The sequence below is a fragment of the Herbaspirillum sp. GW821-FHT09A12 genome (assembly GCF_059418325.1).
Genome location: NZ_JBWKPR010000013.1, coordinates 61,517 through 117,947 on the forward strand (window position 1 = coordinate 61,517; position 56,431 = coordinate 117,947).

53 protein-coding genes and 2 tRNA genes (1 of these 55 only partly in view) are annotated in these 56,431 nt (G+C 63.5%); 24 read left to right on the plus strand and 31 right to left on the minus strand.

The window, feature by feature from the left end:
* Positions 1-280 precede the first annotated feature (280 nt).
* Positions 281-356: transfer RNA gene (locus AC07N6_RS20690), tRNA-Asn, on the minus strand.
* A gap of 201 nt (positions 357-557) precedes the next feature.
* Positions 558-1,775, minus strand: a complete 1,218-nt coding sequence (locus tag AC07N6_RS20695; RefSeq protein WP_494782041.1) for an amino acid aminotransferase — start codon at positions 1,773-1,775, stop codon at positions 558-560.
* 333 nt (positions 1,776-2,108) lie between these two features.
* Between AC07N6_RS20695 and uvrB the strand changes: the two genes are divergently transcribed.
* Positions 2,109-4,190 carry an excinuclease ABC subunit UvrB gene (gene uvrB / locus AC07N6_RS20700; protein WP_494782042.1) on the plus strand — a complete coding sequence of 694 codons (2,082 nt, stop codon included), beginning with the start codon at positions 2,109-2,111 and terminating at the stop codon, positions 4,188-4,190.
* 195 nt (positions 4,191-4,385) lie between these two features.
* Positions 4,386-5,186, plus strand: coding sequence for a uracil-DNA glycosylase family protein (locus AC07N6_RS20705; RefSeq protein WP_494782043.1), 801 nt, complete (start codon positions 4,386-4,388; stop codon positions 5,184-5,186).
* 45 nt (positions 5,187-5,231) lie between these two features.
* Here AC07N6_RS20705 and AC07N6_RS20710 read toward each other — a convergent pair whose 3' ends face one another.
* Positions 5,232-7,259: a methyl-accepting chemotaxis protein gene (locus tag AC07N6_RS20710; protein ID WP_494782044.1), complete on the minus strand. Its 2,028-nt coding sequence runs from the start codon at positions 7,257-7,259 to the stop codon at positions 5,232-5,234.
* Positions 7,260-7,805: 546 nt separating this feature from the next.
* Positions 7,806-8,060 carry a hypothetical protein gene (locus tag AC07N6_RS20715; protein WP_494782045.1) on the minus strand — a complete coding sequence of 85 codons (255 nt, stop codon included), beginning with the start codon at positions 8,058-8,060 and terminating at the stop codon, positions 7,806-7,808.
* A gap of 103 nt (positions 8,061-8,163) precedes the next feature.
* Here AC07N6_RS20715 and AC07N6_RS20720 point away from each other — a divergent pair, with 103 nt between their 5' ends.
* On the plus strand, positions 8,164-9,102 hold the full coding sequence (locus AC07N6_RS20720; protein WP_494782046.1) for a LysR substrate-binding domain-containing protein: 939 nt from the start codon (positions 8,164-8,166) through the stop codon (positions 9,100-9,102).
* A gap of 45 nt (positions 9,103-9,147) precedes the next feature.
* Here the strand turns inward: AC07N6_RS20720 and AC07N6_RS20725 are convergent, their stop codons facing one another.
* From AC07N6_RS20725 to AC07N6_RS20740, 4 genes are all read right to left on the minus strand, one after another.
* A complete protein-coding gene (locus AC07N6_RS20725; RefSeq protein WP_494782047.1) occupies positions 9,148-9,465 on the minus strand; it encodes a putative quinol monooxygenase in 318 nt (105 codons plus the stop codon).
* Between the two features lie 84 nt (positions 9,466-9,549).
* Complete coding sequence (locus AC07N6_RS20730; RefSeq protein ID WP_494782048.1) at positions 9,550-10,491, minus strand: metal ABC transporter substrate-binding protein; 942 nt, start codon at positions 10,489-10,491, stop codon at positions 9,550-9,552.
* 30 nt (positions 10,492-10,521) lie between these two features.
* Positions 10,522-11,412, minus strand: coding sequence for a metal ABC transporter permease (locus tag AC07N6_RS20735; protein WP_494782049.1), 891 nt, complete (start codon positions 11,410-11,412; stop codon positions 10,522-10,524).
* Positions 11,409-12,257, minus strand: a complete 849-nt coding sequence (locus AC07N6_RS20740; protein WP_494782050.1) for a metal ABC transporter ATP-binding protein — start codon at positions 12,255-12,257, stop codon at positions 11,409-11,411. Before AC07N6_RS20740 ends, AC07N6_RS20735 begins: the two co-directional genes overlap by 4 nt.
* Before the next feature lie 370 nt (positions 12,258-12,627).
* On the opposite strand from AC07N6_RS20740, the gene AC07N6_RS20745 reads away from it, so the two are divergent.
* The 4 genes from AC07N6_RS20745 to AC07N6_RS20760 all read left to right on the plus strand — a co-directional run bounded on the left by AC07N6_RS20745 (position 12,628) and on the right by AC07N6_RS20760 (position 16,105).
* Positions 12,628-13,230, plus strand: a complete 603-nt coding sequence (locus tag AC07N6_RS20745) for a DUF2796 domain-containing protein (protein WP_494782051.1) — start codon at positions 12,628-12,630, stop codon at positions 13,228-13,230.
* A gap of 97 nt (positions 13,231-13,327) precedes the next feature.
* Positions 13,328-14,056, plus strand: coding sequence for an ABC transporter ATP-binding protein (locus AC07N6_RS20750; protein ID WP_494782052.1), 729 nt, complete (start codon positions 13,328-13,330; stop codon positions 14,054-14,056).
* The gene (locus AC07N6_RS20755; RefSeq protein WP_494782053.1) at positions 14,053-15,321 is read left to right on the plus strand and encodes an ABC transporter permease; all 1,269 of its coding nucleotides are present in this window, start codon (positions 14,053-14,055) and stop codon (positions 15,319-15,321) included. The genes AC07N6_RS20750 and AC07N6_RS20755 overlap by 4 nt, the downstream gene beginning before the upstream one ends.
* Before the next feature lie 13 nt (positions 15,322-15,334).
* On the plus strand, positions 15,335-16,105 hold the full coding sequence (locus tag AC07N6_RS20760; RefSeq protein ID WP_494782054.1) for a DUF3299 domain-containing protein: 771 nt from the start codon (positions 15,335-15,337) through the stop codon (positions 16,103-16,105).
* A gap of 1,011 nt (positions 16,106-17,116) precedes the next feature.
* Here AC07N6_RS20760 and AC07N6_RS20765 read toward each other — a convergent pair.
* The 9 genes from AC07N6_RS20765 to AC07N6_RS20805 form a co-directional block, all read right to left on the minus strand.
* A complete protein-coding gene (locus tag AC07N6_RS20765) occupies positions 17,117-17,785 on the minus strand; it encodes a DUF2026 family protein (protein WP_494782055.1) in 669 nt (222 codons plus the stop codon).
* A 341-nt stretch (positions 17,786-18,126) separates the two neighbouring features.
* Positions 18,127-18,444: a hypothetical protein gene (locus tag AC07N6_RS20770; RefSeq protein WP_494782056.1), complete on the minus strand. Its 318-nt coding sequence runs from the start codon at positions 18,442-18,444 to the stop codon at positions 18,127-18,129.
* A gap of 380 nt (positions 18,445-18,824) precedes the next feature.
* Entirely contained in the window at positions 18,825-20,045 is a 1,221-nt protein-coding gene (locus tag AC07N6_RS20775; RefSeq protein WP_494782057.1) for a M20 aminoacylase family protein, read from the minus strand.
* A 40-nt stretch (positions 20,046-20,085) separates the two neighbouring features.
* Positions 20,086-21,495: a M20 family metallopeptidase gene (locus AC07N6_RS20780; RefSeq protein ID WP_494782058.1), complete on the minus strand. Its 1,410-nt coding sequence runs from the start codon at positions 21,493-21,495 to the stop codon at positions 20,086-20,088.
* 107 nt (positions 21,496-21,602) lie between these two features.
* Entirely contained in the window at positions 21,603-22,469 is an 867-nt protein-coding gene (locus tag AC07N6_RS20785) for an ATP-binding cassette domain-containing protein (RefSeq protein WP_494782059.1), read from the minus strand.
* Entirely contained in the window at positions 22,466-23,476 is a 1,011-nt protein-coding gene (locus AC07N6_RS20790) for an ABC transporter ATP-binding protein (protein ID WP_494782060.1), read from the minus strand. The genes AC07N6_RS20785 and AC07N6_RS20790 overlap by 4 nt, the downstream gene beginning before the upstream one ends.
* Positions 23,477-23,506: 30 nt before the next feature.
* Positions 23,507-24,424 carry an ABC transporter permease gene (locus AC07N6_RS20795; protein ID WP_494782061.1) on the minus strand — a complete coding sequence of 306 codons (918 nt, stop codon included), beginning with the start codon at positions 24,422-24,424 and terminating at the stop codon, positions 23,507-23,509.
* Positions 24,425-24,452: 28 nt separating this feature from the next.
* Positions 24,453-25,370, minus strand: coding sequence for an ABC transporter permease (locus AC07N6_RS20800; protein ID WP_494782062.1), 918 nt, complete (start codon positions 25,368-25,370; stop codon positions 24,453-24,455).
* A 106-nt stretch (positions 25,371-25,476) separates the two neighbouring features.
* A complete protein-coding gene (locus AC07N6_RS20805) occupies positions 25,477-27,015 on the minus strand; it encodes an ABC transporter substrate-binding protein (protein ID WP_494782063.1) in 1,539 nt (512 codons plus the stop codon).
* Positions 27,016-27,342: 327 nt separating this feature from the next.
* Between AC07N6_RS20805 and AC07N6_RS20810 the strand changes: the two genes are divergently transcribed.
* Entirely contained in the window at positions 27,343-28,254 is a 912-nt protein-coding gene (locus AC07N6_RS20810; protein WP_494782064.1) for a LysR family transcriptional regulator, read from the plus strand.
* 96 nt (positions 28,255-28,350) lie between these two features.
* On the opposite strand, the gene AC07N6_RS20815 is transcribed toward AC07N6_RS20810, so the two are convergent.
* From AC07N6_RS20815 to AC07N6_RS20825, 3 genes are read right to left on the minus strand one after another with little or no spacing between them, the layout of a single operon-like run.
* Positions 28,351-29,805, minus strand: a complete 1,455-nt coding sequence (locus AC07N6_RS20815; RefSeq protein WP_494782065.1) for an efflux transporter outer membrane subunit — start codon at positions 29,803-29,805, stop codon at positions 28,351-28,353.
* Between the two features lie 8 nt (positions 29,806-29,813).
* Positions 29,814-31,373: an MDR family MFS transporter gene (locus tag AC07N6_RS20820; RefSeq protein WP_494782066.1), complete on the minus strand. Its 1,560-nt coding sequence runs from the start codon at positions 31,371-31,373 to the stop codon at positions 29,814-29,816.
* A complete protein-coding gene (locus AC07N6_RS20825) occupies positions 31,370-32,563 on the minus strand; it encodes an HlyD family secretion protein (protein WP_494782067.1) in 1,194 nt (397 codons plus the stop codon). Before AC07N6_RS20825 ends, AC07N6_RS20820 begins: the two co-directional genes overlap by 4 nt.
* A gap of 81 nt (positions 32,564-32,644) precedes the next feature.
* Here AC07N6_RS20825 and AC07N6_RS20830 point away from each other — a divergent pair, with 81 nt between their 5' ends.
* Positions 32,645-33,151, plus strand: a complete 507-nt coding sequence (locus tag AC07N6_RS20830; protein WP_494782068.1) for a MarR family winged helix-turn-helix transcriptional regulator — start codon at positions 32,645-32,647, stop codon at positions 33,149-33,151.
* A 152-nt stretch (positions 33,152-33,303) separates the two neighbouring features.
* Here AC07N6_RS20830 and pip read toward each other — a convergent pair whose 3' ends face one another.
* Positions 33,304-34,290 (minus strand): prolyl aminopeptidase, encoded by a 987-nt coding sequence (pip, locus tag AC07N6_RS20835; protein ID WP_494782069.1) that lies wholly within the window; start codon positions 34,288-34,290, stop codon positions 33,304-33,306.
* A 94-nt stretch (positions 34,291-34,384) separates the two neighbouring features.
* On the minus strand, positions 34,385-34,846 hold the full coding sequence (locus AC07N6_RS20840; protein WP_141913108.1) for an Lrp/AsnC family transcriptional regulator: 462 nt from the start codon (positions 34,844-34,846) through the stop codon (positions 34,385-34,387).
* Positions 34,847-35,035: 189 nt separating this feature from the next.
* On the opposite strand from AC07N6_RS20840, the gene AC07N6_RS20845 reads away from it, so the two are divergent.
* Positions 35,036-36,103, plus strand: a complete 1,068-nt coding sequence (locus tag AC07N6_RS20845) for a 1-aminocyclopropane-1-carboxylate deaminase (RefSeq protein WP_402701688.1) — start codon at positions 35,036-35,038, stop codon at positions 36,101-36,103.
* A 59-nt stretch (positions 36,104-36,162) separates the two neighbouring features.
* Here AC07N6_RS20845 and AC07N6_RS20850 read toward each other — a convergent pair whose 3' ends face one another.
* The gene (locus tag AC07N6_RS20850; RefSeq protein ID WP_494782070.1) at positions 36,163-36,882 is read right to left on the minus strand and encodes a YuaM family protein; all 720 of its coding nucleotides are present in this window, start codon (positions 36,880-36,882) and stop codon (positions 36,163-36,165) included.
* Positions 36,883-37,091: 209 nt separating this feature from the next.
* On the opposite strand from AC07N6_RS20850, the gene AC07N6_RS20855 reads away from it, so the two are divergent.
* From AC07N6_RS20855 to fnr, 3 genes are all read left to right on the plus strand, one after another.
* A complete protein-coding gene (locus AC07N6_RS20855; protein ID WP_494782071.1) occupies positions 37,092-37,721 on the plus strand; it encodes an OmpW/AlkL family protein in 630 nt (209 codons plus the stop codon).
* 86 nt (positions 37,722-37,807) lie between these two features.
* The gene (locus AC07N6_RS20860; protein ID WP_494782243.1) at positions 37,808-38,887 is read left to right on the plus strand and encodes a fatty acid desaturase; all 1,080 of its coding nucleotides are present in this window, start codon (positions 37,808-37,810) and stop codon (positions 38,885-38,887) included.
* Between the two features lie 295 nt (positions 38,888-39,182).
* Positions 39,183-39,968, plus strand: a complete 786-nt coding sequence (gene fnr / locus AC07N6_RS20865; RefSeq protein WP_494782072.1) for a fumarate/nitrate reduction transcriptional regulator Fnr — start codon at positions 39,183-39,185, stop codon at positions 39,966-39,968.
* Between the two features lie 47 nt (positions 39,969-40,015).
* On the opposite strand, the gene hemN is transcribed toward fnr, so the two are convergent.
* Positions 40,016-41,449 carry an oxygen-independent coproporphyrinogen III oxidase gene (gene hemN / locus AC07N6_RS20870; protein ID WP_494782073.1) on the minus strand — a complete coding sequence of 478 codons (1,434 nt, stop codon included), beginning with the start codon at positions 41,447-41,449 and terminating at the stop codon, positions 40,016-40,018.
* A gap of 329 nt (positions 41,450-41,778) precedes the next feature.
* Between hemN and AC07N6_RS20875 the strand changes: the two genes are divergently transcribed.
* Both AC07N6_RS20875 and AC07N6_RS20880 read left to right on the plus strand, forming a co-directional pair.
* Positions 41,779-42,435: a 7-cyano-7-deazaguanine/7-aminomethyl-7-deazaguanine transporter gene (locus AC07N6_RS20875; protein WP_494782074.1), complete on the plus strand. Its 657-nt coding sequence runs from the start codon at positions 41,779-41,781 to the stop codon at positions 42,433-42,435.
* Positions 42,436-42,559: 124 nt separating this feature from the next.
* Positions 42,560-43,717 (plus strand): MFS transporter, encoded by a 1,158-nt coding sequence (locus AC07N6_RS20880; protein ID WP_494782075.1) that lies wholly within the window; start codon positions 42,560-42,562, stop codon positions 43,715-43,717.
* 76 nt (positions 43,718-43,793) lie between these two features.
* Here the strand turns inward: AC07N6_RS20880 and argE are convergent, their stop codons facing one another.
* Entirely contained in the window at positions 43,794-45,002 is a 1,209-nt protein-coding gene (argE, locus tag AC07N6_RS20885) for an acetylornithine deacetylase (RefSeq protein WP_494782076.1), read from the minus strand.
* Between the two features lie 469 nt (positions 45,003-45,471).
* Between argE and AC07N6_RS20890 the strand changes: the two genes are divergently transcribed.
* The gene (locus AC07N6_RS20890; RefSeq protein ID WP_494782077.1) at positions 45,472-46,407 is read left to right on the plus strand and encodes an acyltransferase family protein; all 936 of its coding nucleotides are present in this window, start codon (positions 45,472-45,474) and stop codon (positions 46,405-46,407) included.
* 110 nt (positions 46,408-46,517) lie between these two features.
* Here AC07N6_RS20890 and AC07N6_RS20895 read toward each other — a convergent pair whose 3' ends face one another.
* The 3 genes from AC07N6_RS20895 to AC07N6_RS20905 all read right to left on the minus strand — a co-directional run bounded on the left by AC07N6_RS20895 (position 46,518) and on the right by AC07N6_RS20905 (position 48,348).
* Positions 46,518-46,757: a hypothetical protein gene (locus AC07N6_RS20895; protein WP_494782078.1), complete on the minus strand. Its 240-nt coding sequence runs from the start codon at positions 46,755-46,757 to the stop codon at positions 46,518-46,520.
* A gap of 80 nt (positions 46,758-46,837) precedes the next feature.
* Positions 46,838-47,884 carry a glycosyltransferase family 8 protein gene (locus AC07N6_RS20900; RefSeq protein ID WP_494782079.1) on the minus strand — a complete coding sequence of 349 codons (1,047 nt, stop codon included), beginning with the start codon at positions 47,882-47,884 and terminating at the stop codon, positions 46,838-46,840.
* 387 nt (positions 47,885-48,271) lie between these two features.
* A tRNA-Met gene (locus AC07N6_RS20905) sits at positions 48,272-48,348 on the minus strand.
* 193 nt (positions 48,349-48,541) lie between these two features.
* On the opposite strand from AC07N6_RS20905, the gene AC07N6_RS20910 reads away from it, so the two are divergent.
* From AC07N6_RS20910 to AC07N6_RS20925, 4 genes are all read left to right on the plus strand, one after another.
* Positions 48,542-49,108: an NUDIX hydrolase gene (locus AC07N6_RS20910; protein ID WP_494782080.1), complete on the plus strand. Its 567-nt coding sequence runs from the start codon at positions 48,542-48,544 to the stop codon at positions 49,106-49,108.
* An 18-nt stretch (positions 49,109-49,126) separates the two neighbouring features.
* Complete coding sequence (aat, locus tag AC07N6_RS20915; protein ID WP_494782081.1) at positions 49,127-49,870, plus strand: leucyl/phenylalanyl-tRNA--protein transferase; 744 nt, start codon at positions 49,127-49,129, stop codon at positions 49,868-49,870.
* Between the two features lie 130 nt (positions 49,871-50,000).
* The gene (locus tag AC07N6_RS20920) at positions 50,001-50,729 is read left to right on the plus strand and encodes an arginyltransferase (RefSeq protein ID WP_494782082.1); all 729 of its coding nucleotides are present in this window, start codon (positions 50,001-50,003) and stop codon (positions 50,727-50,729) included.
* A gap of 104 nt (positions 50,730-50,833) precedes the next feature.
* The gene (locus AC07N6_RS20925) at positions 50,834-51,898 is read left to right on the plus strand and encodes a quinone-dependent dihydroorotate dehydrogenase (RefSeq protein WP_494782083.1); all 1,065 of its coding nucleotides are present in this window, start codon (positions 50,834-50,836) and stop codon (positions 51,896-51,898) included.
* 77 nt (positions 51,899-51,975) lie between these two features.
* Here AC07N6_RS20925 and AC07N6_RS20930 read toward each other — a convergent pair whose 3' ends face one another.
* Positions 51,976-52,119 carry a hypothetical protein gene (locus AC07N6_RS20930; RefSeq protein WP_494782084.1) on the minus strand — a complete coding sequence of 48 codons (144 nt, stop codon included), beginning with the start codon at positions 52,117-52,119 and terminating at the stop codon, positions 51,976-51,978.
* Positions 52,120-52,413: 294 nt separating this feature from the next.
* Here AC07N6_RS20930 and AC07N6_RS20935 point away from each other — a divergent pair, with 294 nt between their 5' ends.
* From AC07N6_RS20935 to AC07N6_RS20950, 4 genes are all read left to right on the plus strand, one after another.
* Positions 52,414-53,022, plus strand: coding sequence for a gamma-glutamylcyclotransferase (locus AC07N6_RS20935; protein ID WP_494782085.1), 609 nt, complete (start codon positions 52,414-52,416; stop codon positions 53,020-53,022).
* A gap of 57 nt (positions 53,023-53,079) precedes the next feature.
* Positions 53,080-53,499, plus strand: a complete 420-nt coding sequence (locus AC07N6_RS20940; RefSeq protein WP_494782086.1) for an NAD-GH domain containing protein — start codon at positions 53,080-53,082, stop codon at positions 53,497-53,499.
* A gap of 227 nt (positions 53,500-53,726) precedes the next feature.
* The gene (locus tag AC07N6_RS20945) at positions 53,727-54,023 is read left to right on the plus strand and encodes a hypothetical protein (RefSeq protein ID WP_494782087.1); all 297 of its coding nucleotides are present in this window, start codon (positions 53,727-53,729) and stop codon (positions 54,021-54,023) included.
* A gap of 180 nt (positions 54,024-54,203) precedes the next feature.
* Positions 54,204-54,335, plus strand: a complete 132-nt coding sequence (locus AC07N6_RS20950) for a hypothetical protein (protein WP_255517051.1) — start codon at positions 54,204-54,206, stop codon at positions 54,333-54,335.
* A gap of 93 nt (positions 54,336-54,428) precedes the next feature.
* On the opposite strand, the gene AC07N6_RS20955 is transcribed toward AC07N6_RS20950, so the two are convergent.
* A complete protein-coding gene (locus tag AC07N6_RS20955; protein WP_494782244.1) occupies positions 54,429-55,283 on the minus strand; it encodes an alpha/beta hydrolase in 855 nt (284 codons plus the stop codon).
* A 21-nt stretch (positions 55,284-55,304) separates the two neighbouring features.
* Positions 55,305-56,431: the 3' portion of an HdeD family acid-resistance protein gene (locus AC07N6_RS20960; protein ID WP_494782088.1), read on the minus strand. It continues 349 nt past the right edge of the window; only the last 1,127 of its 1,476 coding nucleotides appear in the window; its start codon lies beyond the right edge, outside the window — the gene reads right to left on this strand; its stop codon occupies positions 55,305-55,307.

Sequence of the window (56,431 nt, forward strand, 5' to 3'; positions counted from 1 at the left end):
CGACCTGGACTCGAACCAGGGACCTGCGGATTAACAGTCCGTCGCTCTACCGACTGAGCTATCAGGGAACAGCTGAGGGCGCGATTATGAACGAATTTTTCTTTCGCCGCCAGAGTGTGCAGAAGAAATTTTTTACATCATTCAACAAGCGCCGTTGCGCCGAAGTCCGGGCTTCGCCCATGCGCAACTGATGGCTTCATCCCGCCTGGAAACGTCGCCGCTCCGGATGACGGATGAATTGAAAAAGCCCCGCAGAAGACTGCGAGGCTTTTGAATTTTTTGGCTCCCCGACCTGGACTCGAACCAGGGACCTGCGGATTAACAGTCCGTCGCTCTACCGACTGAGCTATCAGGGAACAGCTGAGAAAAAGATTATGACCGGATTTTCAGTTCCTGTCAAAAACTTTTTTCAGCCGGGCCGCTTTTCCCCTATGAAACCGGGGGCAGCGGCGCCGGCAATCCCTTGTCTCAAGCTCTTGTCTCAATCCCTTGTCTCAAGCTCTTGTCTCAATCCCTTGTCTCAAGCTCTTGTCTCAAGCTCTTGCCTGCCAGACGACTCAGAGCACCTTGGCGATGGCATCCACCACTGCGTCGATGTTCTTGGTGTTGAGCGCGGCCACGCAGATGCGGCCGGTGTCGACGGCGTAGATCGAGAACTCGTTGCGCAGGCGGTCGACTTGCGCCTTGGTCAAGCCCGAGTACGAGAACATGCCGCGTTGCTTGATGACGAAATCGAAGTCATGGGCCGGGGCCTTTTCCTTCAGCTTGGCCACCAGCAGCTGGCGCATTTCACGGATGCGCACGCGCATTTCGGACAGTTCGTCTTCCCACAGCTTGCGCAGTTCGGGCGAGGCCAGCGCGGTGGCCACGACCTGGCCGCCGTGGATCGGCGGGTTGGAGTAGTTGGTACGCACCACGCGCTTCAATTGCGACAGCACGCGGGCCGCCTCTTCGGCGCTGGCCGCGGCGATCGACAGCGCGCCGACGCGCTCGCCGTACAGCGAGAACGACTTCGAGAACGAATTGGAGACGAACAGCGGGCCGCCGGCTTCGGCGAAGCGGCGCACTACCTTGCCGTCTTCTTCGATGCCGTCGCCAAAGCCCTGGTAGGCCATGTCCAGGAACGGCACCAGGCCGCGCGAAGTCACGACTTCGATGACCTGGGTCCACTGGTCGGCGGTCAGGTCGGCGCCGGTCGGGTTGTGGCAGCAGGCGTGCAACAGCACGACCGAGCCGGATTTCATGGTCTTCAGGGCATCCAGCATGCCGGCGAAGTTCACGCCGCGGGTGGCGGCGTCATAGTAAGGATAGGCATTGACCTTGAAACCGGCCATTTCGAACAGGGCGCGGTGGTTTTCCCAGCTCGGGTCGCTGATCCAGATTTCGGTGCCGGCCGGCGAGAAATGCTTCAGGAAGTCGGCGCCCAGCTTGAGCGCGCCGGTGCCGCCCAGGGCTTGCACGGTGATCGCGCGCTTTTCCGTCACCACGGCGCTGCCGGTGCCGAACACCAGCTCCTGCACGGCGCGGTCGTAGGTGGCCAGGCCGTCGATCGGCAGGTAGGTACGCGGGGCCAGCTTGGCCGCCAGTTCCGCTTCCGCCTTCTTCACGCATTCCAGCAGCGGCACCTTGCCGTTGTCGTCGTAATAGACGCCCACGCCCAGGTTGGTCTTGGCCGGGTTCTTATCGGCGTTGTAGGCTTCGGTGACGCCCAGGATGGGGTCGCGCGGCGCCATTTCGATGGCGGAAAACAGGGAGGCGGAGACAGGTGCGTTCATCGTGATAACATGAAAAGTTAGCTGCAACGGAGCGCTGCAGGAGTGGATGGATGCATGGCCTAGGCTGCCAGCCCTGCACCGATTTGCAACATCGCATTCTAGCAAATCCCGATGCCTAATCACAGATACAGGCAGGTGTAAAACCAGGCTGAATCTGCATGCCTCCATGCAGAAATGACATATCCGCCGCTGTTTCGCCTTGAAGACGGTGCCGCCGCCTGCATCTGTGATGCATTTACGCGTCCGGTATTTCCGGCCTGCAACGCCCTCTTTTCAGGCATGCAGCCGCACCGGAAGCAGGCAAACCTCAACCGAAGCGGGTTACCGACCACCATGGCTGAACTGACAACGATTACCCCCGAGCTCGACGACAGCAAGTTCGTCACCTTCCCCGATTCGCCCTACAAGCTCTACCAGGTGTTCCCGCCGGCCGGCGACCAGCCCGCCGCGATCGAGAAGCTGGTCGAAGGCGTCAACGACGGCCTGTTCTTCCAGACCCTGCTGGGCGTGACCGGCTCCGGCAAGACCTACACCATGGCCAACGCCATCGCCCGCCTGGGCCGGCCGGCCATCGTGTTCGCCCCCAACAAGACGCTGGCGGCGCAGCTCTATAGCGAGTTCCGCGAGTTCTTCCCGCACAACGCGGTGGAATACTTCGTCAGCTACTACGATTATTACCAGCCGGAAGCCTACGTGCCGCAGCGCGACCTGTTCATCGAGAAGGATTCCTCGATCAACGAGCACATCGAACAGATGCGCCTGTCCTGCACCAAGTCGCTGATGGAACGGCGCGACGTAGTGATCGTGGCGACCGTCTCGGCCATCTACGGTATCGGCAACCCCAGCGAATACCACCAGATGATCCTGACCCTGCGCGCCAGGGACAAGGTGGCCCAGCGCGACGTCATCGCGCGCCTGATCCAGATGCAGTACAAGCGCAACGAGACCGACTTCGGTCGCGGCACCTTCCGCGTGCGCGGCGACACCATCGACGTGTTCCCGGCCGAACACGCCGAGCTGGCGGTGCGCATCGAGATGTTCGACGACGAGATCGACAGCCTGCAGCTGTTCGACCCGCTCACCGGCCGGGTGCGCCAGAAGATCCCGCGCTTCACCATCTACCCCGGCTCGCACTATGTGACGCCGCGCTCGACCGTGCTGCGCGCCATCGAGACCATCAAGGACGAGCTGCGCGAGCGGCTGGAATTCTTCCGCAAGGAAAACAAGCTGATCGAGGAGCAGCGGCTGGAGCAGCGCACCCGCTTCGACCTCGAGATGATGACCGAGATCGGCTTCACCAAGGGCATCGAGAACTACTCGCGCCACCTCTCCGGCGGCCAGCCGGGCGACCCGCCGCCGACGCTGGTGGACTACCTGCCGCCGGACGCGCTGATGTTCCTGGACGAGTCGCACGTGCTGATCGGCCAGTTGAACGGCATGTACAACGGCGACCGCGCGCGCAAGGTGAACCTGGTGGACTACGGCTTCCGCCTGCCTTCGGCGCTGGATAACCGGCCGCTGAAGTTCGACGAATTCGAAAAGAAGATGCGCCAGACGGTGTTCGTCTCCGCCACCCCGGCCGACTACGAAAACGGCCGCGCCGACCAGGTGGTCGAGCAGGTGGTGCGCCCGACCGGCCTGGTCGACCCGATCATCGCCGTGCGCCCCGCCACCACCCAGGTCGACGACCTGATGCAGGAAATCACCGATCGCGTGGCCAAGGACGAGCGCGTGCTGGTGACCACGCTGACCAAGCGCATGGCCGAGCAGCTGACCGAATTCCTGTCCGACAACGGCATCAAGGTGCGCTACCTGCACAGCGACATCGACACCGTGGAACGCGTGGAAATCATCCGCGACCTGCGCCTGGGCACCTTCGATGTCCTGGTCGGCATCAACCTGCTGCGCGAGGGCCTGGACATTCCGGAAGTCTCGCTGGTGGCGATCCTGGATGCCGACAAGGAAGGCTTCCTGCGCTCCGAGCGCAGCCTGATCCAGACCATCGGCCGCGCCGCCCGCAACCTCAACGGCATGGCCATCCTGTACGGCGACAAGGTCACCGACTCGATGCACAAGGCGATCGGCGAAACCGAACGCCGCCGCGCCAGGCAGGTGGCCTTCAACGAGGCCAACGGCATCACGCCGACCGGCATCAAGAAAGAGATCCGCGAACTGATCGACGGCGTGTTCAACCCGTCCGAGGCGCGCGCCGAACTGATGGTGGCGCAAGAGCAGAAGAACTACGAAGCCATGAGCGAGAAGCAGATCAGCAAGGAGATCAAGCGCCTGGAAAAGCAGATGCAGGAGCACGCCAAGAACCTCGAGTTCGAAAAGGCGGCGGCGGCGCGCGACCAGTTGCACCTGCTCAAGCAGCAGTTGTTCGGCGCGCCGGGGAGCGATACGGCGGCGGCTTGACGCCACCGACAGCGAACCTTCGATACGCCCTTCGGGCTACTCAGTCCGAACGGCATTTCGAATGCAAGGCTTGCCGGATTGGCTACCGTTCGTCCTGAGTAGCGCCGCAGGCGCGTATCGAAGGCGCGCTGCCGAAGGCGGTATAAAATGCCGCCACTTTCCCGAACCGGCCGCCTACATCACAACAAAAGATCCATGACCGCTCCCTCCTCCGCCCTGCCCGCCGACCTGCTGGATCTGATCCAGACCGCCGATCCCTCCTGGCACGCCGCGCTGCGCGAGGGGCTGGAGGCGATCGCCCAGGCCGATCCTGCCTATCTCGGCGCGCTGGCGCAAGACCACTACCTGCCCACCGAAGGCCGTATCTTCGCCGCCTTCAGGCAGCCCATGGATCAAGTGAACTATGTGCTGGTCGGCGAAGGCCCCTACCCGCGCGCGGCCAGCGCCACCGGGGTGTGCTTCATGGATGGCGCGGTCGGTTCGCTCTGGTCGGACAAGGGCTTGTCCAAGCAGGTCAACCGCGCCACTTCCTTGCGCAATTTCATGAAGATGCTGCTGGTGGCCGACGGCGCGCTGCAAGCCGGCAATACCAGCGGCGACGCGCTGGCGGGCATTGCCGCCAAGGCGCAAGCCGATGCGCAAGGCACGATCCAGACCCTGGCCGACCTGCAAACCAACCTGGAAGCGCAAGGTTTCCTGCTGCTCAACGCCAGCCTGGTGTTCCGCGAACATGTGGCGCCGGTCAAGGATGCCCGTGCCTGGAAGCCTTTCTTCGACACCGTGCTGCGCGCCCTGGCCGAACATGCCGCGGCGCGCGGCGCCGCGCTGCCGACGCTGGTGCTGTGGGGCAAGATCGCCGAGCAGTTGCACAGCCTGCCGCTGGCCGCAGCCTTCCCGCGCGCGGTGGCGGAACATCCCTACAACCTGAGCTTCATCGAACACGGCGGCATGCAGCAATTGTTTGGCGGCATGCGCCTGCTGGCGCGGCGCGCCTGAGCGTACTGGCAACGGCGCGCCAGCCGCCGCGGTCGCGCCGGGATGTCAAAACTCTTCCCACTCGCCGCCTTCCTCCGACTTGGACTTGGGCTTGGCCGGCGCCGCAGCGACCCGAGGGGTGGCCGCCTTGGTCGAAGGCAAGGCCGCAGCAGCAGTAGCAGCAGTAGCAACCGGTTTGGCGATGGCCGGCTTCTTCGGCCCCGCCGCCGCAACCGCAGCCTGGGGTGTGACCGAACGCGCCAGCGCCGCCGCACGCGGCAAGGGGATGGCCGCGGTCGGCAGATGCCCCTCGTCCAGCTTGAATCCACCTACCACATCGGCCAGATGCGCCGCCTGCTCCTGCAACGACTGGGCGGCGGCGGCGGCCTGCTCCACCAGCGCCGCATTTTGCTGGGTGGCCTCGTCCATCTGCGTGACGGCGCGGCCTATCTCGGCGATCCCGGAACTCTGTTCCTGGCTGGCGGCGCTGATCTCGCCGACGATATCGGTCACCCGGCGCACGCTGGCCACCACTTCGGTCATGGTGCTGCCGGCCTGGTGCACCAGGGTGCTGCCGACTTCCACCTTGTGCACGGAATCGTCGATCAGCCCCTTGATTTCCTTGGCGGCGGTGGCGCTGCGCTGGGCCAGCGAACGCACTTCGGAGGCCACCACCGCGAAACCGCGCCCCTGCTCGCCGGCGCGCGCGGCTTCCACCGCGGCATTCAACGCCAGGATGTTGGTCTGGAAAGCGATGCCGTCGATCACGCTGATGATGTCCACGATCTTGCGCGAGGAGTCGTTGATCGAACTCATGGTGTCGACCACTTGCCCCACCACTTCCCCGCCCTGCACCGCCACTTCCGAGGCCGACACCGCCAGCTGGTTGGCCTGGCGCGCGTTATCGGCGTTCTGCTTGACGGTGGAGGTCAGCTCCTCCATCGCCGAAGCGGTCTCCTCCAGCGAACCGGCCTGCTGCTCGGTGCGGCCGGAAAGATCGAGGTTGCCGGAGGCGATCTCGCCGGACGATGTTTTCACCGATTCGCTGGCGCGGCGGATTTCCAGCAGGGTTTTGGAGATCTTGTCGGCAAAGCGATTGAAGGCGCCCGAGATCTGCGACAGTTCGTCGCGCCCTTGCGCATCCAGGCGGCGCGTCAGGTCGCCTTCGCCGGATGCGATGTCTTCCATCACATCGCGCACCACGCCCAGCCGGCGCAACATGCCGGTGATGGTCAGCGTCAGCAGCAGCGCCGCCACCGCGATGGCCAGCACCGCCAGCACGAGCGACATGGTCATCAGCGCGCGGATCGATTGGGTGGCCTCGACGTAATCGAGCGCCACTGCCAGCGACCAGTCGGTGCCCTCGATGGGCCGCACGAACAGCAGGTAGCGGGCGCCGCCGATGCTGACCTCATTGCCTTGGCCCATGGACGCCAGCGATTGCGCGCTCAGGCTCTGGTCGAGCGCGGATACCGGCTTGAGCGCCAGTTCCTTGTTGGGATGGGTGACGATCATGCCGTCCTTGCCGACGATGAAGGCGAAACTGTCCGGCGTGGGCTTGATGCTGGCGACATTGCGCACCACGTTGTCGAGCTGCACATCGGAGGCGACCACCGCCTGCACATTGTCCTTGCCGCCCACGGCTTCGGCAAAGGTCACCACCAGCTTGCCGGTAGTGGCATCCACATACGGCGCGGTCAGCACCGGCTTGCCGGCGTTCACCGCCTGCTGGTACCAGGGCCGGACAGTCGGGTCGTAGCCGGGCGGCATGGGATGCAGCGCCAGCATGCGCTTGTCGGGGTAACCGATGAAGGCATCGTCGAAGGCGCCCGCTTCCATCGCCGCGGCGACGATGGGCAGCACGTCGCTCTGCTTGAGCGCCTGTTTCATGGAAGCGGTGATGGTGCGCTTGTTGCGCACCCATTCGGAGATATTGGCCGCGTGGCTGTCGGTCAATCGGGCGGTCTGGGCCTGCAGCGCCGCCAGGGTATCGCGCCGCACGGTAAGGACGTTGGCGGCGCAGAGGACGATCATGGCCACCGCCACGATCAGGACACAGATCACGATCAAACGTGTGCGTAACGACGACAGCATGGTTTTCCCCTTGAATGGCGATGCAAGACAATGGAACCAATGGAACATCAGATGTTGTAGTCGACGCCTGTGCGTGGCTGTCGCAGTCATGGCTGGCGAACCATGCGGCAACGTTGCGCGATTCCCCTCGGCAACATCGGCGCGCACGGCAATCCTTCCCTGCGAATCAATATAGCAGCGGCTTATTTCAATGTCATGGCGAACCGAGGATGCGTCGCAACAACGGCGACGCGACGATGCGACGATGCGTCGCTATGGCAATACGGCAATGCGGGCAGCAGAAACGACAAACCCCGCGTCAGCGGGGTCATGGCGGGGATGTGCGTACAGCTTCAAGGGCTGCTTGCGCCTGGCATCTGCAGGTCTGGACGGGACATCGATCCTGTCCGTCCGCGGCTCCGGCCATCGGAAGATGTGGAGCCGGTCTCTTTTCTATGGTGTCGCGACTGGCCGCGTCCGACAACTTGCAGCATGTGGTTTCATGCCTGGCTTGCCGGCCTCGACGGCGCGGCGGTACTCCGGTACTTCCTGTCCTGCGCGTTTGCCTCAGATCTGCGATTGCAGCTTCCATACGGCTTGCAGGTGGCCGTTTTCCAGTTGACGCAGGCGATTTTCCAGCTCGACATGGTCTGTCACGCCGTCGAAATAGGCCGCGTCGTGCAGTTCGGAGGCATCGTTGCGCACCGGTTGCAGGGCGTGGGCGGCGATGACGCGCTGGGCGGCGAACTTGGCCAGCTCGACCAGGGCGCGCAAATTGTTAGAAAAACCGGCATCTTTTACAAATATACTAACGGTAGACATGATCTTCACTCACTGTTAAACGTTTCGGTAGTTGAAGAATAGGATCGGCCCCGGCTTTTTCAAAGCAACATTTTCCGACACCAATATAAGTTTTTCTAACATCATGCCCTCCTCCCTGCCTCCACTGAAAACCCTCAAAGTGTTCGAAGCGGCAGTCCGGACGCGGAGCCTGACGCTGGCGGCGCAGGAGCTTTTCATCACCCACAGCGCGGTCAGCCAGCAGATCAAGACCCTGGAAGAATACTTTGGCCAACCGTTGTTTTTACGCCAGTCGCGTGGCGTGGAGCCAACAGAGGCGGCGCTGGCCTTCTATGGCGAGGTCAAGGCCAGCCTGGATCGCATCGCGCTGGCGGCCGAACAATTGACGCTGGCCGGCAAGAGCCGCGTGGTGCGCCTGATCGCCGCGCCCTCGGTGGCGATGCGCTGGCTGATCCCGCGCCTGTCGCAGTTCCAGATCGACAACCCGCGCATCGAAGTGCGCGTGACCACCACCATGTCGGAGTACTTCGAAGATGTGAAGGATCCGTTCGACGTGATCCTGTGGCGCAGCCCGCTGGAGCGCAGCGGCTATGAATGCGTGCGTTTCCTGGACGATGTCTCGGCGCCGCTGGCCTCGCCGCACTTCCTGGAGCTGCATCCGATCAAGGCCCCGCGCGACCTGGTGGAAGTGTCGCTGATCCACCTCTCCAGCCGCTCGCTGGCCTGGTCGCAATGGTTGAGCAAGGCCGGCGTGGCGGTTCGCAAGAAAATGCCGGGCACCGTCTACGAGCACTTCTTCCTCAGCCTGCAGGCCGCCGCCACCGACCTAGGCGTGGCCATGGGCACGCTGGCCCTGGTCGACGACGACCTGGCGCATGGGCGCCTGGTGCAACTGTTTCCGGAAGTGGTGCTGCATGGGGAGGGGTTCCACATGATGTACCGCAGCGCCGCCGATGCCAACCCGGCGCTCAAGACCTTCATCACATGGCTGATGCAGATGGGGCAGGCTTCCGCGTTCGACCCGCTGCGCACGCATCCGGCGGATTTCCCCGGCGAGCATTGAGGCCCCGGGCCCCGGCTTGCGCCAGGACCGCCGGAGCAGCATCGATCAGTCGACCGATTTCAGCACATGCACCGCGCGCGCGGCGATCAGGTCCTTGGACTTTTCGCGATAGTCGATCATGTGCGGCAGCGTGAAATGCAGGCGCAGCGCATCTTCGCTGGCCCACTTTTCCACGAAGGCGAAAGTGTCGGGCCCCAGCGGCGCCTGGTTGGGGCCGAAGCCATCCACATCGACCGTCAGGCCGTATTCGATGCAACCGGCTTCGGCGCGCACGGCGGCGAGGTTGGCGCGGGCGATCTTCAGCAGCTCTTCGCGCTTGCCGGGCTTGGCGGTGATGATGGCCACGACGGTGATGGTGCTCATGCTTGTCTTCTCCTGATTGGATTTAAATAGGGACAACAAGCATACGCGATTCAGGGCAACGTTGACCAAGCCCCCCCTCCGCGCTCAGTTCAGCCGGATCTTGTCCAGCAATTGAGCGATGTTGTAGCGCATCAGCGCCAGATAATCCGATGCCGGCCCGCCGGCCTTGGACAAGGCATCCGCATACAGCTTGCCGCCGGGCGTGACGCCCGCTTCGCGCGCGATCTGCTGCAGCAGCTTCGGATTGCTCATGTTTTCGAAGAACAAGGCCTTGATCTTCTGGGTGCGGATCTGGCGGATCAGCGCCGCCACTTCCTTCGCGCTGGGCTCGCTATCGGTGGACACGCCCTGCGCGGCCAGGAAGCGTACCTTATAATGCGCGCCGAAGTATTCGAAGGCATCGTGCGAGGTGATCACGCGGCGCTTGGCGTCAGGGATCTGCGCAAACTGCTGGATGGCCCAGCGGTCCAGCTCCTGCAGCTTGCCGACATAGGCCTCGCCGTTCTTGCGGTAAGTGTCGGCGCCGGCCGGGTCCAGCCTGGCCAGCGCGGCGGCGATGTTGCGCGTGTAGACGATCACGTTCTGCGGATCCTGCCAGGCGTGCGGGTCGTCCTTGCCATGGTGGTGCTGCGCGTCGTGGTCATTGTGGTCATGCTCATCGTGCTCATCATCGCCCACCCGCTCGCGTGCATTGATGCCGGCCGAAGCGATGACAATGCTGCCGCGGTAATTGGCCGACTGCGCCAGGCGTTCGATCCAGCCCTCGAAGCCCAGCCCGTTGACCACCACCAGCCTGGCGCGCGACACCGACTTGATGTCGTCCGGGGCCGGCTGGAACACGTGGGCGTCCTCATCCGGGCCGACCAGGGTGGTGACGGCGATACGGTCGCCGCCGACATTGGCGACGATATCGCCCAGGATGCTGAAACTGGCCACCACGGGAATACGCTCGGCGGCGCTTGCCGGCAGGCTCGCCGCCAACGCCAGCGCGGCCAGCAACACAGAAAAAGGACGAAGGAAGTTCATACGGACTCCGGGAACAAGCGAAGGAAAGATTCAGCCCCGCAGGTGCGGGCGCTTCAGCAGGCGCGGCAACCAGCCGCGCGGCGCAAACAACAGCGAGAGCGCGTACAGGACGCCGGCGCAAACGATGATCACCGGGCCGGACGGCACCGAGGCGTAATACGAAATCAGCAGCCCGGCATAGCCGGCCACGGCGGCCTGCAGCACGCTGTTGCACAGCTGGGCCGGCAAGGTGTCGTGCCACAGCCGCGCCGACACCGCCGGCAGCATCATCAGGCCGACCGCCATCAGCGTGCCCAGGGTCTGGAACGAAGCCACCAGGTTCAGCACCACCAGCATCAGGAATGCCTGCTGGTACACCTCCCCGCCGCAGCCATTGCCGCGCCCGACCGACATGAAGCCGGGGTCGAAACTCTCCAGCAGCAGGCCGCGGTAGAGGGCGGCGATCAGCAGCACGCTGGCGCTGGCGACGCCGGCGATCAGCAGCAGGCCTTCGCTGTCCACGCCCAGCACGTTGCCGAACAGGATGTGCAGCAGGTCGAGCTGGGTGCCGTGGCGCGAGATCAGGATCACGCCCAGCGCCAGCGCCACCACGTAGATGGCGGCCAGGCTGGCGTCTTCCTTGATCTCGGTATGGCGGCTGATCCAGCCGGCCACCGCCACCACCAGCACACCGGCGGCGAAGCCGCCGATCGACAGCGCCGGCAACGACAGGCCGAAGAAGATGAAGCCCACCGCCACGCCCGGCAACACCGCGTGGCTCAACGCCTCGCCGAACAGGCTCATGCGGCGCAGCGTCAGCAGCACGCCCAGCGGCGCGCTGCCCAGCGCCAGCGCGAATGCCGCCACCAGCGCGCGGCGCATGAAGGAGAATTCCTGGAAAGGTTCAATCGCGAATTGATGGAAAGCCGACCACAACGTCATTGCAGGCCGCCCTTCCCGGCCGCGCCATGCTCATGATGATGGCCGGGATGGCTGCCATGATCATGCACATGCGCGCGCGAAGAGGACAAGGACAGGGCCCGCAGGTCATCCTCCCTGACTTCGCACACCGGCGCGTATTCATCCACCGCCTCGGCCATGGCGCGGGCGCGCATCAGGTTGTCGTCGCACAGCACCTCGGCGGTGTCGCCCCAGGCCACCACGTTACGCGCCAGCAGCAGCGTCTGCGGGAAGGAGCGCCGCACCTGGTCGTAGTCGTGCAGCACCGCGATCACCGTGCGCTGCTCCGCATGCCAGGCGGCAATGATGCGCAGCAAATCGCTGGTGGTGCGGGTGTCGATGGCGTTGAACGGTTCATCCAGCAGGATCACCTCGGCGTCCTGCAGCAGGATGCGGGCGAACAACACACGCTGGAATTGCCCGACCGACAGGCTGGAAACGGCGCGGGACGAGAAACCGTCCAGCCCCACCGCCGCCAGCGCCTGGCGCGCGCGCGCCGCCATGCCGGCGTCGATGCCGCGCCAGTTGCCCTTGCCCGGCCAATAGCCCAGCAACACGCAATCCAGCACCGAAATCGGAAAGCTGCGATCGATCTCGGCCTGCTGCGGCAGGTAGGCGATACGGCGCGTATCCACATGCGTGACCACCCGGCCGCCGTTGCAGCGGACCAGGCCCAGCATGCTTTTGAGCAAGGTGCTCTTGCCGGCGCCGTTGGGCCCCACCACCGCGGTCAGCGAACCGCGGGCGAAAGCGCCGTTGACGTGATGCAGGGCAGGATGCCGCCGGTAGCTGACGGTCAGGTTTTCCAGTGAAATGACGGCAGACATGTCAACCCTCCCCCAGCGCCCACAGCACGCCCAGCCACAACAGCAGGCAGACGGGCAGCACCGCCAGCACGCGCTGCCACCAAGGGCTGGCGAGCACGCCTTGCTTCATCAACAAACGAGAAAGAACCGACACGGCAGATAACCTGACTAAATAAGCAAGAAGGATTGCAAATGGCGGCATCGCCGGAAGACGCGGAAAACGTGGCGCCAGAGCGATCGCAACCGAGTTGCAAAGAATAGGAAAGCACGAATTATAATGCAACCCTGTTGCAGAATGTAACAAGACTGAATTTTTCTGCCGCGCAGGCCCAAAATGCTGGACTCAACCGACGCCGTCCCCAAACGCTCCCCTATCAACGAAAGCCGATCCATGTCCCGACAGCCCTTCGCCTTTTCCGCTATCGCAACCTCGCTGATCGCAGCCTCACTGCTGAGCTTGCCGTCCTTCGCGGCCGACAGCGCCGACCATCATGGCAACCATCCTGCCCACGAGCACGGCGTGGGCAAGCTGGATGTGGCGCTGGAAGGCAATACCCTGACGCTGCACCTGGATACGCCGCTGATCAACCTGGTCGGCTTCGAACACGCCGCCACCTCCGCCCGCGACAAGGAAACCGTGCAGGCAATGGCCAAGGCGCTGCGCGACGCCGGCCGCATGTTCGCCACCGACGCCGCCGCGCAATGCAAACCGGCCGAGATCCAGCTTGAATCGGCCGTGCTGGCGCCCGCCCTGCTGGGTGAAAAAGCGGCATCGGGCGCCGCCCAGGCGACTGCACCCAATGACGGCCATGCCGACCTCGATGGCGACTTCACGCTAGTCTGCGCCAGCCCCGGCGCGCTCAACACGGTGGATGCCAGCGGCCTGTTGCGCGCCTTCCCCGGCTTCCAGCGCATCGACGTCCAGCTGGCCACGCCCAAGAAACAGGCCGCTTTCCAACTGGCGCCGGGCAACGCCATCATTCCCCTCAACTGATCTGGAATCAAGTCAGGCCGTTGACAGCAGGCAGGCGTATCATCGCGCCAGCCCTTCCAGGCCTTATCCGCGCCCGTTTCCCCGATACACCGCTGACATGAACCCGTCGCAACCTGCCCCGCCCGCCATCCACTTGCGCAACCTCGGCTTCACCTGGCCCGGCCAGCCGCATCCCGCACTGGCGCTGGACGAATTGCGGGTGGAGGCGCGCGAGCACATCTTCGTCAGCGGCCCCAGCGGCAGCGGCAAAAGCACATTGCTGGCCACCATCGGCGGCATCATCGCGCCGCAGGCCGGCAGCGTGGAAGTGCTGGGGCAAGCCTTGCAAGGCTTGGCCGCCGCACGGCGCGACCGTTTCCGGGTGGACCATATCGGCTTCATCTTCCAGCAATTCAACCTGCTGCCTTATCTGTCCGTCACCGACAACGTGCTGCTGCCCTGCCAGTTCTCGTCCTACCGCAAGGGCCGCGCCTTGCTGCAAGGGGGCAGCTTGCGGGAGGCGGCGCACTCGCTGCTGGCATCGCTGGACCTGGCGCCCGCATTGTGGGCGCGCCCGGTCACCCAGTTGTCGATCGGCCAGCAGCAGCGCGTGGCGGCGGCGCGCGCACTGATCGGCCGGCCCGAGATCATCGTCGCCGACGAGCCGACCTCGGCGCTGGACAGCGACCGCCAGCAAGCCTTCCTCGACCTGCTGCAGCGCGAATGCGCCCACGGCGGCGCGGCGCTGGTGTTCGTCAGCCACGACCAGCGCCTGGCTGAACGCTTCCACCGGCGCATCGCGCTGGAACAGGTCAACCGTGCCGCCAGCATCGAGGAGTCGGCATGAGGACACTGCTGCGCCTGGCCGCGAAAAGCGCATGGAACCGCCGTTTCACGCTGGGCCTGATGCTGCTGGCCATCGCCCTTTCCACCACCATGCTGCTGGGCATCGAACGCGTGCGCCATGACGTGCGCGCCGGATTCTCGCAATCGGTGTCCGGCACCGATCTGGTGGTCGGCGCACGCACCAGCCCCATCCAGCTGATGCTGTATGCGATCTTCCGCATCGGCGGCGCCACCAACAACATGGGCTGGGACAGCGCCCAGGCGCTGGCGCGCAATCCGGCCGTGGCCTGGACCATCCCGATTTCGCTGGGCGACTCGCACCGCGGTTTCCCGGTACTGGCCACCAATGACGACTACTTCCGGCACTTCCATTACGGCGCCGGGAAGGCGCTGCAACTGGCGCAGGGCCGGCCTTTCGCCGACGTGTTCGAGACCGTGCTCGGGGCCGAAGTCGCCGACCGGCTGCATTACAAACTTGGCGACCGCATCGTGCTGGCGCACGGCATCGGCAGCGCCCACCTGGCCCAGCACGCCGACAAACCCTTCGTGGTCACCGGCATCCTGGCGCGCACCGGCACGCCGGTAGACCGTACCGTGCACATCGGCCTGGACGCGATGGAAGCCATCCATCTCGACTGGGAAGGCGGCGCCCCGCTGCCCGGCCTGCACATCGCGCCGGCGCTGGTCAAGAAATTCGACCTCACCCCCAAGAGCATCACCGCCGTGCTGGTCGGCCTGAAAAGCCGTGCGCGCGTATTCGCCGTGCAGCGCGACATCGCCGACGGCGAAGGCTTCAAGGAACCGCTGATGGCCGTGCTGCCCGGCGTCGCGCTGGACCAGTTGTGGGACGTGGTCGGCATCGGCGAAAACGCGCTGCTGGTGGTGTCCGGCATGGTGGTGGTGGTCGGGCTGGCCGGGCTGGTGGCCGCCATCCTGGCCAGCCTGGGCGAGCGCCGCCGCGAGCTGGCCATCCTGCGCTCGGTCGGCGCGCGCCCCTGGGACGTCTTTATCCTGCTCTCCATCGAAGGCCTGGGCGTGATGCTGGCCGGGGTGGTGTCGGGCGTATTGCTGCTCACCGTCCTGCTGCTGGCGCTGGGGCCGACGCTGGCGGCGCAGTTCGGCATCGCGCTGCAACCTGCATGGCCGTCCGCAGGCGAATTACAATTGCTGCTCTGGACGGTTGCCGCCGGTTTCGCGGCCAGCCTGCTGCCGGGCCTGCGCGCCTACAGGCTCAGCCTGTCCGACGGCCTGACGCCAAGAATCTGAACCTGCCATCGACATGAAAACTCTCTATTGGATAGGCGGCATCGCCGCCGCCGGCTTGCTGATCGGCACCGGCGTACGCCTGGCAGCGCATTCCGGCAACGCCTCCTCGACCCCGCTTGCTGCCGCCGCGACAATAGCGCCAACCGCAGGCGCCCCGCTGGCCGGCGCGGTACCCGCCGTCACCGCACGCGCCGACGCCGGCAGCACGGTCGCCGGCGTTGCCGCCGCATCCAACGGCCAGTACCAGGTCGGCGACCACCTCCAGCAAAGCGCCAGCGTCACCGACCAGCCCTACCAAGCCTCCGGCAAGGTGGTCGGCGGCTACCGCGAGATTGCCTGGGAAAGCCTGATTCCCAAGGACTGGGATGCCATGGCGCCGTTCAAGGGCCTCAAGCTGGATCAGCTGGACGACAACGACCCGCGCGCCGACGCCGCACTGTGGAAAGCCAAGAAGTACTGGAAGGACGCGCCGGTCGACCCGTCGATGGAAGGCGCGGCGGTACGCCTGCCCGGCTTCGTCGTGTCGCTCGACCGCGAAGGCGAGGCGCTCAAGGAATTCCTGCTAGTGCCCTACTTCGGCGCCTGCATCCACGTGCCGCCGCCGCCGGCCAACCAGATCATCCACGTCAAGAGCAGCAAGGCCATCAAGAACGTGCACACCATGGATGCGGTGTGGATCAGCGGCGTGGTCAAGGTCGAGCGCTCCGACTCGTCCATGGGCGCCGCCGGCTACAGCATGACGGCCGTCAAGGTCGAGCCATATACCGCGCCCGATAACGGCTGAGCCGGTACTCCGCGCTCCCTCCGCCTTTCATTGCCACTTAGAGCGGCTCTTATTCACAGATTTTTGGTAAAACCTGTGGATATGGACACGACTTATCCCCACTGCCTGAGCAATGCAGGGAGCTTGTGCACAAGTCTCCTGTTTATCCACACATTTTGGTAGCAAGCCTGTGGAAAACCCTTGAGCAAGCGAACTAAGCCATTGATCGAGAAGGGATTTCCATTTCCGTAGCAAAGTGCGGCAAAACGGCGGCCATCGCGTCCATCCGGGCAAGATCCGGGCAAAATGACGCACCTCATCCGCTGCGGGAAAAAGATATCCACACTTTTTGGGAGTAAGCCTGTGGAAAAGATTTTGACAAGTAGCTCAAGCCATTGAAAAGAAAAGGAATTCCATTTCCCGTGCAATGTTGGGCAGGAACCGGCAATGCGAAACAGGGGGAGAAGAAACGGAGGGAGAAATACTGCGCAACGTCACCCGTTCACGACCCACGACAAGATCGTGAACAGGTGTGGACGCACCCCGCGCCGCGTGACCGGATCAGGCTTTCGCCTGCCGGGAAGGGAGGATCGCAGCTTCCAACACGTGTGCGTACTGCCGGGTTACAACGCCACTTCCGGCCTTGGCGTGAAGCTCTACAGCAGAAATCGAATTCGATGGCGGGTGCAAGACCCGCGGAAAAAAATAGCCTGCGATGCGCTCGCATCGCAGGCGAAACATCTGCAACAGGTACAGAGGAGACAGGGAGGATAGTAACGGCGGCGTATGACACCAAAATGACATCGCGCCGCGAGGAAGCCGGATTCGATTATTTTTATCGCGGCGCCGGCATGTCACGCTGCCGTAACACATAGCGGTTATCTTGCTGCTTCTAGTGCGGTACATGCAACCGATATGCATGATCGCATGGTGTGTTGGACGCTCGTCCAGCACACCCTCCCTCCGGAGGCTTGGCCTTCCGCCTTCAGCACTCCCTCCCCTCGCTTCCTGCACCCGAATTTCAGGCAATGCCTACCAGACGCCGTCGACCGCCACGGGGTTGAGCCGGATGCGCGCGACTTCACCATCGCCGCCTTGCAGCGCGAGATCGTCCGGCATCGCCTTGGGCGGCTTGCGGTACCACTCCACGCACACTTGCGACAGGTTGGTCAGCGCCTTCTTGGCCATGAACTGCTGCAGCAGCTCGCGCGTGAGCTCAAGATCGGGATGGAGGAAAAAGTCGCCCGGCGCCGCCAACGCCGTGGCCGACGCGCTCATGCGCCCGAGATCCTTCTGGAACATGCGGCGCGGCACTGGCACCGCATGGCCCGCCGCAGCGAGCAGCTCCTGAAATACCGGCGCCATGAAATCGATTGCGTAACCATCGCATTGGACCCAGGCATGGAATGCGTCATGGTTGCTGGAAACGGACTGGGCATCGTCGCCCAGCACGCCGAAGGACAGCGCGCCGCCGCTCTCCTGGTTGATCAGGTAGAACGCGGCGCCCGCAACGGGAAACGCATTGCGTTTGTAAAACTTCTTCAGCATCTGTGCCGCGGTGACGCTGAAGAAAAAACTTGCTGCGGGAATGTCCGCCTCGACGCTTTGAAGCACGGAATGCACGACGCGGAAGATACGCTGATAGTCGGCCAACGGGATCAGCGGGCGCAGGTTCTGCGCTGATGGAGATGAATTTTGCATGCGACTATTTTCTCATGGAAAAGAACGGGCAAGCCGCTGGCTGCTCCCGCGGGTGCAGCTACGCACCCACGCTGCGTGACGCGCCTTGGTACTGCCATGCAGCTTCACGACTTGCCGTTCCATCCTCAAGACACTGCTTTACTGCCACTGCTTTTACTCACCCTTGCTGCTTACTGCCGGTGCTGCCGGTGCTGCTGGCACTGCCACTGCACTTGCTGCCACTGCTGCTACAAACATCCTTGCCGCGCGCACATTCCTGTTGCTGCGTACTGCGCTTTCCCCTCACCCACTTCCCTGCTTCCCCAACCATTCTCTTGCCCGGCGCCGCGACGGCGCATCGTTCAGGCCTCTTCCTTATGCTGCCCCTGCAAAAAACAGGAGCAGTTCAGGGGATGATGCTCGGCGCAATGGCGCAGCGACCGCTCAGCGTCCATCCCGGCAAACGCCCATTCGGGATCCATGCCCGCCTCCTGATACGGCAGAACTGAAGCCGCCGCCGCTTCCGCGCCACGCTTGCCGGCGTCATCCAGCGACACTTCCAGCCGCCCCCATTCGCGGTCAGCCATGACGAACAGGTAGAGCAACACGGTGCAAAACAGCAGATAGCTGATAAACATCAAGGTAATTTCACCGGGTACGGAATCGGCGACGATCGTCATGACGGCCTCCCATCAACATGCATTCGCAAGAGGTCCATATGGCAATTCGGCATTCCCATCTCGAAATCCGGAGCTACAGACCGCGTTTCATTGATGCTCATGGTAGGCATTTCCCCCGCCGGCAACCATCGGGGAATTCCTGACGTTGCGCAGGGCGCATGGCATGCGCGCCACATCAGGAAAAACCTGAGAAACCGGGCGCGCAAAAAAGAAAACCCGCCAGGCTTGCGCGTGGCGGGTTCAAACTCAATGTCCAAGTCCAAGAGGTTATTGAGGAGACGGATTCACTATATCGAAACCGCTTCCAATCCGAAACAAAGCATTCGTCATGCGCTTATGCGCCGGCGGCATAAGCGGCGCCGGTGCGGCTTCCCTGCCGTTCAGCCCGGCTGGCCCATCAGCCAGCGCTCCACCAGCCGGGTCCAATAGGCGGCGCCGACCGGGATGTTCTCGTCGTTGAAGTCATAGTGGTCGTTATGCAGCATCGGCCGGCCCTGGCCGTTCCCTACCCGCAGGAAGCAACCGGGGCGCTGCTGCAGGAAATAGGCGAAATCCTCGCTGCCGGCGATCGGGCCGAACGGCGCGATCACGTTCTCTTCCCCCACCAGTTCCAGCGCCACCTTGCGCGCGAACTCGGTCTCGGCATCGCTGTTGACCAGCACCGGATAGCCGCGCAGGTAATCGATCTCGGCGCGCGCGCCGTAGCTGGCGGCATGCGTCTCGACCAGCGCCCGGATGCGCGTTTCCAGCAGCTCGCGCACGTCAGGCTTGAAGGAGCGCACGCTGAGCTCCATGGTCGCGTACTCCGGGATCACGTTGGACGCATTCCCGGCATGCAGCGTGCCGACGGTGATCACCGCCGTTTCCATCGGGTCGACATTGCGCGAGACCACCGTCTGCAACGCCATCACCAGGCTGGCCGCCGTCACCAGCGGATCGACCGACAGGTGCGGGCGCGCGGCGTGGCTCCCTTTCCCGACGATCCTGATCTTGACCGTATCGCACGCCGCCATGAACGGCCCGCTACGGAACATGAAGGTGCCGGTCGCCACGCCCGGATGGTTGTGGATGCCGAACACCGCGTCGCAGGGGAAACGTTCGAACAGGCGGTCTTCCAGCATTTTCTGGGCGCCGCTGTTGAAACCCGCTTCCTCGGCCGGCTGGAAGATCAGGTTCAGCGTGCCGTCGAAATTGCGCGTGCGCGCCAGCTGGCGCGCCGCCCCCAGCAGCATGGCGGTATGCCCGTCATGGCCGCAGGCATGCATGGCGCCGTGGTTGCGGCTGGCATACGCCAGCCCCGTCTGTTCGGTAATGGGCAAGGCATCCATGTCGGCCCGCAAACCGATGCTGCGCGGGCTGCTGCCGGCGCGCAGCGTGCCCACCAGGCCATTGCCGCCGATGTTGCGCGTGACCGCGTAACCCCATTCCTCCAATCGCGCGGCCACCAGCGCCGCGGTATCCGCCTCCTGGAAGGAAAGCTCGGGATGCTGGTGGATATGGCGGCGGATGCCGACGATGTCTTCCCGGATGTCGTCCAGGTCGTCGACCCGGCAATAGGCCTTGGCGGCCTTGGTGGCATTGGTGGCATTGGCGTCAGTCAATCTCGTTCTCCGGTGGGTGCTGGAATCCGCTCATATCCGCTCATGCCGCCGCGCGGCGCGCCATGACTTGCGTGCCTTGCTCTGCCAGGTCCCAGAACAGCCCTGCCATCACCTGCAGCGACTCGCGCGATACGCTGGCCAGTATATGCTCGTTGGGTGCGTGCTGCGAGCAGGCCGGATACGAGTGCGGCACCCACAGCGTCGGCAGCCCCAGCGTTTCGGAAAACACATCGTTGGGCAGCGAGCCGCCCAGGTTGGGCAACAGCGTGGGCTTCTTGCCGCTGGTCTCCTGCATCGAAGCCAGCCCCCAGCGCACCCATTCGTCGTCCGGATCGAGACGGGTGGCGGCGAACTGCACGCCCGCCAGCGTCACCGCCACGTCGTCGTAGCCATGCGCGTCGAGATGGGCGCGGATGTTGGCGATGAAGTTGCGGTCATCGCTGCCGACCACGAAACGGATCTGGCAATGCGCGCTGGCGTGGCCGGGAATGGCGTTGACCGGCGCTTCCGGATTGCCGGTCTTGAAGGCCAGCACCTCCAGCGTGTTCCAGCCGAACACGCGCTCGGCCGGCGTCATGCCGGGCTCGCCCCATTCGGCATCGACCTCGGGATCGGTGGCGCCGCCGCCGACCTTGACCTCGGCCAGCGCGTTGCGCACGCTCTGCGGCAGCGATTCCGGCAACAGGCTGGGCACGCGGATGCGGCCGCGGCCATCCACCAGGCAAGCGATGGCATTGGCCAGGCGCACGCCCGGATTGCGCAGCAAGCCGCCCCAATTGCCGGAATGGTGACCGCCGTCGCGCAGGTTGACGGTGAGGTCGAAGTTGCAGCCGCCGCGCGAGCCGAGGAACATGGTCGGCGTAGGCGCGTTCACGCGCGGCCCGTCGGAAGCGATGAAGACATCCGCCTTGAGGCGCCCGGCATATGCCTGGCACACGGCATTCAGGCCGGGCGAGCCGGTCTCCTCGCCCATCTCCAGGATCACCTTGACGTTGTAGCCCAGCTTGCCGCCGCGCGCCTTGAGGACCTCTTCCAACGCGGCCAGGTTGATCGTGTGCTGCGCCTTGTTGTCGGCGGTGCCGCGGCCATACCAGCGATCGCCGTCGACCACGATTTCCCAGGGCGACAGGCCGCTGCGCCATTGCTTGTCATAACCGCGCACGACATCGCCGTGGCCGTAGGTCAGCAGCGTGAACGCCGCCGCCTCTTCCAGGCGTTCGGCGATGAGGAACGGGCTGCCGCCAGGCAGCGGACTCTCCACCACCTCGCAGGTAAAGCCCAGGCCCTCCAGGTAGGGCGCCATCTCCAGGTTGAGATAGTCGTACAGGATGGGACGGCTGGCCGGCTCCTGGCTCTCGGTGCGGATGGCGACGCGTTTTTGCATCGTTTCCATGAAACGGCCGTCATCGAAATACGCCTCCACGCCGGCGATGGCTTGTGCTCTGCTCATGCTGCTTCTCCTCTAAGTCTGGGTCTGGTTCAATTCATTCATCCGCGCCGGCAAATCAGCCTGCCCGCTTCGGCGTCGTGCATTTCGTTCGCTTGCGATGGCGTCGTTCAGGCGGCCGCGGCCAGCTCGGGGATGCCGCGCCCCGGCTCGGGCGTGAGCGCCGACGCCAGCAGCATGCGCGTATAGGGATGCTGGGCATCGCTGAAAATTTTCTCGCGCGTCTGCAGCTCGACGATGCTGCCCTGGTTCATCACCGCCACCCGGTCTACCAGATGCTCCACCACGCCCAGGTCATGGCTGATGAACAGGTAGGTGAGCCCGAACTCGGCCTTCAGGTCCAGCAGCAGGTTCAGGATCTGCGCCTGTACCGACACGTCCAGCGCCGAGGTCGGCTCGTCGCAGATCAGGATGTCGGGCCGCAGGATCAGCGCGCGCGCGATCGCCACGCGCTGGCGCTGGCCGCCGGACAGCTGGTTCGGATACTGTCCATAGGTGCGCTCGGGCATGCCCACCAGGTCGAGGATCTGGCGCACCGCCTTCTCTTGCCCGGCGGCGTTGCCGATGCCATGCAGCTTCAGCGGCAGGCCGACGATCTGCGCCACGGTCTTGCGCGGGTTGAGCGAGGAATACGGATCCTGGAAGATCGGCTGGATATGCCGCGCATTGTCGCGGCGCCTGGTCGGGTCGACCTCCTGGCCGTTGACCAGCACATTGCCCGAGGTCGGCTCCAGCAGGCCCAGCAGCATCTTGGCCAGCGTGCTCTTGCCGCAGCCGGACTCGCCCACCAGCCCCAGCGTCTCGCCGCGATACAAGCGCAGCGACACGTCGTTGACCGCCTTCAAGGCCACCGGCGCCTTGAACATGCCGCGCTTCAATTGGTACACCTTGGATAGCGCGCACAATTCCAGCGCGATATCTCCGACGGGGGCCGGCGCTGCGGCCGGCGGCAGTTTTCCCAGATCGCCCATGTTCATGCCAGCACCTCCATCGGTTCGGTTTGCGCCAGCGCATCCGGCTTGTGGCAACGCGCGTAGTGCGGATGTCCGTCGCTGCCGCGCGCCGCCATGGCCGGCTCGGCCTCGCAGCCGGCATCGGCCAGCGTACAGCGGTTGCGAAAGGCGCAGCCGGTGACATTGCCGACCAGGCTGGGCACCACGCCGGGAATGGCCTGCAGGCGGCTGCCCGGCAGCGTCTTGCCGCGCACCGGAATGCAGTTGAGCAGGCCGCGCGTGTACGGGTGGCGCGGGTTCTCGAACAATTGGCCGACGTCGGAGGTCTCCACCACCTGTCCCGCATACATCACCGCCACGCGGTCGGCGATGCGCGAGACCACGCCGAGGTCGTGCGTAATGAAGACCACCGCCGTGCCGAACTCTTGCTGCAGTTCACGGATCATGCGCAGGATCTGCGCCTGGATGGTCACGTCCAGCGCGGTGGTCGGCTCGTCGGCGATGATCAGGTCGGGGCCGCACATGAGCGACATGGCGATCATCACGCGCTGGCGCAGGCCGCCGGACAATTGGTGCGGATACTGGCGCAGCCGGTCTTCGGCATTGGCGATGCCGGTGCGGTGCAACAGGTAGATCGCCCGCTCGCGCGCCTCGGCGCGGGTGACGCGCGGCTGTTGCAGCATCGCCTCGCACAGCTGGTTGCCCAGCGTATAGGCGGGATTGAGCGAGGTCATCGGCTCCTGGAAGATCATCGCCATGCGCTTGCCGCGCAGCTGCATCAGTTGTTTCTCGGACATGCCGTTGAGGTCGACGCCGTCGAACAGGATATGGTCGGCGCTGCACTGCGCGCGGCGCGGCAGCAAGCCCATCAGCGCCAGCGAAGTCATCGACTTGCCGCAGCCGGATTCGCCGACCAGGCACAGCATCTCGCCGCGCCGCACCTGGAAGTCGATGCCGCGCACCGCATGCAGCATGCCGTTTTCGGTGGGCAGGTCGACCTTCAGGTTTTTCACATCCAGCAATACGCTCATGGCTTTCTCCTTGACTGCGATCGGTACGGCTCAGTTGCGGCCATCGGGCGCATTGATATCGCGGATGCCGTCGCCCACCAGGTTGATGGCCAGCACCAGCACCGCCAGCGCCAGGCCGGGAATGACGATCACCCAGGGCTTGAAGAACATGTAGGACTTGCCTTCCGCGACCATCAGGCCCCACGACGGGGTAGGCGGCTGCACGCCCAGGCCGAGGAAGGAAAGAGTCGCTTCCAGCAGGATCGCGTGGGCCATCTCCAGCGTCGCCACCACGATCAACACCCCCATGATGTTGGGCAGGATCTCGCGCACCAGGATATAGGGCGTGGAAGCGCCGATGGCCTTGGCCGCGGCGATGAATTCGGCGTCGCGGATCTGCTGCGTGGCCGAGCGCGTGACCACCGCGAAACGGTCCCACAGCAACAGGCCCAGCAGGATGATCACCACCTTGAGCGAACCGCCCACCAGCGATGCCATCGCCAGCGCCACCAGCACCACCGGCATGGCCAGGCGGGTGGTGATCAGGTAGCTGATGACGGCGTCGGTGCGGCCGCCGAAGTAACCGGCCAGCACCCCCAGCGTGGTGCCGATCAGGCCCGAGATGAGCGCCGCGGCGACACCGATCATCAGCGACACGCGGGCGCCGTAGATCAGTCGCGACAGGTAATCGCGGCCCAGCTTGTCGGTGCCGAGGATGTGCTCCCAACTGCCCTGCGCGTTCCACACCGGCGGGATCAGCCGCGCCGAGACATCCTGGTTGAACGGGTCATGCGGCGCCAGGAACGGCGCGCAGATCGCCGCCAGCACGATCAGGAACAGCACCGCGGCGCCCAGCGTCAGGCCCCGATGGCCGAGGAAACGGTTGAGCTTGCGGCGCCAGGCCGGCGCCGGTTTCAGTGCGCCCTGCAGCAACGCGCCCGGCGCCAGGGTGGAGGATGTGGTCGTCATGTCGGCTCCTTGAGCGGGATCAGCAGGTTCAGCGGGTGCGGATGCGCGGATCGAGCAGCGCATTGATGATGTCGGCCAGGAAGGTCAGGCCGATGTAGAACATGGCGATGATCAGCACCACCGCCTGCACCACCGGATAGTCGTTGCGCGAGATGGCGTCCCAGGCCAGTTGGCCCAGGCCCTGCATCGAGTAGACCGATTCGATCACCACCGAACCGCCCAGCATGAAGCCCAGCTCCACCGCCGCCAGCGCCACCACCGGGATGACCGCGTTGCGCAGCGCATGCTTGAACACCACCTTGGACTTGGACAGGCCCTTGGCGCGGGCGGTGCGGATGTAGTCCGAACCCAGCACTTCCAGCATGCCGGAACGGGTCAGGCGCATCATCGCCGGCATGGCGTAGTAGCCCAATGCCACCGCCGGCAGGATGAAGTGCTGCCAGCTTTCATTGCCCGCCACCGGCAGCCAGTGCAGCGTGACGGCAAACACCAGGATCAGCGTCAGGCCGAACCAGAAACTGGGCATGGCCTGCCCCACTACCGCCACCAGCAGCGCCGCCCGGTCCAGCCAGGTGTCGCGGTAGATGGCCGCCAGCACGCCCAGCGGAATGGCCACCAGGATCGCCAGCAGCAAGGCGCTGCCGCCCAGCTTGAAGGTGATCGGCAGGCGCTCCGTGATCATCTCCATCACCGGGCCGTTGAAATAGAAGGAGTTGCCGAAGTCCAGCCGCACCGCCTTGGCCAGCCAGTCCACGTACTGCGTGGCCATCGGCCGGTCCAGGCCGAACTGCACGCGGATCTGCTCGACCTGGGCGGCGCTGGATTCGGGCCCGGCGATGGCGGTGGCCAGGTCGCCCGACATGTGCAGCAGCGAGAAACTGACGATGGACACCGTCAGCGCCACGCATAGGGCGATGGCCAGACGGCGCAGGATGAATATCAACATGGCGGCGTTCCCTGTGATGGGTGAGCGGGGCTGCGCGGCAGGCGTCGCGCGCCGGACAGTGCTTGCAAGTTGCGCGCCTGCCCGGCGCTTGCGGCTTGCCCTATGCTTATTTCCAGCTGGCCTCGTAGAACCGGGGCAGCTCGTCCGGATAGCCCTGGAACTTCAGTTGCGCGCTGTACGCGTAGAACGTCGAATACGAGAACATCGGCGCCACATAAGCTTGCTTGGAAATCAACTCCTGCGCCTTGGTGTAGTTGGCCTTGCGCACCGCCGGGTCGATCGAGGAGTCGGCGACCTGCAGGTATTGCTGCAATTGCGGGTCCTTGGTGATGTCGTCGGCGCTGCCCTTGAAGTACACGCCGGCGAAGGCCGAGGTATCGTTCATCGAGAACGAGCCCCAGGAATAGAAGCTCATCGGGGTCTTGCCGCTGCGATATTCGTTTTGCAGGGCCGCGAACTTCATGTAATGCAGGCGCGCGCGGATGCCGACCTTGTGCAGGTCGCCGATGATGGCTTCGGCCACTTCGCGTTCGCGGTAGGCGTAGATCTCGGTGTCGAAGCCGTTGGGATAGCCGGCCGCCGCCAGCAGCTCCTTGGCCTTGGCCGGGTTGTAGTCGAACTTGATGGCGGCGTTGCTATCGCAGCCGAACTGGGTGCGGAAACAGGCCGTATAGACCGGCTGGCTGCCGCCGCGCATCAGGTTGTCGGCGTAGCCCTTGCGGTTGATCGCATGGTTGACCGCCTGGCGCACGCGCAAGTCCTTGAACGGTGAATTGGGCGAGGACGAACCGGTGGTATCGAGCGTGATGAAACCGATGCGCATGGTTTCGCCGCTTTGCACCGTCAGCTTGGGATTGGTCTTGAGCGAATCGGCCTGGTCCGGCGGCACGCGCCAGATCCAGTCGATGGCGCCGGTCATCAGTTGCGCCGCGCGGGTTTCCGGATCGGGGATCACCACGAACTTGATGTTGCCGATGTTGGGCTGGCCCTGCGGGCTGTCCTTGAAGTAGTTGGCGTTCTTCACCAGGGTCACGCCCTGCCCCGGCGTCACGCCGGTGACCTTGTAGGGGCCGGTGCCGATCGGCGCCTTGGCGAAACCGTCCAGGCCGACCTTCTTGAAGTAAGCCGCCGGATAGATCGGCAGCGGGCCGGCCAGGTATTCCAGCGCCGCCGGGAACGGCGCCTTCAGGTTGATGCGCACCTTGTAGTCGCCCAGCTTGTCGGCGCTCTTGATCCAGTCGGTATTCTGGCGCGTGACCGCCTTCGACTCCGGCGACACCACATAGTTGAAGGTAAACACCACGTCGTCGGCGCTGAACTTGTCGCCGTTCTGGAATTGCACGCCCTGGCGCAGGTCCAGCACCAGCGCGGTGGGCGACTCCCATTTCCAGGCGGTGGCCAGTTGCGGCTTGTACTCGTTGGTCTTGGGGTCGCGGTAGATCAGGGTGTCCCAGATCAGGTGGGCCAGGATCACGCCTTCGCGCAGGTTGTTGTGGTACTGGCTGATGTTTTCGACTTCGCTGTCGGACGCATACACCAGTGTGTCATTGGCCTTGTTGGCCATCGCGGAAAACGATGCGGCGGCGCCTGCCGCCAGCAAGGCACATCGCGACCAGGCCAATAAAGATATCTTCATTGCGTTCATTCCAACCCCTTCGTGAAAGAGAAATGTTTGAAAAAACAGCGACGTCGAGGGCATACTAGGCCAGTCTTTATCGATGCCGCAATAAGCAAATTCCTATGCCTCCGTTGCCGAAAAGAGATGGCTCGATTTGTGCACCACAATGTATGGGCGCCCCGCAAGCCAGCATCGCAGCTGGGCTACGGCTTGCCGCGCAGATGCAGCATTTTCGGTTTCGGCGCCCTGGACGGCGGCGCACCAAAGCCGTGAAGAGCGCACCAAATAAACCATGCAAATCTTTTGGCGGCACCCTGGACGCACTTCGCCAACCGGCGTGAAAAGAGGTCAACGATGAAATCGCAGCAACTGCAAGACACCGCCCTGCGCTACTTCCTGGAAGTCGTGCGTTGCGGCTCGATCAGCGAGGCGTCGCAACGGCTCAACGTGGCCAGCTCGGCCATCAGCCGCCAGATCAGCAGCCTGGAGGAGGCGCTCGATACCGTGCTGTTCGAACGCCGGCCGCGCGGCATGGTGCTCTCGGCCGGCGGTGAAATGCTGGCCGCGCACGCGCGCAAGGTGGCGCTGGAGGCCGACCGCGTGGTGGCCGACCTGCAGGCCCTGAAGGGATTGCGCAGCGGCCGCGTGAGGCTGTCGTCGTCGGAGGGTTTCGCCATCGATTTCCTGCCGCGCCTGATCAACGCCTTCCAGAAAAAATATCCCGGCTTCGTGTTCCAGCTCTTCGTCGGCGCCCCGGCCGTGGTCTCGCGCCAGGTGCGCGAGGGCAATGCCGACATCGGCCTGACGTTCGCGCGCCTGCCGGAGCCGGAGATCAAGGTGGTGCACCGCCAGCCGGGGCCGATCTCGCTGGTGATGCGGCACGACCATCCGCTGGCGCGCTTCCGCCAGATTTCGGTATCGCAGATCCGCGCCTATCCGATGGCCCTGCCCGACCCCACCACCACGCTGCGCCAGTTGTTCGACATCGCCTGCAGCCGCCAGCATGTGGCGATCGAGCCGGTGATGACCAGCAACTACATCCAGTCGCTGCACAATTACCTGCTCGACAACGATGCGCTATCCATCACCGGCGAGGTGACGGTGCGCTACCGCATCGCCAGCGGCGAACTGACCATCCGCCCGATCCGCGACTGCCCCAACGATGGCCGTTTCGTCGAAGTGCAGACGCTGGCCGGGCGCACCCTGCCGCGCAGCGTGGAGATCTTCCTCGATTATCTGGTGGCCGACCTTGCCAAGGATCTGTAAGCGGCTTCCCGCGAGACGATGAAAAAAGCCGTGACGGAAACTTCCGTCACGGCTTTTCGATGGCGCTGCGGTTGCGACGCCAGTCGCCCGCCGGCATCATCCCGCGTCCGACCAGCCCAGCCCCAGCGCTTTCTGGATACCGACGAAACTGCGCGTCAGCGCCGCCTCGGCCTGCAGCAGGTTCTGCTGCGCGGTGATCTGCTGGCGCGTGGTGTCCAGCACCTCGATCAGGGTGCCGGCGCCTGCCGCATAGCGCTGGCGCGCCAGCGCCAGCGCATGGTCGGCCGACGCCTTGGTGCGCGCCACGGTGGCCACGCTCACGCGCCCATAGCGGAAGCGCGAGAGCGAATCCTCGGCATCGCGCAATGCCTCGAGCACGGTCTGGCGATATTTCATTTCAGCCTCATCGCGCACCCGCTCGGCCTGGGTCACGCGCGACTTGGCGCGGCCGAAGTCGAGGAAGTTCCAGCTCAGCATGGGCGCGCCGATGGCGGCGAAGTCGTCCAGCCGGGTCAGGTCCGCAGGATGCGTCCCGCCCAGGCCGATGATGCCCAGCAACTTCAGGCTGGGATACTTCGCCGCCTCGGCCTGCCCGATCTTGGCGGTGTCGGCGGCCAGCGTGCGTTCGGCGGCGCGGATATCGGGACGGCGACGCAACAGCGAGGTCGGATCGCCCACCGCCACTGCGGCCGGCGGCAAGGGTACCGGCGCCGCCGATGCCAGTTCGGCATCCAGCGCGCCGGGCTCCTGGCCCGCCAGCGTGGCAAGCTGGTTCAGGTAAGACTCTTGCTCCGCCTGCAGCGGCACCAGGTCGGCGCGGGTGCCATCGAGCTGGTTCTGCATGCGGATCAGGTCCAGGCTGGAGGCGGTGCCGCGTTCCACGCGCTGGCGGGTCAACTGCAGCATCTGCTCCTGCGCGCGGATCGATTCGTCACCCAGCGCCAGCCGCTGCTGGCGGTCGCGCAGGTTGATATAGGCATTGGCCACTTCGGCCGCCAGGCTGACCTGCACATCGGCCAGCGTGGCCTGAGCGGCTTCGGCACTGGCGCCTGCGGCCTGTATCGAACGCTGGTGGGCGCCGAACAGGTCCACCTCCCAGGTGGCGTCAAACCCCAGGCTATACAGGTTGGCGTCGGTGGATGAACCGGAAGAGCCGGACGAACCGCCAAGGCTCAGCGGCGGCAGGCGCGCATGTGCCGCCAGGGCCGATGCCCCCACGCTGGGGCGCGCATTGGCCTGCTCCAGGTTGAGCGCGGCGCGCGACTGCTGCAGGCGCGCACGCGCCGCGCCCAGGTTGGGATTGGCCTCCAGCGCGCGCTGCACCAGGCGGTTCAGGATCGGATCGTTGAGCCCTTCCCACCAGCGGTTGGACGGCATGGCCGCCGTGGATGAAGCGCCGCCGCGCACGAAATGTCCGCCCTGCGCGGCATGCGGCGCAGCGTCCGGCGGCCCGGCGTAGTCGGGCCCCAGGGCGCAGCCGGCCAGCAAGGCGGCCGCCGCCAGCGCCACCAGGCGCGGAACGCAGTGAGTGTGAAGTGTCGTTGTTTGCATGATGTCCATCAATGGGTAGTCACCGGAGCCGCATGGGTCGGCAAGGGGCGCAGGAACAAGACCAGCGGCGTCACGCACAGGATCGCCACGCCCAGCAGCCAGAACAGGTCGGCATACGTCATGGTCAGCGCCTGTGCCTGGATGGTGGCGCCGAGCAGGCGGATCGCCGTGTCCTGCCCGCCCAGCAGGTGGCCCTGGGCGGCAATGGTCGATTGCACCAGCTCGGAGTTGGCCGACAGGCTCTCTTCCAGCCGCCGGCTGTGCAGCCACAAGCGCTGGTCCTGGATCACGGCGATGCTGGCCAGCGCCAGCGAGCCGCCCAGATTGCGCGCCGCGCTGTACAAACCGGACGCATCGCCCGCCTGCGAAGGCGGCACCGAGCGGATCGCCGCCTGGTTCAGGAACAGCATGGCCAGCACCGTGCCGAGGCCGCGCATCAACTGCGAGGCGATGAAGGAGCCGCCATAGGACAAGGGGCTGAGGTCGGTCTCGATGAAAGCCGACAGCGCCAGCAGCAAGAAACCGGTGCCGACCGCCAGGCGGATATCGACGCGCCGCATCAGCATCGGCGTGAACGGCATCATCAGGATCATCGGCACGCCCGAAAGCAGCACGATCAGGCCCGACTGCAGCGAGTTGTAACCGGCGATGCCCGCCAGGAACTGCGGGATCACATAGGCGGTGCCGTACAGCGCCACGCCGACGATCATGGCCATCATCACCACCGAACCGAACTGGCGGTCGCGCAGCAGGCGCAACTGGATCACTGGATGCTTCGCCCGCACCTGGCCGATGCCCAGCAGGATGAAGCCGACCACCGAGGTCAGCGCCAGCCAGCGGATATCCGGCGAGGAGAACCATTGCTCGCGCTCGCCCTCTTCCAGCACCACGGTCAGCCCGCCCAGGCCCAGCGCCAGGCCGAGGATGCCGAGCCAGTCGGCCTCGGCCAGTTGTTCGAACTTGGGGCGCTCATAAGGAATCGCCACCAGCAGCAAGGTGATCAGCGCCGCGCCCACCGGCAGGTTGATGAAGAAGGCGTAGTGCCAGCTGACGTTCTCGGTCAGCCAGCCGCCCAGCACCGGCCCCAACACCGGCCCGAGGATGGCGGTGGCGCCGAACATGGCGTTGCCCACCGGCTGCTGCGAACGCGGCAGCCGGGTGGCAATGATGGTCATGGCGGTGGGGATCAGCGCGCCGCCGGTAAAGCCCTGGCCGATCCGGCCGACGATCATCATCGGCAAGGTAGTCGACAGGCCGCACAGCACCGAGAACAGCGTAAACAGGCTGGCCGCCGACAGCAGCAGGATGCGCAGCCCGAGCAGGCGCTCCAGCCAGGCCGACATCGGGATGATCACGATCTCCGCCACCAGGTAGGCGGTGGCGATCCAGGTGCCTTCGGTGCCGGAGGCGCCGATCTCGCCCTGGATGGTGGGCAGCGAGGAGTTGACGATGGAAATGTCCAGCGTCGCCATCAGCGCGCCCAGCGTGCCGGCCGCCACCGCCAGCCAGGCGGCGGCATCGGCCTTTTCGCCGTTGACTCCCGCGGATGCTTGGGTGGCGGCGTTCAACGCACCTCCCTGGCCGGCTTCTGGTCGACGCCGGCATTGGCTTGGCTGTTGCGCTCACGCTGTTCGCGCAACTCGTCCTTGGCGGCGATGGTGTTGACCTCCACCGTCACCGACAACCCGGCCACGAATACCTTGCGGTCCTGCGCCGAGGCATCGACAGCGATGCGCACCGGCACGCGCTGGACGATCTTGGTGAAGTTGCCGGTGGCGTTCTGCGGCGGCAGCAGCGAGAACTGCGCGCCGGTGCCGGGCGAGATGCTTTCCACATGGCCCTGGAATTCGATGCCGGGCAAGGCGTCGATCCTGATCACGGCAGGCTGGCCGATGCGCATCAGGCCGATCTGGGTTTCCTTGTAGTTGGCGGTGACATAGAAGTTGGTCGGCACCACCGTCATCATGCGCGTGCCGGCCGAAACGAACTGGCCGACGCGTACCTGCTTGTCGCCAATGCGGCCATCGACGCTGGCGCGGATTTCGGTCGCCCCGAGGTTGACGCTGGCGGCGTCATATTGGGCCTTGGCGGTCTCGCCCTGGGCCTGGGCCTGGCGCACCTGGGCCTGGAGCGAATGCACGCGCAGCCGGGCCGCATCCAGCGCGGCGCGACGGGCGGCGACGCTGGCCCTGGCCTGCGCCATCTGGTTGCGCAGCGTGGTCAGGCGTTCGCGGGTTTCGGCGCCGGATGCCGCCAGCGGCGTGTAGCGCTCGACTTCCGAGGCGGCGAAACGGGCATCCTCTTCGGCCGACGCCAGTTGCGCCTTGGCCTGGTCGATCGCCGCGCTCTGCTCGGCCAGTTGCGCCTTGGCGGCATCTTCACTGGCGGCGGCGGCATCGATCTGCGCCTTGGACTGGGCAGCCTGCGCCGAATAGTCGCGCGGGTCGATGCGCACCAGCGGCTGGCCGGCCTTCACATCCTGGTTGTCGGCCACGAACACCTGCTCGACGTAACCCGACACCTTGGGCGCCGCCGTCACGCTGTCGGCGTAGACGAAGGCATCGTTGGTGCTTTCCAGATATTTGCCGCGGAACTGGTAATAAAGGATCCAGGCCGCGACGATGACCAGCGCGATTACCATCAACGAGCGCAAGATGAACCTGGCGCGGGGACTCATGCGTTTCCTGGCCTTGCCGTTGTTTCCATTGTTGCCGTTGTCCTGCCCTGCTCCGGCTGTGCTTGTTTTGGCGTCTGTCATTTTTTTATCCTACAAATCGTGTGGCAACAGATTATTGAGCGAATTAATGAGGTACCATATAATATGGCATCCGAGAAAATCATGTCCACCACCTTTACAAACGACTACACCGAAGCCGCCGAAGCGTTGCGCGACTTCTACCTGCGCTCGCACCGCACCCTCGACAAACTGATGGCGGCGCAGGGCGCATCGTTCGCGCGCACCAAGATCATGGCCTTCATCCAGCGGAACGGAAAAGTCCGCTCCACCGACCTGGCCGACGCTTTCGGCTTCGCCCCGCGCACCATCACCGAAGCAGTCGACGGCCTGGAACGCGACGGCCTGGTCGAACGCGAGGCCGATCCGGCCGACCGCCGGGTCAAGCAAATCTCGTTGACGCCATTGGGAGAAGAAGTGCTGCGCGCCTCCGAACCGGCGCGCAAACGCTTTGGGCAACAGTTGTTCGAAGTGCTGGACAAGAAGGAAACCGCCCAGCTCGTCCGCTTGCTGGGCAAGCTCAACAGCAGGCTGGAGGGGCTGGAACAGGAATTGGCGGAAGATAGCGCCGCCGCCAAAGCGGAAGACGGCGCCCGGCGCGGGAAAAAGTAAGCGGATTGCGGTGGAGGAGGCGGCCGCAATCGCGTGAGGTGGGCAACAGGCCGAATCTGCTGACGGGAGATGCGCTCAACGCCGCCGGATCCTGGCTTTCATCAGGACGACGGCGCTTGCCGTTTGCACAGCAAGGTCAGCGCCCCATCATTTCAGCGATCCGCAAACGCATCGGTAGCCCGGATCAGCTTATCCAGTATCCCCGGTTCGCTGTAGGCATGCCCGGCGCTGCCCACCAGATGCAGTTGCGCATCCGGCCAGGCCTTGGCCAGGTCCCATGCCGAGCGGGCCGGCGTCGCCAGGTCATAGCGCCCCTGCACGATCACCCCCGGTATCCCCTTCAGGCGCGAGGCATTGGCCAGCAACTGCCCTTCTTCCATGAAGCCGCGGTTGACGAAGTAATGGTTCTCGATGCGCGCAAAGGCCAGCGCGAACAAGGCGTCGTTGAAGGAATCGATCATCTTCTCGTCCGCCACCAGCGTGATGGTGCTGGCCTCCCAACGGCTCCAGGCACGCGCCGCCTCCAGCTTGGCGGCCTCGTCGGCGCCGGTCAGGCGCTTGCGGTAGGCGCTCACCAGGTCGCCGCGCTCGGCCTCGGGAATGGGCGCGAGGAATTCATCCCAGCGATCCGGCGCCATCCATGACGCGCCTTCCTGGTAATACCAGTCCAGCTCGGCCTTGCGCAGCAGGAAGATGCCGCGCAACACCAGTTCCGTGACGCGTTCGGGATGGGTCTGGGCATAGGCCAGCGCCAGCGTGCTGCCCCAGGAGCCGCCGAACACTTGCCACTTCTCGATCTTGAGCAGCTCGCGCAGGCGCTCGATATCGGCCACCAGGTCCCAGGTGGTATTGGCTTCCAGGTTGGCATGCGGCAGCGAGCGTCCGCAACCGCGCTGGTCGAACAGCACGATGCGGTATTTCTCCGGGTTGAACAGGCGCCGATGCGACGGGCCGCTGCCGCCGCCGGGGCCGCCATGCAGGAACACCACCGGCTTGCCGCGCGGGTTGCCGCACACCTCCCAATACACGCGATGGCCATCGCCCACCTCCAGCAAGCCCTTGTCGTAAGGTTCGATGGGCGGATAGAACGTGCGCAGTTGCGATGCGGATAATGGGGCAGAGGTAGCGGCAGATGTCATCGGTGAAATCCTCGTGGATGGGGCGCAAGTAAATAAACGCATCTCACGCCTATTTATGAAATGAGTTCTAGTATAGGACCTGTCCGCGAATCGTTCACTCGACCACCAGTTCGTAACTGTTCTTGACTTCATTGAGCACGAAGAAGGAACGCAACTGGCGCACGCCCGGCAGGCGCAGCAGCGTGTTGGCATGCAGCCGGTTGAAGGCTTGCAGGTCTTTCACGCGCAGCTTGATCCAGTAATCGAATTCGCCGGCCAGCAACAGGCACTCCTGCACGGCCGCGATATCGCGCACCGCCTTTTCGAACTCGGCGAAGCTTTCCGGCGTCGAGCGGTCCAGCACCACGCCCACCGTCACCAGCACCGGCAAGCCCAGCTTTTCCGGATCGAGGATGGCGCGCACGTCCTTCACGTAGCCCTCGTCCATCAGGCGCTTGGTGTGGTTCCAGCAGGCGGTGGCGCTCATGCCGACCTTCTTGGCCAGTTCGGCGTTGGCGATGCGGCCGTCCTTCTGCAGCGCCTTGAGGATGCGCTTGTCCATGCGGTCGAGTGACATGATGAAAATTCCTTTAAAAACGATTTTTACGGATATTTATTTCGACATATAAAAATCTGTCGCTTTAACAATCCGAATAATGGCATAAATTCGGAAACACCATTTAAAACCGCAGGCGTAAAGTTGATCCCGTCGATTCGACGTGAATCGCACCGATTTCCCACCGACCCGAACCTGACGGAGCACCCTATGCTGGCACTCGACAAACTGTTCCCGCGCAAGACGCTGGGCTTCTTCCCCTCCCCCCTCCATAAACTGGAGCGCCTGTCCGCGATGCTCGACACCGAGATCTGGGCCAAGCGCGACGACGTCTCCTCCGGTCTGGCCTTTGGCGGCAACAAGATCCGCAAGCTGGAATGGCTGGTGGCCGACGCCCTGGCCAAGGGCTGCGACACGCTGGTTTCGATCGGCAACATCCAGTCCAACCACACGCGCCAGGTGTGCGCCGCCGCGGCCGCGGTCGGCATGAAGTCCTACACCGTGCAGGAAACCTGGCTGGAATGGGATGACCCGGTCTACGACAAGGTCGGCAACATCCTCCTGACCCGCATCATGGGCGGCAACCCGATCATGGGCGGCTACGGTTACTCGACCACGGAAAAAGACACCTGGGCCCGTGCACTGGAAGAAGTGCGCGCCAAGGGCGGCAAGCCCTACCCGATCCCGGCAGGCGCTTCGGACCACCCGCTGGGCGGCCTGGGCTACGCCAACTTCGCCGATGAAGTGGCGATGCAGGAGCAGCAGTTGGGCATCTTCTTCGACAACATCGTGGTGGCGACCTGTACCGGTTCCACCCAAGCCGGCATGGTGGTCGGCTTCGCCGCGCAGGAAAAGCGCCGCCGCGTGATCGGCATCGACACCGCCGACGACGAGGCGATGACCCGCCGCGCGGTCACCAAGATCGCCAACGACACCTGCGAACTGATCGCCTCCAAGGGCGGCAAGAAGGTGGTGTTGAAAGACGCCGACATCGAGATCATTCCCGACTACAGCGGCCCGGCCTACGGCCTGCCAAGCGAGCAAACCATCGCCGCCATCCGCACCGCCGCCGAAATGGAAGCGATGCTGACCGACCCGGTGTATGAAGGCAAATCCATCGACGGCCTGATCGACATGGCCAAGAAGGGCCACTTCAAGGGCCAGCGCGTGCTGTACGCCCACCTCGGCGGCGCCCCGGCGCTCAACGCCTATTACAAGGCCTTCGAAGATCCGGAGAACCTGACCAAGCTGGCGCGCGAAGCGCGTTACAAGGAATAAAAACAGCGGCCCCGTTTTACGGGGCCGCTGTTTTATTCTTCCGCAAACAAATATGCTTGTTAATCTTTGTGCATGATCGCTAAATCGAGAAGTTCGATTAAATAAGCATATCGGAGCGAGAACTTATTCATGATCACTGCTCCAATAGCAATTCCGGCAAAGAACGCCGCAATGTAGAGAAGAAGATTATCAAAGTTGGTATCTATCAGTGGAATCCCGCTATCCATTACGAGTTTTTCTTTTGAGTACAAAGCATTAAGGGTTGACCATCCCAAGCCTGCGAGAGAAAAAATCGCAACCTTCTCGCTCCCTCCAAGAAAGAAACCTATACGGTTTTTGATCCGCTCTCGTTTCACTTCAAGAAGTTTTTTCGCGGCCAGAAGACTACTTTTCTCATGCTTCACTAGTTCTTGAACATGAATCAAATCCTGTTCGATTTCTTTTCGAAACCGCTCAGCTTCTTCCTTTTTTACTGTTACCAACGACACAACGCTCGACAAAATCATCACGAGCAACGAGAAAATTGGCATTGCAATTGCAATTATCCCAAATACATATACACACCCAAGCAATATTTCATCAGGAATCTCAATTTTTGCCATCTTGAGTACGGCCAAAAAAACTAACAAAAATAGACCCACTGCTCCACCAATCAACAGTCCCCAATTAAGCTTGTCACTTCCTCTTTGAAACTTTGATTTTGTATCGCTCGGCTTCGCTGCTTGCATCGGAGACAAAAGATCTATTACTGCGAGAATTATCTGTTTTTCAAATTTCATATTTTTCCTGTTTTTTACAATCACTCTGCTCCATTACGGCGTTCATGAGTATCTGCATCAGAGACACACCTATGTATCGGTATAGAGCCCGGATACTTGAAAAAGACAAGTGCGCGCCTCGACTATTGCTCACCGCTTGATCGGTATCAAAACCCTTTGCTCACTTCACGCGTACCTTTCGGGCATCGTCAACCGTCAGGTAAAAGCCCGTGAAAAAACTCGTGACCATCGCCGCAGCAGCCGCGGCCTTCGCTTCTTCCTTTGCCGCTCCCGCCGCCTTTGCGCAGGAAGCGCAAAGCCCCTGGCTGGTGCGCCTGCGCGCCGTCAATATCAGCCCCGACAACAAATCCGACCCGGTCGCCGGCGTGACCGCCCAATCGGACCAGTTGAGCGTCAGCTCCAAGACCATCCCCGAAATCGACATCAGCTACTTCTTCACCCCGCACATCGCGGCCGAGCTGATCCTGACCTATCCGCAGAAACATGACGTGCGCCTCTCCGGCCAGAACATCGGCAGCTTCAAGCAATTGCCGCCGACCCTGCTGCTGCAATACCACTTCACGCCGGAGTCGCGCTTCTCGCCTTATGTCGGCGCCGGCCTCAACTACACCCGCATTTCCAACGTGAACGTGCTGGGCGGCGCGGCCGAGCTGGACAACCACAGCATCGGCGGCGTCCTGCAGGCCGGCCTGGACATCAAGATCGATCGGCACTGGTTGATCAACTTCGATCTCAAGAAAATCCAGATCCGCAGCGACGTGAAGGTCGGCGGCGCCAAGCTCAGCACCGTCAAGATCGATCCTTGGCTGTTCGGCGTCGGCGTCGGCTATCGCTTCTGACCTGCCCCACCGTCCCTTAAGCAAGAAGAGCTTCCATCACGATGCCGACAACTTCGCATAGCACGCCGGTGGCGCCCGGCGCACCGATGCCGCACCGCAAGGTCATCCGTTCCTGGGTGATCCCGATCAGCCGGCGCAGCACCGCCATTGCGCTCTGGCTGTCGGCCATCGATTACTGCCTGTTCGGCCTGGGGCTGGCAGCCATCGTCTGGATGCCGTGGATGATCGGCAAGATCCTGCTGGGCATGGCGACCGGTTTCATCATCGGCCGCCTGTTCATCCTCGGCCACGATGCCTGCCACCAGAGCTTCACCCCCAACCGGACACTCAATACCTGGCTGGGCCGCATCCTGTTCATGCCCTCGCTGACGCCTTACAGCCTGTGGGCGATCGGCCATAACGTGGTGCACCACGGCTATACCAACCTGAAGGGTTTCGACTTCGTCTGGCAACCGCGCACCATCGAGGAATTCCGCGCCCTGCCGCGCTGGCGCCGGCAACTGGAGCGCATCTACCGCAGCGGCTGGGCGCCCGGCCTGTACTACCTGGTGGATATGTGGTGGAAGCGCATGTACTTCCCCTCGAAGCGGCAGATGCCCACCCGCCGCGCCGAATTCATGTGGGACGGCGTGCTGGTCAGCCTGGCGGCGGCGGCGTGGATCGCCGGACTGGCCTGGGCGGCGCAGGCGACCGGCCAGTCGTTCTGGGGCCTGTTCATTGCCGGCTTCGCCATTCCCATCCTGTTCTGGAAGGCGATGATCGGCTTCGTGGTCTATGTGCACCACACGCATACCTCGGTGGCGTGGTACCAGGACAAGATCACCTGGGCCGCGGCCCAGCCCTTCGTCTCCACCACCGTGCATCTGACCTTCGGCCGCCGCTGGGGTACGCTGCTGCATCACATCATGGAACACACCGCGCACCACGTAGACATGAGCGTGCCGTTGTACCGCCTGAAGCAGGCGCAGAAGAAACTGGAAACCATGCTGCCCGGCCGCATCGTGATCCAGAAGTTCTCGTGGCGCTGGTATTTCGACACCGCGCGCCGCTGCAAGCTGTACGACTTCAATCGCCTGTGCTGGACCGATTTCCGCGGCCGCCCCACCAGCAAGCCGCTGCCGCTGCCCGAAATGCCCGCGGCAGTCACTGCGGCAAACGAAACCTGAACAATATCTGCAGCTTGACCTTCAACAATAAGACGGCCGCATGGAAGGGCAGTCGCGGATCCCCGGTAACTCTGCGATGCCGCCCAATCCCCCCATCAAGACCGCCCCTCTCCCTTTTTTATCGCGCACCGCCGCGCCGGCCCATCTCGCCCATCACTTTTCCCGATTACTTGCCGCTTGTTTGATCTGGCGCAAGCAATGCCGTCTGATTCGGCAATGGCGCCGCTTCGCGCCTGTCGCGCAGACTTAAAATGGGGGCCATCAAAGATCGCAACATGTCCGCCGGGAACATCGTATGAACCAGTCTTGCCACTCCGCCCTGACCGCCGCGCGCGAAGCCGCCAGCAATTCATCCTTGCGCAGCTGCGCCGCCTGCGGCATGCACCAGTTGTGCCTGCCGATGGGCCTGGACGAGTCCGACATGAAGCGCCTGGACAAGATCATCGGCCGCCGCAAGGTGGCGCGCGACGACTTCCTGTACCGCATCGGCGACCGCTTCACGGCGCTGTACGCGGTGCGCGTGGGCCACTTCAAGACCTACCAGGAAAACCTCGACGGCGACCGCCAGATCACCGGCTTCCAGATGCCCGGCGAACTGCTGGGCATGGATGCCATCGGCACCGAACGCCACCAGTGCGACGCCGTGGCCCTGCAAGACAGCGAAGTGTGCGAGATCCCGTTTGCGCGCCTGGAACAGTTGTTCGGCCAGATCCCGCGCCTGCTGCGCCATTTCCACCGCATCATGAGCCATGAGATCACCAGCGAGCAGAACGTCATCATGCTGCTGGGGAATATGCGCGCCGAACAGCGCTTCGCCGCCTTCCTGGTCAACCTGTCTTCACGCTACGCGGCGCGCGGCTATTCGCCGACCCGCTTCCAGTTGCGCATGACGCGCCAGGATGTGGGCAACTACCTGGGCCTGACCATCGAAAGCATCAGCCGCCTGATCTCCAGGTTCCGCAAGCAGGGCTTGCTGGCGGTGGAACAGCGCGATGTGGAAGTGGTGGACCTGGCGGCACTGAAGAAGCTGGCCGCCGGCGTGGACGCCTGCCTGCCGCCCGGCGCCCGCGCGACGGCCTGAATCTCCCCCGCCTTGCCGCCGATCGTCACGCCGGATGGCGCGGCGGCTCAGAGCGTCTGCGAATAACGCCGCGGCGCGGCTTGCTCGCGCTCCTGCGCCAGGTAGCGGTCAAACACCATGCAGATGTTGCGGATCAGCAGGCGGCCCTTGGGCTCGACCGTGATCCATTCCGGCTCGATCCGGAGCAGGCCGTCCGCCTCCAGCGCCTGCAGCTTCTCGATCTCGGCCGCGAAGTATTCGCGGAAGACGATCGGATAGGCGATCTCCAGCGAGCTGATCGACAGCTCGAAGTTGCACATCAGGCGCTGGATGATCAGGCGCCGCAGCACGTCGTCCATGCCGAGCCGGATGCCGCGGGCAATCGGCAGCGTGGCGTTTTCCAGGTGCGCGTAGTAGCCGTCCAGGGTCTTCTCGTTCTGGCTGTAGCTGCCGCCCACGGCGCTGATGGCCGACACGCCGCAAGCCACCAAGTCGCTTTCCGAATGGGTTGAATATCCCTGGAAATTGCGGTGCAGGCGGCCCTGGCGCTGGGCCACCGCAAGGTCGTCGGTAGGCTTGGCGAAATGGTCCATGCCGATGTAGACGTAACCGGCCGCGCCCAGCTGGCGGATGCACAGCGACAGCATGTCGAGCTTGCTGTCGGCAGTGGGCAGATCGTCTTCGCAAATCTGCCTTTGCGTCTTGAACAACTGCGGCATGTGGGCGTAGTTGTAGACGGCAATGCGGTCGGGGCTGGCCGCGACCACCTTGGCCAGCGTGCGCGACATCGACATCACATTCTGCTTCGGCAAGCCGTAGATCAGGTCGATGCTGATCGAGCGGAAACCGGCCGCGCGCGCGGCGCGGATGATTTCCAGCGTCTGCTCCTCGGACTGCACGCGGTTGACGGCGCGCTGCACCTCGGGGTCGAAATCCTGCACGCCCAGGCTGATGCGGTTGAAGCCCTGCGCGCGCAGCGACTGCACGCGTTCGACCGACACGGTGCGCGGGTCGATCTCGATGGAGTATTCACCCACATTGTCCGGCGCCAGCGTGAAGCTCTTGCGGATATGCGCCATCAGGTCGCCCATCTGCCCGTCCGACAAATAGGTCGGCGTGCCGCCGCCGAAATGCAGCTGCTCGACCTGGTTCATGCCGGAGAACAGCGAGCCCTGCATGCCGATCTCGCGCTTGAGGTAACTCAGGTAGAGCGCGGCCTTGGCGCGGTTCCTGGTGACGATCTTGTTGCAGGCGCAGTAGTAGCAGATGGTGTCGCAGAACGGGATGTGCAGGTACAGCGACAGCGCGCGCCAGGCGCCCATGCTGCGGCGATCGGCGACGGCGTGCAGGTAGTCGGCGACGGCGAAGTCGCCGGAGAAGCGGTCGGCGGTCGGATAGGAGGTGTAGCGCGGGCCGCGCTGGTCCAGCTTGCGCAGCAGGCTCTTGTTCATGCCTGCCAGGCTGGCGGAATCGGGCGTCAATGACGGATGGGCGACTTGCATGGGCGGCTCCTGGCCAGCCGCCCGGGCGCATGGCCGGCAGGATGCGCGACAGGCGCAATACACCGCGAGCCGCTGCATCGGGCGAACAGGGATTGATTGGAAATTGCAGGATAGGCGCGCAGGGCAATGGGCGCCTTGATATGCATCAACATGGCCGCTGGCCGCACGCGTCCATGGTCCGCGCCGAACTAATGCCGCCCCCTCTTTGGGCGCTCCTGCAATGCGTGAGATGGGCGCGGTATGGTAAAGTAGCGCCCTTCACATCCCGTGCCGCGTGCGCGGGATTTTCGTCCATGGGTTCCCTAACCCCATTCATCAAAAAGGTCCATATGACAACTATCGATCTGCGCCGGCACACGGCCGTGCTGGCCTGGCTTTCGCTATTCCATCTGCTGGTGATTACTTCCAGCAATTATCTGGTGCAGTTGCCGGTGTCGGTCTTCGGCTTGCATACCACCTGGGGTGCGTTCAGCTTTCCGTTCATCTTCCTGGCGACCGACCTGACGGTGCGCTTCTTCGGCGCGCCGCTGGCCCGGCGCATCATCCTGGCGGTGATGTTGCCGGCGTTGTTCGTTTCCTATGTGGTGTCGGCGCTGTTCTATATGGGCCAATGGCAAGGCTTCGGGACGCTGGCGCATTTCAACCTGTTCGTGGCGCGCATCGCGCTGGCCAGTTTCATGGCTTATGCATTGGGCCAGATCCTTGACGTGCAGGTGTTCAACCGCCTGCGCGCCAGCCGGCGCTGGTGGCTGGCGCCCTCGGTGTCCATGCTGTTCGGCAATGCCAGCGACACGCTGGCCTTCTTCTCGATCGCCTTCTGGCGCAGCAGCGACGCCTTCATGGCCGCGCATTGGGTGGAAATCGCGGTGGTCGACTACTGCGTCAAGATCGCCATCAGCCTGCTCTTTTTCCTGCCGGCGTATGGCGCGCTGCTGTCCATGCTCAAGAACTGGATGGCGCGGCCGCTGGCGGCCGATCCGGCCTGATGCCATCCCCGTTGTTAAATGACGGCGGGCTTGCTTACCGGCCTGCAATATTTCCCGCCAGACGGTAAACTTGCGGCTTCGCGCGGCGATTCCCGCTGCGCTTTCCTTCCTCCCTGGAATCCGTATGAACTGGCCCTTGTTCGCCCTCGCCATCGCCGCCTTCGGCATTGGCACCACTGAATTCGTCATCATGGGCCTGCTGCCCGACGTCGCAAGCGACCTTGGCGTCTCGGCGCCGGCGGCCGGCATGCTGGTGTCCGGCTATGCGCTGGGAGTGGCCGCCGGCGCCCCGATCCTGGCCATCGTGACAGCCAAGTGGCCGCGCAAGCAGGCGCTGGTCGGGCTGATGAGCTTGTTCATCCTTGGCAATATCCTGTGCGCGATCGCGCCCAGCTACGGTTTCCTGATGGTGGCGCGGGTCGTCACGGCGTTCTGCCACGCGGCGTTCTTCGGCATCGGTTCGGTGGTGGCGGCCGAGCTGGTCGCGCCCGACAAGCGCGCCCAGGCGGTGGCGCTGATGTTCACCGGGCTGACGGTGGCCAATATCCTCGGCGTTCCCCTCGGTACGGCGTTCGGCCACGCGGCCGGCTGGCGCTCCACCTTCGGCGCGGTGACCGGCATCGGCGTGCTGGCGGCGATCCTGCTGTGGACCCTGCTGCCGAAAAAGATCGCCATGCAAAGCGGCAACATCTTCCAGGAGTTCCGTTCCATCATGGCCACGCAGGTGCAGCTCTCGCTGCTGACCTCGACGCTGGCCTCGATCAGCATGTTCAGCGTGATCACCTATATCGCCTACATCCTGCTGGACGTGACCGGTTTCACCGTGCAACAGGAAAGCTGGGTGTTGCTGCTGTTCGGCGCCGGCATCACGGTCGGCGGCCTGGTCGGCGGCAAGCTGGCGGACTGGAAACTGATGCCGGTGATGTGCGTGATCTTCCTGTGCATCGCCATCGTGCTGGGCTTGTTCTCCTGGACCAGCCACTACAAGTGGCCGACCTTGGTGACCATGTTCGCCTGGGGCGCATTCGCTTTCGCGGTGGTGCCGGCGGCGCAGGTGCGGGTGCTCGATACCGCGCGCGGCGCCCCCAATCTGGCCTCGACCCTGAACCAGGGCGCGTTCAACCTCGGCAATGCCACCGGCGCCTGGCTGGGCGGCGTGGCGATTTCGATCGGCTTGCCGCTGACCGACTTGCCGCTGATCGGCTCGGCCGTGGCCTTGCTGGGCCTGGCCACCGTGGCGTTGTCGGCATCGCTGGATAAACGTCCCAAGCTGGCCGCCTGAGGCCGGCCAACCGGAATGAAAAAGGCGCTTGCCCTTGAGGGGGCAAGCGCCTTTGCTTTGAGGGCGTTGGTAAAACTCAGGCCGCGCTCAGGTTGGCCGAGGCCAGGTAGTTGTCGAAGAAGCTTTCGCAACGCGCCAACTGCTCCAGCGTGACGAATTCATTGGGCTTGTGGGCCTGGACGATGTCGCCCGGGCCGCAGATCACGGCCGGCATGCCGGCTTCGCCGAACAGGCCGCCTTCGGTGCCGAAGCCGACCTTGCGCGCGCGTTCGTTGCCGAGGATGCGCAGCGCGGCGGCGACGATCGGATCGTCGGCCGCGGTGCTCATGCCGGGGTATGCGGTCAGGGTCTCGAACTCGATGCGGCCCTGGGCGCCGTCAATGGCCATCTGCGGCATGATTTCCTGTTGCGCATACGACTTCACTTCCTCGAACACCTGCTGCGGATCGACGCCCGGCAAGAAGCGGTGTTCGAACACGAACTCGGCCTTGTCGGGAATGATGTTGGGCGCGTTGCCGCCATTGGACAGGGTGGTGACGATGGAGGAATACGGCACATCGAAGTCGTAGTCCCTGGCTTCCGAATCGCGCACGCGCATGGCGATCTCGCGGATCTTCAGCTGCATCATCGCGGCGAAGTCGATGCTGTTGATGCCCAGGTGCGGACACGAAGAGTGCGCCGCATGACCATGCACCGAGCAGCGATAGGAGCGCTTGCCCTTGTGCGCGATCACGGCCTGCATCGAGGTCGGCTCGCCGATGATGACGCCGGTGGGCCGGATGTCGTTGCGCTTCAGGTCGGCCAGCAATTCGCGTACGCCCAGGCAGCCGACTTCCTCATCGTACGAGAACGAGAAATGCAGCGGCGTGTGCAAGCGGCCCTGGTCGAGCGCCGGCAAGCGCGCCAGGCAGACGGCGATGAAGCCCTTCATGTCGCAGGCGCCGCGGCCGAACAGCTTGCCGTCGGCGACGTGGGCGACGAAGGGATCGGTGTCCCAGTTCTGCCCCTTGACCGGCACCACGTCGGTATGGCCGGAAAATACGGTGCCGAATGTGGACTTGCCCTCCGCTGCGCCCGCGATGGTCGCAAACAGGTTGGCTTTGCGCCTTTCGGCATCGTAGGTCAGACGGGTCCTGGCGCCGTGGCGTTCGAGGTAATCGCGAACCCATTCGATCAATCCGAGGTTGGATTCGCGGCTGATGGTGTTGAAACCGATGAGGGTCTTGAGGATGTCCAGCGTTTGCTTCGTCGGCTCCGACGTTGCTGTTTTGAGATGTGCGTTCATGATGATGTTTGCCTGTTCAATTCCGGAATCCTCGCCGCCTGTGACGAAGACAGATTCCGCCAACTCAGCAGCAAGCCCCGTGCCACGACACGGCCGGCGCGGCGCCGGGACTTGCCGGGCCAGATTTCCCTGGCGGCCTGGTGGTCGGCGGTCGGTACCCGTACCGCCTGCTATCGGAAGCGCGGCGCGCATGCGCGATCCGCACGCGCGGTACGCACGATTTACACAACACAAGCGACATTACACCTCATTTCCCGCGGCGACGCTCGGCCCTTCCGAAAAAAGCCTCGCAAACAGCTATGCCATGCGCGCCGGGCAAGCTCGGCAATGGCGCCCCCTTGATTAACAAAAACACACACGAATTGACACACTGCGAAATTATGTAAGGATTTTTAGAACAAATCCGATTTGCTTCCGGTCAATGCTCATGGCACGCGCCATCAATCATGCGAGCAGAGAGGAACCGACCGTGAGAAATGCATCCATCGACGTGCTGAAAGTATCGCTGGCGCTGATGGTAGTGGCGCTGCACTGCTACATCTTCCGCGAGCTCAGCCAGGCCGGCTCCTACTATCTCTACAATGGCTTCCTGCGCGTGGCGGTACCGATGTTCTTCATCCTCAACGGCTATTTCATGCCCAAGACCGGGTCCTTGAAGGACAACGCGCAGTGGTTCAAGCGCGTGCTCCTGCTCTACCTGTTCTGGATGGCGGTATATTCGCCGCTCTATGTGCCGCAGGCGAGCGGCTATGCCTTCCCGCTCAACCTGGCCTATCTCGCCGGCGAAATCGTGTTCGGCCACTGGCACCTGTGGTACCTGTCGGCGCTGATCATGGCGGGAGCGATCGTCATCGGCATCCGCGAACGCGGCAGCCAATTCGCGCTGGGCCTGGCGCTGGCGCTGTATGCGGCGGGCTGCGTGATCCAGTATGTCGCCCACTACGCGTACAACGGCGCCCTGTCCTACGCGCTGTACCGCAATGTGCTGTTCTTCGGGCTGCCTTTCGTCATCATCGGCTACCATTACGATGCCATCGCCGGCTACCTGGAGCGCCACGCCAACGCCATCCTGGCGCTGGGCCTGGGCCTGATGTTCATCGAAATATCGTTGGCCTGGTTCCACGCCGAGAACCGCCGCGGCTTCGACATGTACGCCGGCCTGCTGCTGGTGTGCCCGGCCTTCTTCGCCAAGGTCAGGCAGGCCAGGCCATTCCAGAGCGCGTGGCCGCTCGGCAAGATCTCCTCGGCGCTGTACCTGCTGCATCCGGGGTGCATGGTGATCGGCAGCAAACTGGGCATCCCGGACGGCACGCGCATGTTCATCTTCGCCGTGACGCTGAGCCTGGCGCTGACCTTGCCGTTCCTTTACCTGTCGCGCGGCAAGCGCTTTGGATTTGTCTTGTAGCGGCCATTGCCCGGGCCAAAAACAAAGGCGGGATTCCGTTCAAACCGGAACCCCGCCCTTCTGATCCATGCCATCCGTGCCGATGCCTTGGCGCCGGAGGGCGTGGGCATTCACTTCTCGCGCGAATTGATGTGCAAATCGAATTCCCGCTGCGCCGTTTCCAGATTCTTCAACGCAGTCTGCCAAGGCTCGTAATCGGCCATGGTCAACCAGGGCCCTGCGGGATTCTGCTTCCATTGCTCCAGCTTGGCGACCATCTGCTCATACTCGTTGAGCTGGGTTTCCAGCAAAACCTCGATGTGCGCCTTGAGTTCGTCGGCGCGTTCAATCCACGGATCCGGTGTTTCCATTGATGCCTCCATAAAGATGCGGGCCATGTTAACACGGCATCGGCCGTTTTCACGAAAGCGCCGCCGGCAAGAGTGGACGCTCAGGCGACGCCTAGCGCCATGCCCATCCAGCGTTCGCCACCGACAATGTTCTCCGGGAGGTACACGGCCACCAGCAAGGCTGCTGCAGCCGCCCCCTGCAGCATGAAAGACAGCTTCTTGCGCAGATAGGCGCCATACCAGACCATTGCCTGGACATATTTGCCGTGCCCGCGATGAAAGGTGGCGCATTGATGCATCTGCTTGTAGGTTCTCGGCGCGTCCAACGGAACATCCGCCCAGCCCGAACGCTTTTGGTAGTGCAGGAACATGTCTTGCGCGCAGCCGTGCGACCAGTTGTGCCAGGGTTTCAGCGGGCCGCCAAAATGCAGCATCACGGCGTCGTCCGAAATGCGCAATTTCTGGCGGCATGCGCGCAGGCTGCTCAACAGCGAGAACATCACGTTCCACTTGGGATGCAGCTTCATCACACGATGTTCGGCGACTTTGTTCAGGGCATCCTGGTCGGGATAATCGAGCGCGTATTCGCCGCTGCCGATCAGTTCGATGGCGCGCTCGGTGATGCGCGCCCGGTTCCAGTTGGCGACATCGATCAGCAGCAGGCCGGAATTGAAATAGAAATCCCCTTCCAGCGCCATCGCGCCGATGCGCCGTTGGGCAATGGTAAGAACATCGGCCGCCGCCGCGGCGACGCTTTCGCCGAGATCCAGCGCCGCCAACTCGGCCAGGCTGCCCCGGCACAGGATGTCGGAGTCGACATACAAGACCCGGTCGGTGGTTCCGCTGAGCACACCGGGCATCAGGATGCGGGTGAATATCGCGTTGGAATAGCTTCCGCGAGGATTATGCCGATAACGAGCGAAAACGCCTTCATCGAGCACATGCACATGCATGGGAACGCCGCGCGCCTGCGACATGCGCGCCAGGCGGTCGCGGCTCTGTTCGCTGCAGCCGAAGGTGAATACGTGGAAGACCAGATCGAGGTCGGGATTATTGTCGAGAATGGAAGCGATGCAGACCCCGGCCCCCCGGAAGAAATTCTCATCCACCCCAAATGCGACATGCAATGTCGGGCGCTCGCAGTTCATGATGGCCTCTTTTATTTATCTTATTTATCTATACAGCCCCTCCACCGGGGGCGTCCCCCCAATGGGACGGGCGAATCTTACACTCCAGAGGTGACCTGATTGTTACAGCACAGGAAAAATGCTCGCTTATTTTAAGCCCTGTAATTTCATTAAAACAGGCCATTACGGCATGGATTGGAAAAAGAACTTGTATTTGAAAAGGATGTGATGCCTGAGCGAAAGATTAACGATCGCCCGGACTCATCCCTACTTCCAAGTAGGGAGAAAAAGGGAGAAATGCCGGATGGAAGCCCGGGCTTGGAAAATCGTCGGGAGCGGAGCGGGAGGAATGGCGGCTGGAAACGCAAAAGCCGTTGAATGCATGAACATTCAACGGCTTTTTCGATTTGGTTGCGGGGGCAGGATTTGAACCTACGACCTTCGGGTTATGAGCCCGACGAGCTGCCAGACTGCTCCACCCCGCGTCTGAAGAAAAAGATTATATGACACTTCCAAATGGAATGCAAACATTCTCTGCCATCTTTTTACAGTGATACACTTCTACCCGCACATGCCACTGCCTGCGCGCAACTATGTCAGTGCCGCGGCGCCGGCTGATGGAGTGAGACGCGCATGCATGCCGATAACAACCAAATCAAGCCACGACGATCCTCTTCTATGAAATTCTGCTCCGAATGCGGTCAGCCCGTGTCGCTGCAAATTCCCCAGGACGACACGCGCCAGCGTTTCGTCTGCGGCAGCTGCGGCACGATCCATTACCAGAATCCCAAGATGGTAGTGGGCTCGCTGCCCGTATGGGAACAAGACGGCCAGCTCAAGATATTGCTCTGCAAGCGCGCCATCGAGCCGCGCCTGGGCTACTGGACGCTGCCGGCGGGCTTCATGGAGAACGATGAGACCACCGAGGATGCGGCCGTGCGCGAAACCGAGGAGGAAGCCGGCGCGCGCATCAAGCTGCATGAGCTGTTCTCGCTGGTCAATGTGCCGCATGTGCACCAGGTGCACCTGTTCTACCGCGCCACCCTGCTCGACCTGGATTACCAGGCCGGCATCGAGAGCCTGGAGGTCGCACTGTATACAGAGGAGCAGATTCCCTGGGAAGATATTGCTTTCCCGACGGTGGAATTCACGCTGCGCGCTTTCTTCGCGGATCGGAAGAAGCTGCGTACCGGTGACGGCGGCTTCACGCTGCACACCGAAGACATCCGACGCCGCATGATCTGATCCGCCGAGAGTTCGCGGATGATCGCCTGGCTCAACATCGACACCCCCTTCCCCGACGTCTCGCGCGCGCTCAAAGATCCCGCCGGGCTGCTCGCGGCGGGCGCCGACCTGTCGCCGCCGCGCTTGCTGGAAGCCTACCGCCAGGGCATCTTTCCCTGGTTCTCGGACGGCCAGCCCATACTCTGGTGGAGCACCGATCCGCGCATGGTCCTGCGCCCGTCGCAATTCGTGGTCTCGGACAGCCTCAGGAAAACCCTGCGCCGCATCGAACGCAGCCGCCATGGCGATGGCTTGTGGCAAATCACGTTCGATACGGCCTTCGAAGAAGTCATGCGCGGCTGCGCCGAGCCGCGCCGGCATGAGCAAGGCACCTGGATCTCGCCGGAAATCATCGAAGGCTATACCGGCCTGCACCGGGCCGGCTATGCCCATTCGTCGGAAGTGCGGCTCAATGGCGAACTGGTCGGCGGCGCTTATGGCGTGTCGATCGGAAAGATGTTTTACGGCGAATCGATGTTCGCCCGCGTCAGCGATGCCTCCAAGGTGGCGCTGGCGCACCTGGTGCTGTTCCTGCGCAGCCATGGCGTGGAAATGATCGACTGCCAGCAGGAAACCGCCCACCTGGCTTCGCTCGGGGCCAGCCCCATCGCGCGCGACGATTTCCTGCGCCACTTGCGCGCGGCCATCCGCGAGCCGCAAATTATCCGCTGGCAGCCGCTGAACCTGCTGGAAACCGGCATTCCGTCCGCAGAGCGTCCCTGAGAACCTGTTCCCGGACAGGTCCCAAGCTAGCAAGACATCATCCAAATAGTGTAAATTAGTGCCATGGCTCACTGCCCGGTGGCCGTCGCTCTCCTGCCGCCGGGTTTCCGTACGACAGGACAGGACGCACATGACGCATCTCAAAGACTTGCCGTTCTCCACGCTGCAGTTCTATGCGACCGCGCCCTATCCGTGCAGCTATCTCGACCACCAGCAAGCCCGTTCGCAAGTGGCCACACCCTCCCACCTGATCAATGCGGATGTGTATTCCGAGCTGGTCAAGACCGGGTTTCGCCGCAGCGGCATCTTCACCTACCGCCCTTATTGTGACGGCTGCAACGCCTGCACCCCGGTGCGCATCCGCGCCGCCGAGTTCGTGCGCAACCGCAGCCAGCGCCGCGCCTGGGAGCGCAACCGGCACCTGGTGGCGCTGGTGACGAACCTGACCTACGCGCATGAGCACTACGAACTGTACTTGCGCTACCAGTCGGTGCGCCACGCCGGAGGCGGCATGGACCAGGACAGCCGCGACCAGTACGCGCAGTTCCTCCTGCAAAGCAAGGTCAACACGCGCCTGGTCGAGTTCCGCGAGCCCGACGGCGTGCTGCGCATGGTCAGCATCATCGATGTGCTCAACGACGGCCTGTCGTCGGTCTATACCTTCTTCGATCCGGACATGCCGGGCGCTTCCTTCGGCACCTACAACATCCTGTGGCAGATCGAACAGGCGCGCCAGCTGGACATGCCTTATGTCTATCTCGGCTACTGGATCAAGGAAAGCCCGAAAATGGCCTACAAGACCAACTTCCAGCCGCTGGAAGCGCTGCACAAGGGCGAGTGGGCGCCGCTGGAAGGTTGACGGCAATACCACACCCGGCGCCGCCAAATGGCGGAAACCCTGTTCCGGCAAGTTAAAATAGCGGCACTTTTTTTCACCGCCATCCGCCATCCGCCATTTCCATCGTGTCCGACAAATTCCTCTACGCGCTCGCGCGGCCGCTGCTGTTTTCCCTCGCACCCGAGACCGCCCACCACCTGACGCTGCCGGCGTTGCGTTGCGCCGCGCATTACAGCCTGACCGACCTCATCGCCAAGCCGGCCCGCGACCCGCGCACCGTGATGGGCATTGAATTCCCCAACCCGGTCGGCATGGCCGCCGGGCTGGACAAGGATGGCGCCTACATCGACGGCCTGGCCGCGCTGGGCTTCGGCTTCATCGAAGTCGGCACGGTCACGCCGCGCGCGCAGCCGGGCAACCCGCTGCCGCGCATGTTCCGCCTGCCGGCGGCCGGCGCGGTGATCAACCGCATGGGTTTCAACAACGGCGGCGTCGACGCCTTCGTGGCCAACGTCCAGGCCTCGCGCTTCTACCAGGAAAAACAGGGCGTGCTCGGCCTGAACATCGGCAAGAATGCCGACACGCCGATCGAGCGCGCCGCCGAGGACTACGTGCATTGCCTGGAAAAAGTCTATCCCTACGCCAGTTATGTGACGGTCAACATCTCTTCCCCCAATACCAAGAACCTGCGCCAGTTGCAGGGCGCCTCCGAGCTGGATGCGCTGCTGTCGCAACTGAAGTCGGCGCAGCGCCGCCTGGCCGACCGCCACGGCCGTTATGTGCCGGTAGCCCTGAAGATTGCGCCGGACATGGATGCCGAACAGGTCAAGAACGTGGCCGACGCGCTGCTGCGGCACCAGATCGACGGCGTCATCGGCACCAACACCACCATCACGCGCGACGCCGTCAACGGCATGCCGCACGGCGATGAAGCCGGCGGCCTGTCGGGCAAGCCGGTGTTCGCCTTGTCCAACCATGTGATCCGCGGCCTGAAGGCCGAACTGGGCGACGCCCTGCCGATCATCGGCGTGGGCGGCATTTTCAATGGCGCCGATGCGCGCGCCAAGATCGATGCCGGCGCCTCGCTGGTACAGCTCTATACCGGCCTGATCTACCGGGGTCCGGCGCTGGTGCGCGAATGCGCCGAGGCGCTGCGCGCGCCGGTTGTCACGGCGGCAGCGCATCACTGACCCGCTCCCTACTTTTCCGGCACGAAAAAAAACAGCAGGCGCAAACCTGCTGTTTTGCATTTCGGGACGCGAAGATATCAGTCCTTGGACGCCTCGCGCTTGAGATTGAAAATCCGCCGCGCATTCGCGTCGGATTCGGATTTCTTCTCAAAATCGGTCTTCTCGCAACCGGCCAGCACCACGCCGACCATCAGCGTCAACAGCATGACAACAACACGCATGATATTCCCCTGAAAATTCGGATGAAGCAGTCTCGAATACCTGCCGGGAATCACGCAAACTCTGTGCATCGAGCCCCGGCAGGCGCCATTTTATGCTCAAACAGTCTCTTGCGGATGCCGGCGCCGGCAAATCGCCCGGCTCCAACCTCCCGCCTGGGGTTGGGCCGCGGCGTCTCGGGTGCCGTCCATCAGAATGATGGTGCGGCGTGATGGTGCGATGTGATGGTGCGGCGCCATGGCCGGTTTTATAATGGACAGCTTGGGACGGCCGCGCCGTCCGCCTGCCCCGACACCATGTCCGCCAACACGATCTCCATCAACCAGCAGATGGCCCACTTCGAAGGCCGCGACAGCGTCTGGCTGTTCGGCTACGGCTCCATCATCTTCAAGGCCGATTTCCCCTTCATAGAACGGCGTCCCGCCCACATCCTCGGCTGGGCGCGCCGCTTCTGGCAGGGTTCGCACGACCATCGCGGCACCGTCGAGGCGCCGGGCCGGGTGGTCACGCTGGTGCCGCAAGCCGATGCGATCTGCTCCGGCATGGCCTACCTGATCACCCCAGGCGTCTTCGCCCATCTCGACCACCGCGAAAAGAACGGCTACCTGCGGCTGGTGACGGACATCCACTTTGGCGACACGGAAAAAGCCGAAGGCCTGATCTACATCGCTTCAGAAGAAAACGCCGCCTTCGCCGGCCCCGCCAGCGAGAAGGAAATCGCGCGCCAGATCTTCCGTGCAGCCGGCCCCAGCGGGCGCAACAGCGAATACCTGCTGCTGCTGGCGCAGGCGCTGCGCGAACTGGGCAGCGACGACGCCCATGTCTTCGAGATAGAAAAGCACCTGCTGCAACTGGAACGGGAGGCGGCGGCGCAGCACCAGACCGCAGGCGGCAACCGGGCCTGACGTGCTATCGTTGCCGGCTCCAGCAGAAACACCATCAAAAACACAAGGATGAGGAACATGATCAAAGCGCTCGCAGCATGTGCAACCGTGATCGCCCTGGCGGGGTGCGCGTCTCCGGTCGAACGAACCGCCAGCGGGGACATTCCGCCGTCGCGCGTCTATATCAAAAGCATGACGCAGCAGGAAAGCGGGCTGAACCGGATCGAGTTCACCCGCGACAGCGGCATGCTCAACAATGAAATGCTGGAGCTGGCGATCAACGACGTGGTGCTGGCGCAGATCACCGGCGGCGAACACCTGTCGATCTGGCTCAAGCCGGGCAGTTACGTATTCAGCGTCAAACCGGTCCATACCCTCAACTCGCCCGGCTATACCGACCAGAACAAGATCACGCTGGCGGTGAAGAACGGCGCCGCCTACACCATCCGCATTGCCTCCGATATACGCGGCCTGAAGATGAGCCTGGCCGGGCAATAACTCCCCCTGCGGCCCCAATGCTGGCATGTCGCGCGGATGAAACACCGCGCGACGATGTCTTTTCCCCGGCACATCGCTGCACGCGCGCTTCCTTTACGCCACGGCTTGGCCGCAAGCCATTGATCTCAAAAGGTTTTCAGATATCCGGGGCTGATCCGCACAGGGCCCGGTCCAGTTATTCAAGAAATCGATAACTGATATTGGGATTCAAAATTGGCTGCTTTTCGATGGAACACATATATTGCAACGCAACAGATCAACTTTTTTGCGGAGCTCATCATGAACATCGTTATCGACTTCCTGCCCTACACCCTGCTGATCGGCGCAATGGTCGCCCGCTACCTGATTTCGGTCAAGTAATCAGCTTCCCCGGTTGGCCGGCTCTCCTTGTCCCCAAGGAGATGGGGAGTAAAAACGGCAACTCTGAAAAAGCGGTAATTGTCGCATTGCAATGCGGACAAGCCGCTTTTTTCTTTTTCATCCGCCAATCTGTTTCTCTCCATATCTTGCCTTCTTATCATTGATATTGATAACAAGGTTTCTTTTCCTTCAGGCAATCTTGCTTGCCGTTCCGGCAAGGCTGGCGTCGACCGGAAATGACAAGATGGCATGCCGCCAGGCGCGCGCCGCCTTCCCCTGCATCTTGCAAAAGCCTGACGGGCCATTACACTCGCAGGTTTGCAAACCGGAACGAAAGAATACGCATGATGCGTCTTGCCTCCACTGTCGCTGCCATCACGCTGCTGCTGGCGCTGGGCGGCTGCGCCTGCGCGCCGGGCTTCGTCGGATTCGACAGCCGTTGCGCCTTCAGCAATGTCCCCAGCGGACAGCCCTGAAGCTGATGCATGGGCGTGAAAGCGCCCGAAAGCCTCTTTACATGGGTAATTTCCGGTTAATTTCCGAACCCGTGCCCACCCGTCATCCTTGCTTCACGCATCCCTCGGCAATTGCGCCAGCCATTGGCGCAGATCGTTTTTGACCTGGTTCCGGATTTCCGGCGCCTCATTGAATATCTCGTGGTAGGCCGTGCCGTACCAATGCATGGTCTTGCGGCCGGCCGGCAAGGCATCGAAAAAGTCACGGCTGCCGCGCGCAGCAACAAACGCATCGTCGCCCGCCACCTGCATCAGCACCGGCTGCTCGAACTGGCCGGCCGCGCGCACGGCCTGCTGCATGGCATCCAGCATGAAATTGAGCATGCGCGGCGCGATCTTGCCGTGGTTGAGCGGGTCGCGCCGATAGGCCGCGACTTGTTCGGGATCGTGTGAAATACGGCTGGCAGGCAATGCTGTCGGCAACGAATAGCCCGGCGCCACGCGGCTCGATAGCGCCAGCAACACTTTCTGCCAACCCTGCATATCCAGCGCCAATGCCGGCGATGACAACGCCAGCGCCCGCACCGGGCTGAACCCGCCGGTGGCGAAACGCGCCGCCACCAGGCCGCCCATGCTATGGCCGAACAGGATCGGCATGCACTGCGTGCGGCGCGCAAAGTCGTCGAAGCCGAGCTTGAGGTCTTGCAGCAGATCGTCCGGTCGCGCCAGACTGCCCTGGCGTCCCCCGGAATTGCCGTGGCCGCGATGGTCGCACACGCGCACCGACATCCCGGACTCGTTGAACAACTGCGCCAGCTCCGCATAACGTCCGCCATGCTCCCCCAGCCCGTGCACCATTTGCACCGCCGCCGCCGCGCCGGGCAACAGCCAGTCGCGGCAAAACAGGCGGGTGCCGTCGGCGGCGTCCAACCAATGCTCCTGGGGTAACAACGGCGCTGCCTGTCGCATGTTCATGCTGTCTCCCAAATGTCAGGGTTCGCGCCGCTCGTCGTAACTGCTGCGCGCCCGCCATATCTCCCGAAGCCGCCGGCTCTGGCGCAAGGCCAGTTGGAGCGATGCCGCCCACGACAAGGGACGCGGATGCACCACCGCCCGCAGCGCGCGCGAGTAATCGAGCACCAGCCCCGGCGTCCAGGCCATGGTCTGGGCGCGCTTGTGGATCTGGCTGGCCACCCAGATCTCCGGGGTGAACATCATCCTGACCGCATTGAACCAGTGCCGGTCGCGCGCACCGATGACGCCCTCCAGCGCGGCCTCCAATGCATGCGCCACGGTGCTGGAACAATTGCGGTAGGTCAGGTTGTAGATTTCCTTCTGGCGATAGCGGCTCCAGAAGCCATCCAGCCGCTGGCGGCTGTAGTCGCGAAAGACGATCTTCTCGGTCGACTCGCACCATGACGCGGCTTCGCTCGGGTAGTCGCTCAGGTAACGCCCCTTGACGTCGTTATCGACGGTGGCGCGCAACAGGCGGGCGAACTGGTCGGGCGAGCGGTCGATCTCTTCGGCCGGATACAGGCTGATGTACAGGTCGGGCGACACTTCCAGCGCGGCATGGCCGGTGGAGATCACGCCATTGGTGTCGACCGCGGCGATGTAGCGGTCGATCACCGGCTGGCGCCGCGCCGGCCCTTTGGCGCTGCCGGTGGGCGTCCATACGTGCACCGTCATGGAAGGCCGATCGCCATCTTGATCTGGCGGCAAAATTTCCCCTTCCCCGCTCTGCCGGCCGGGGCTTGTTTCCCTGGCCGCCGGCGCTTTCCATCCCTTGCCCAGCGCGCCGCCGCCGGCTTGCAGCATCGGCTTCATCGCTTCGTCGCCGCGATACAGGCCGGCATCGAATGGACGTCCATCCGTGCTATTGCGCTGGGCCAGCATATCGACCGAAACGCGCTGCGGCAGCATGCGCGTGCGCAGCGCCAGCCAGATCATGTTCCAGCCGCCGAAGATCAGGCCCAGTGCCAGGCAGAACGGCACCGTGCCCTTGTAGTGGGTGGGATAAGGCTGGAAAAAGATGATGGCGAGAATGATCTGCACGCCGCCGCCGGCAACCGCCGCGCGCCAGCGCGGGAAACGCACCACCAATGCCGATGTGATCT

Excerpts from the sequence above, each read along its gene's own strand:
- AC07N6_RS20695 (WP_494782041.1), bottom strand. The coding sequence starts at position 1,775 with ATGAACGCACCTGTCTCCGCCTCCCTGTTTTCCGCCATCGAAATGGCG.
- uvrB (WP_494782042.1), top strand. The coding sequence starts at position 2,109 with ATGGCTGAACTGACAACGATTACCCCCGAGCTCGACGACAGCAAGTTC.
- AC07N6_RS20705 (WP_494782043.1), top strand. The coding sequence starts at position 4,386 with ATGACCGCTCCCTCCTCCGCCCTGCCCGCCGACCTGCTGGATCTGATC.
- AC07N6_RS20710 (WP_494782044.1), bottom strand. The coding sequence starts at position 7,259 with ATGCTGTCGTCGTTACGCACACGTTTGATCGTGATCTGTGTCCTGATC.
- AC07N6_RS20715 (WP_494782045.1), bottom strand. The coding sequence starts at position 8,060 with ATGTCTACCGTTAGTATATTTGTAAAAGATGCCGGTTTTTCTAACAAT.
- AC07N6_RS20720 (WP_494782046.1), top strand. The coding sequence starts at position 8,164 with ATGCCCTCCTCCCTGCCTCCACTGAAAACCCTCAAAGTGTTCGAAGCG.
- AC07N6_RS20725 (WP_494782047.1), bottom strand. The coding sequence starts at position 9,465 with ATGAGCACCATCACCGTCGTGGCCATCATCACCGCCAAGCCCGGCAAG.
- AC07N6_RS20730 (WP_494782048.1), bottom strand. The coding sequence starts at position 10,491 with ATGAACTTCCTTCGTCCTTTTTCTGTGTTGCTGGCCGCGCTGGCGTTG.
- AC07N6_RS20735 (WP_494782049.1), bottom strand. The coding sequence starts at position 11,412 with ATGACGTTGTGGTCGGCTTTCCATCAATTCGCGATTGAACCTTTCCAG.
- AC07N6_RS20740 (WP_494782050.1), bottom strand. The coding sequence starts at position 12,257 with ATGTCTGCCGTCATTTCACTGGAAAACCTGACCGTCAGCTACCGGCGG.
- AC07N6_RS20745 (WP_494782051.1), top strand. The coding sequence starts at position 12,628 with ATGTCCCGACAGCCCTTCGCCTTTTCCGCTATCGCAACCTCGCTGATC.
- AC07N6_RS20750 (WP_494782052.1), top strand. The coding sequence starts at position 13,328 with ATGAACCCGTCGCAACCTGCCCCGCCCGCCATCCACTTGCGCAACCTC.
- AC07N6_RS20755 (WP_494782053.1), top strand. The coding sequence starts at position 14,053 with ATGAGGACACTGCTGCGCCTGGCCGCGAAAAGCGCATGGAACCGCCGT.
- AC07N6_RS20760 (WP_494782054.1), top strand. The coding sequence starts at position 15,335 with ATGAAAACTCTCTATTGGATAGGCGGCATCGCCGCCGCCGGCTTGCTG.
- AC07N6_RS20765 (WP_494782055.1), bottom strand. The coding sequence starts at position 17,785 with ATGCAAAATTCATCTCCATCAGCGCAGAACCTGCGCCCGCTGATCCCG.
- AC07N6_RS20770 (WP_494782056.1), bottom strand. The coding sequence starts at position 18,444 with ATGACGATCGTCGCCGATTCCGTACCCGGTGAAATTACCTTGATGTTT.
- AC07N6_RS20780 (WP_494782058.1), bottom strand. The coding sequence starts at position 21,495 with ATGAGCAGAGCACAAGCCATCGCCGGCGTGGAGGCGTATTTCGATGAC.
- AC07N6_RS20785 (WP_494782059.1), bottom strand. The coding sequence starts at position 22,469 with ATGAACATGGGCGATCTGGGAAAACTGCCGCCGGCCGCAGCGCCGGCC.
- AC07N6_RS20790 (WP_494782060.1), bottom strand. The coding sequence starts at position 23,476 with ATGAGCGTATTGCTGGATGTGAAAAACCTGAAGGTCGACCTGCCCACC.
- AC07N6_RS20795 (WP_494782061.1), bottom strand. The coding sequence starts at position 24,424 with ATGACGACCACATCCTCCACCCTGGCGCCGGGCGCGTTGCTGCAGGGC.
- AC07N6_RS20800 (WP_494782062.1), bottom strand. The coding sequence starts at position 25,370 with ATGTTGATATTCATCCTGCGCCGTCTGGCCATCGCCCTATGCGTGGCG.
- AC07N6_RS20805 (WP_494782063.1), bottom strand. The coding sequence starts at position 27,015 with ATGAACGCAATGAAGATATCTTTATTGGCCTGGTCGCGATGTGCCTTG.
- AC07N6_RS20810 (WP_494782064.1), top strand. The coding sequence starts at position 27,343 with ATGAAATCGCAGCAACTGCAAGACACCGCCCTGCGCTACTTCCTGGAA.
- AC07N6_RS20815 (WP_494782065.1), bottom strand. The coding sequence starts at position 29,805 with ATGCAAACAACGACACTTCACACTCACTGCGTTCCGCGCCTGGTGGCG.
- AC07N6_RS20825 (WP_494782067.1), bottom strand. The coding sequence starts at position 32,563 with ATGACAGACGCCAAAACAAGCACAGCCGGAGCAGGGCAGGACAACGGC.
- AC07N6_RS20830 (WP_494782068.1), top strand. The coding sequence starts at position 32,645 with ATGTCCACCACCTTTACAAACGACTACACCGAAGCCGCCGAAGCGTTG.
- pip (WP_494782069.1), bottom strand. The coding sequence starts at position 34,290 with ATGACATCTGCCGCTACCTCTGCCCCATTATCCGCATCGCAACTGCGC.
- AC07N6_RS20840 (WP_141913108.1), bottom strand. The coding sequence starts at position 34,846 with ATGTCACTCGACCGCATGGACAAGCGCATCCTCAAGGCGCTGCAGAAG.
- AC07N6_RS20845 (WP_402701688.1), top strand. The coding sequence starts at position 35,036 with ATGCTGGCACTCGACAAACTGTTCCCGCGCAAGACGCTGGGCTTCTTC.
- AC07N6_RS20850 (WP_494782070.1), bottom strand. The coding sequence starts at position 36,882 with ATGAAATTTGAAAAACAGATAATTCTCGCAGTAATAGATCTTTTGTCT.
- AC07N6_RS20860 (WP_494782243.1), top strand. The coding sequence starts at position 37,808 with ATGCCGCACCGCAAGGTCATCCGTTCCTGGGTGATCCCGATCAGCCGG.
- fnr (WP_494782072.1), top strand. The coding sequence starts at position 39,183 with ATGAACCAGTCTTGCCACTCCGCCCTGACCGCCGCGCGCGAAGCCGCC.
- hemN (WP_494782073.1), bottom strand. The coding sequence starts at position 41,449 with ATGCAAGTCGCCCATCCGTCATTGACGCCCGATTCCGCCAGCCTGGCA.
- AC07N6_RS20875 (WP_494782074.1), top strand. The coding sequence starts at position 41,779 with ATGACAACTATCGATCTGCGCCGGCACACGGCCGTGCTGGCCTGGCTT.
- AC07N6_RS20880 (WP_494782075.1), top strand. The coding sequence starts at position 42,560 with ATGAACTGGCCCTTGTTCGCCCTCGCCATCGCCGCCTTCGGCATTGGC.
- argE (WP_494782076.1), bottom strand. The coding sequence starts at position 45,002 with ATGAACGCACATCTCAAAACAGCAACGTCGGAGCCGACGAAGCAAACG.
- AC07N6_RS20895 (WP_494782078.1), bottom strand. The coding sequence starts at position 46,757 with ATGGAAACACCGGATCCGTGGATTGAACGCGCCGACGAACTCAAGGCG.
- AC07N6_RS20900 (WP_494782079.1), bottom strand. The coding sequence starts at position 47,884 with ATGAACTGCGAGCGCCCGACATTGCATGTCGCATTTGGGGTGGATGAG.
- AC07N6_RS20910 (WP_494782080.1), top strand. The coding sequence starts at position 48,542 with ATGAAATTCTGCTCCGAATGCGGTCAGCCCGTGTCGCTGCAAATTCCC.
- aat (WP_494782081.1), top strand. The coding sequence starts at position 49,127 with ATGATCGCCTGGCTCAACATCGACACCCCCTTCCCCGACGTCTCGCGC.
- AC07N6_RS20920 (WP_494782082.1), top strand. The coding sequence starts at position 50,001 with ATGACGCATCTCAAAGACTTGCCGTTCTCCACGCTGCAGTTCTATGCG.
- AC07N6_RS20930 (WP_494782084.1), bottom strand. The coding sequence starts at position 52,119 with ATGCGTGTTGTTGTCATGCTGTTGACGCTGATGGTCGGCGTGGTGCTG.
- AC07N6_RS20935 (WP_494782085.1), top strand. The coding sequence starts at position 52,414 with ATGTCCGCCAACACGATCTCCATCAACCAGCAGATGGCCCACTTCGAA.
- AC07N6_RS20940 (WP_494782086.1), top strand. The coding sequence starts at position 53,080 with ATGATCAAAGCGCTCGCAGCATGTGCAACCGTGATCGCCCTGGCGGGG.
- AC07N6_RS20945 (WP_494782087.1), top strand. The coding sequence starts at position 53,727 with ATGGAACACATATATTGCAACGCAACAGATCAACTTTTTTGCGGAGCT.
- AC07N6_RS20950 (WP_255517051.1), top strand. The coding sequence starts at position 54,204 with ATGATGCGTCTTGCCTCCACTGTCGCTGCCATCACGCTGCTGCTGGCG.
- AC07N6_RS20955 (WP_494782244.1), bottom strand. The coding sequence starts at position 55,283 with ATGCGACAGGCAGCGCCGTTGTTACCCCAGGAGCATTGGTTGGACGCC.